This window comes from Fontibacillus panacisegetis (assembly GCF_900102215.1).
GTDB lineage: Bacteria > Bacillota > Bacilli > Paenibacillales > Paenibacillaceae > Fontibacillus > Fontibacillus panacisegetis.
Genome location: NZ_FNBG01000022.1, coordinates 17,650 through 75,320 on the forward strand (window position 1 = coordinate 17,650; position 57,671 = coordinate 75,320).

Here is a 57,671-nt window from a genome sequence, read left to right on the forward strand (position 1 = left end):
GTCGGCGTTGAAGTAGGCGGACACCAATGAAGGGTCTCTAATTCCGATTCAATAGAATTATCCTGTGGTTCTCCGGCAGCTAGGACCGTATTCGCTGTGCCTAATGTCAATCCGGCAGCTAGCGTAGCGGCAATAATCGATCTCGCCCTACTTCTCATAAGTTTCACTCCAATACGATTAATTCGCACTTGTTCTTGCTTCATATTCAATCTATTGGGTTTTTTCGTTACTTATGCTAGCCTCCAGCAACTTTTTCATAATATTTCTTATTTAATATTCATTCACATCTCCCGTAGGTGATCGTTCTCCCTGAATACCCATTTCCGACTGACATAAAAGCCAATCGTTACTGTCATACCAGTTACGATGATTTTCGCTATGATCGGATGCAGGCCCAACTTAGTTATTAGCAAATATAAGCACAACAACGAAATAGCAAGTACCGTCAAATTTAGCACCCCAAATCGTATAAATTGCCTCCATTCAATTTTTTTTGTTTCCTTCTTATGCAAAATACTAGCAAAGGTAATATTACGATTCATCACATAGCTATTGATTGATCCCGCTATATAAGAAATAATCTGTGCTCCCACACTGCCAATCCCTAAAAGCAGCAGCAAGGAGAACACGATAAAATCAATTATCGTGTTCATTAGACCTACAATATTAAATTTTATAAATTGAGCCAGCCCTTTTCTAGACAGAAATCCTTTAAGTTTCAAAGCCTTTAGTTTAAAAAAATTATCCGACATATCCTTCAATCTGATCCCTCATTTCTTCAGAAGCATATGAAGATTCGATTGAACGATTATCTCTTCTATGATAACCCAGTGCCTCTCGAACTATATATAATGGACGATCTTTAGATTCATCATATATTCTACCGATGTACTCTCCCATAACTCCCAGCAACATGAGAACAATTCCATTAAAGAATAAATTAATAGCAACGATTGATGCCCATCCCGGAACGGTACCTAACTCCATCCATTTTTGAAGCAAAACTACAAACAAATAAACAAAACTTGATAACGACAGCGTCACACCGATATAAGAGGCGATTTTTAACGGTTTATGTGAAAAGGAAGTAATTCCGTCAGCAGCGAATGATATCATTTTCCGCAATGGATATTTTGTAACTCCAGCAAAACGCTCCTCACGAACATATTCCACACTCGTCTGCCGAAATCCAGCCCATCCAACCAAACCACGGATGAACCGGTTTTTTTCCTTCAGCCCCTTCATCACATCACATACCTGACGATCAATAAGCCGAAAGTCGCCAGTATCCAGTGGAATATCAACTTGAGTCAATTTACCGAGCACACGATAAAACAATTTGGCAGTTACTTTTTTGAATACACTCTCTCCCTTGCGCATCAAACGTCTACCATATACGACCTGATAACCCTCCTGCCACTTATCAATCATTTCAAGAATAATTTCTGGAGGGTCCTGTAGATCTGCATCAATAATGACAACTGATTGTCCTGAAGCATAATCCATTCCTGCACTAATCGCTACCTGATGTCCAAAATTCCGGGAAAATTGAATCAATCTTACATGAGGATCGCTTCTGCAAATGGACTTCACAATTTCCTCTGTGCGGTCACGACTTCCATCATTCACAAAAATAATCTCGTAATTCTCTCCAGTACAATCCATCACTTGCTTTAATCTAGTATACGTGTGCTCAATTACTTCTTCCTCATTGTACATAGGAACGATAACACTGCAGAATACATCCATGAACACGCCTCCCCTAGTCATAATCAAGTCACTAAAATACCCATGAAGGGAACCATCTCAGAACATGCTCCACATATTCCGAGCTGACCTCCATTCCTGAAAGCACCGGATAGAACACAATAAATAACATGACCGCCATGCCTACATAGATATATCTGACCCACCGTATTTTCGGCCAACGATCTTCGGCTATTTTCGCTACATATACAATGGCAAGGATAAGGAATGGGATCATAGCAAAGTAGTGATACAAAAATGTCTCTCGTGAGACGAGCATCCAAGGTACATATTGAGAAAGATATGCTATCCAAACAACATACATTCGGCTGTCCCTTCGTTTTATCGAAATCCACATAGCCGCTGCGAGAGCCAAAATGCCACTCCACCAAATGAGAGGATTCCCCATAGTAACAATATTGGATACATTATGAATACCTAGACCTGCAGCTTCTCCCGATTCACCGTAGAACCACACTGGTCTTTTCATAAAAGGCCATTCCCACCATGTCGATGCAAATGGATGACTTCCTACCAGATGACTGTGATAATCAAACATATCCTTTTGCGCCTGCACCAAATTACTTATAGTAAATCCTTGATCCGTGGCCGATAAAGCCGGAATATAGGATGCCGCATAAATCATGATAGGTATAACAATAAAAAACAAGATACAGCTAGCTAGTGTGATCAGCGTTTTTCTCACAAAGGTGTTTGTGATTTCCAGGTACAGTTTCTCATCGTTCTGCAAATCTCGTCCTGAACCACTCAACTGCCGTTTAGCGGCAGCGTATTCCTTATATCGACTGTACAGTGACATGGCCAACATAATTGCAAGACCTGCTCCTCCATACAGAACAATCCATTTCGACGACACTCCGACTCCAAAGAACAAGCCCGAACCGAATAGCGGAAGCAATGTTTTCCAGAGCTTTTGTTTATAAAAATTCATACTCACATATCGTTTCATGAAATAGAACATTAACATAATAAAGAAAACTGCATATACATCAATCGTAGCAATCCGAGTCTGAGTGAAATGCATAAATTCTGCAGCCAGCAGTACCATCGCCATCATTGCATATTTGCGTGAATTGAATAGTAATCTTGCCAGCAAATAGATCAGAGGCAGCATCGCAGCCCCGAACAAGGTTCCCACAATTCGCCATCCCCAAGGACTTAGACCAAATAGTTGTATACCTATCCCGATGAACCATTTTCCAAGCGGAGGATGTGTTGTCTCATAAGGAGATTGATTATGCCAATACTCGTAAGCTGTTCTTGCATGATATATTTCATCAAAATAAGTGCTGTTTAGATAACCATAGTTTCGAATAGATGTGGCCTGTTCATCGAACAGCAGTGCCGCCGATTCGGCCCTATTATCCCCTTCTGGATCAGACGGCACAATTTGTGTAATCGCAATAGGCTGATCATTTTTTCCCGGCTCATAAAAACTCATTTCGTGCAGAGATATTCCTGGGTGTTCTACTGTTATTCGAGCATATCTCGCTTCAGTACCTACATTTTGACTCTTCCACGCAAATACCCCTCCGTAATCATCCGGTACGTCAATCGTTTTCTCCCAAATGTCCGCGTTATGACTAAAATCTATTTTCCATTCTCCGGTGCTAGTTCCACCAAAGAAATTCACACGCTCAATCTGTTTAGCCTCACCAAAATCAACATAAAAGCTAGTCGGTTGAGCAGGTTTCCAAACCGTGCCCGGGCCTTTAAATGAACCCAGTTGATACACAGCTACCAAGGTATACAGTAAAGTAACAATGCCGATCCATAGCCAATCCATCCCTCGTAATCGAAGAAAACCTGAGAATAACGAAGATCTCTCGGGTAGAACCTGTAAATTTTGCAAAATAGATTGATCCCGTTTTTGACGTTCATCCTTATGATCTGCATTGAAGGCAATGCGCCGTCTCCGTACATATATATCGAATCCTAAATAAAGCGTATAGAATAGAAGCAACACATTAGCCAGCGAGCATAACAGTACGATACCGTCATTTTCCGGGCTAAGCCCCATGTTTAAATAGGATAAAACATAAGCCACGTTCACATACTGCGTTATACTGAATCCCAGGAACAGATACAGCAACCTACGATCTCTCAGCTGAAGGAAGGAAAATAATGATAGAAGCATAACTGGGAACATGTAGCGCTCATGCATTTTAGTGCCGAGAACAAACATAATAACAATAAGCGCGAGTGCAATAAAATAAGATTTTCCTAAGCTTTTTCCCCGCTTACGTATCGAAATATAGATGGCATATGCGACAGCAAATAAGATGAAAACAATCCCCCACGTGCTAAAGCTAAACAGAAGCCATCGATCCTCAATCGACGCCCAATTATATCCGAATAATGCATACAAATTAAAAGCATTAACCGAAGCATACGGATAAGATGATAACGTCGTCTTGTACAATTTCAGAAGAGCGGACAAGCCTCCATTGTTCCAGAAAAAAGGCAACGCGAGCAGAGTAAAAGTTATCAACCCATACAGTATACTTACCGTTATAGATTTCCATTTACGATAGTGCCATGCAGCCAACAACCATACTGGTGTAAAAATAAGCGTTTGCGGCTTGATTAGGGTGGCTATCGCAAACCATACCGCGGATCTTTCCATGCGACGCCCAGTTAATGAGATAATTCCGCTGATCAGGAACACCACATAAAATGCATCCACTTGACCCCATCCAGCAGAATTGATAATTACAGCTGGATTAAATAGATACAACGCTGCAAGGGCCAATCCAAGCAAGCTTTTGCCCCCCGATTTTTTGCTAGCCATTACATAAATCAAATATCCTGCAACTAAATCTGCAAGCATTGCCGGCAACTTAAAAAGCAGAATCGTTCCGACATCCCCATAATTCAGATCAAACAGCATCCGTATCCAACCAAGCATATATAACACATAGACATATCCAGGTGGATAATCAGCAAAAATATGTTCCGAATAAAAGCTGCCGATCCCTTTCTCTACTGCATGCTGCGCCCAGCCCATAAATGTGTTCATATCCGTCTCAAATGGAGGTACGGTTACAGCAATAACCATCCTTAAAATGAAAGCCGCCGCTATTATGCCAATTAGCCATCCACGAACAGTACCAAATCTCATCATGCTATTACGTCCTAAAGCTAACGGATGGTCCCTCCGGATCATCGTGTAATACAACCAGCTAAACAACAAACTGAACAAAACAGATACGATTGCCAGATTTAGAGGAGAAACAAAAGTAGAAACTGATGCTTCATTCACTGACTCGTCGTTCACAGGAACTGTGTCTGCTTGTAAAGCTACAGGTTGAATCCCTTCTGGAATATGGTCTACTTTCTCCACTCCGATATCATCAAACAACGCTATTCCGGTATTCAGCCTGCCATATCCACCAATACCAGCAGCTAAAATGAACTCCGTCTGTTCTCGGCCTGTTGTTCCATAGAACTCAACCTTCTTCCAATCCTTGAGCGGATCTTTTACTTGGGGAAATGCTCCCCCTATACCGAGTGGAAACAGATTTGCTCCAATTTCACCATCACCAAGCTCCAGCACTTTAATCCAACCCGAAATGACATAGTTGCTATTTGGTTCCACCTCTACGGTCTGAACCCATTTAGCATGATCCGGCTTTACAATCTCAATCCGAGCAGATCTGGTTCCTGTATGAGCTTCATTCTCCACTACCTCAAAATGACTGGCTCCTTCCTCCAGCGACCAACGGTCACCTTGCCAAAATGAAGGGTCACTCATCGAACCCTTCTCAAACCCGGGGTTTTCAATTAAATTGATATTTTGTCCGCTAACATTTCCAGGTATAACTAATAACAACAGACAAACGCCAAGCCATACAACTGCTCGTTTGACGAAAGTAAGCATGTCCTCTTTCACCCCAGATACGAGAAGATAGATTAACTCTTAAAAATCAACTTTGTTCTATAAATATACGCATCCTATTAAAAGTTATGACTTCTCTACTGAAATCTATCTCAAGTTATAGAATCCGGGTTAGCACAAAAAAGGCCAGCCGCTATTGCGACCAGCCTCAAAACTTCAAATCACATATATGTCTTATATATTAGCCTGCACTTCCAAGGAATACGTAACGTGCTACGATCAGCACAGCGAGAACCCACATCATCCAGTGCACGTTGTATTTTTTCTTACCAAGTAAATTAGCAATTGTAGCAAGAATTACGTAGAACACGATGCCGAAGGAGATACCGTTAGCAATGTTGTAAGTGAATGGCATCATAGTTACGATCATGAACGCCGGGATTGCAACAACCATGTCTTGGAAGTCGATCTCTTTAATGGACTGAGCCATAAGTACACCAACGATGATCAAAGCAGCGGCAGTTGCAGCACCTGGAATAAGAGCAGCAATTGGAGCCAGGAACAATGCAAGTAAGAAACACACGCCTGTAGAAACTGCAGTCAAGCCAGTACGTCCACCTTCAGCAACCCCTGCAGTACTTTCTACATAAGCAGTTGTAGTTGAAGTACCGAGCATTGCGCCACCTGTAACAGCAATAGCATCAACAAACATTGCTTTACCAACACGTTTCTTGCCTTCCTCAGGATCCTTCATAATTCCGGCACGAGTAGCTGTACCTACGAGAGTACCAAACGTGTCAAACAATTCAACGAAAGTAAAGGTTGCAATTGCTGAAATGATACCTGTGTGAATAATTCCATCCCAGTCAAATTCCATAAAGTTGAGTTCTGTAAAATCAGGAACCCAAGGAGTTTGAGGATTTGACAGCGTACTGAAATCAACTGTACCCATCAACATGGCAACAACTGTAGTACCCAAAATCCCGAATAAAATAGCACCACGAACTTTTAATACCATCAAAATACCGATCAACAACAAACCGATAATAGCTAGTTGCACGTTTGTGTCATGCAGACTACCCAAGTGAATAACTGTTTCATATGACTTGACATCTGTAAATGTATGTGCAGGAATGTTATCTCCCGCTTCAACACCGATTGTCATCAAGCCACTGTTTTTAAGACCGATGATGGTAATGAACAAACCAATACCAACCGTAATTGCATGTTTCAGTGAATCAGGAATTGCTTCAAGCAGCATTTGACGCACACGAGTAATTGTAAGCAAAATGAAGATCAAACCGGAAACAAATACTGCAGTCAAGCCCATTTGCCAAGTAAAAGGATGATCTGTCGTAGCTGACGAAAGTACTACGGAAGCAAAGTAAGCGTTCAGACCCATACCAGGTGCAAGTGCTACTGGGAAGTTAATAAAGAGACCCATTGCGATCGTGAAAATACCTGCAGAAAGTGCAGTTGCCAAGAAAACAGAGTACCAACCCATATCAATCTGACCGAATGCTGTCAGTGTATTAGGATTGACCGTAAGGATGTAAGCCATAGCCATAAATGTAGTAATACCGGCCATGATTTCCGTACGAACTGTTGTACCGTTCTGTTTTAGCTTAAAAAACCGATCCATGATAAAAATACTCCTCCTTATAATGAGTCAAAAACGACAAAAAGCCCGAGGTTCAAAACTATTCCCCGGGTACCGTTGCACTCAGAAGAAGCGCTCAGGAAAAGTGCTGACAGAATACGAAAACCTGTAATTTTCGAAATTCTATTGTATTTCCCTGATATGCCATACGCCTCTTCTTTTCGTAGCCAGATCATTACGGTGACCTCGTAGAAACTTCCGGGCCAATCCCCGGAATTATACGAAAAGCATTAAGTTGTAATTTGTCGAATTTTCCTGTCCAAGTCTTATTTAAGACTTATCACATGACTTATTCTAGGCTCGATCAAAGAAATTGTCAACAGAAAAAGCGAATGTTTTAAACCTGTCCGGCATTGAATGTTCGCGATTTGTTAAAATTAATGATTTTTTTTCTGTGATTTTCACTCATTAATTAGTATGCTCTCCATTTCCAGCAATATTCGACATTCCTTATCTTTTCAATCTCATATGTAAAATTGGAAAGTGATTTCCTTGTTCATCAAATTCTGAACGTTCATAAACTTCAAATCCCATATGTTCATAAAATCCTAAAGCTTGAGGATTCTGTTCATTCACATCAAGACTTTCAACGTGATATTCTTTGATGCCATAGGAAATTAATGTTTTTCCAACACCGTCACCACGATTTTCGGAAGATATAAAAAGCATTTCCAATTTCCCGTCCTGAATCCCCATAAAAGCAATTGGTTTATACGAATCATCCTTTGCCACAATTAATGTATCAATCACAGCCAGAGCAGCTTTGACCTGCGTACGTAATTTTGGAATATCTTCCTCTGTCAAAAAGAAATGTGTTGCTCTGACTGATGTCTCCCAAATTACGAGTAGTTCCTGAAACAACCCATTTTCTCTTACTACGACTTTTTCTATAGTGATATTCTTCATAAAACCTCCTAAGTAATTCCAATGAATACATTGTACTACTTATAAAAAAAGCCTCGCAATCCCTTAACGGGTTTGCAAGGCGAATGATTGATATTCTATTCCCACTCAATCGTTGCTGGTGGTTTCGAAGTCACATCATAAACGATACGGTTGACGTTCTCCACTTCATTAACGATACGAACAGAGATCTTCTCGAGCACATCCCAAGGGATACGCGCCCAGTCTGCTGTCATACCATCGATGGATGTTACCGCACGAATGCCTACAGTGTAAGAGTACGTTCTGGCATCACCCATTACACCTACGCTCTTCATGTTAGGCAACGCTGTGAAGTACTGCCAAATTTCACGATCAAGTCCTGCCTTCGCAATCTCATCACGAAGAATATAATCGGAATCACGAACAATTTTCAATTTCTCTTCTGTCACTTCGCCAAGTACACGAATTGCAAGACCCGGTCCAGGGAACGGTTGTCTCCAGACGATTTCATCTGGCAGACCACATTCTGTCCCGACTTTACGTACTTCATCCTTGAACAATGCCTTAAGCGGCTCTACAAGCTCAAACTTTATATCTTCAGGCAAACCGCCTACGTTATGGTGAGATTTAATCGTCTGAGCAGTAGCTGTACCGCTCTCTACGATATCCGTGTATAACGTACCTTGCGCCAGAAACATAAAGTCATCGAATTTAGATGATTCTTCATCAAATACGTAAATGAATTCGTTACCGATAATTTTACGTTTTTTCTCAGGGTCGTCTACACCTGCTAATTTGGACATGAAGCGTTCTTTGGCATCGATCTTAACAACCTTCATATCGAATTTGCCGACAAAGGTTTCCATTACACTCTCAGCTTCACCCTTACGGAGCAAGCCGTGGTCAATAAACATACATGTAAGTTGATCACCGATCGCCTTGTGGATCAGCATGGCAACTACAGAGGAATCTACCCCGCCGCTCAAAGCGCACAATACCTTGTTATCGCCAACTTGCGCACGAATATCACGAATAGCATCCTCAATAAATGTCTCCATACTCCAGTTGCCTTCACAACCGCAAATTTCATAGAGGAAGTTCTTGATCATTTCATTCCCGTGAACAGAGTGACGAACTTCCGGGTGAAATTGAACCCCGTACATGTTAAGAGCTTTATTTGCAAAACCAGCGATAGGAGCATGATCAGTCGAAGCATCCACTACAAAACCCTCAGGAAGCTCAACAACATGATCCCCATGGCTCATCCATACAGTTTGTTTGGAATCAAGACCTTTAGTCAAACGCGACTCCTGAGCAAAGTCGACATCAGCTTTTCCGTATTCGCGTTTTGCAGCGCGTTCTACTTTACCGCCAAGCTGTTGTGCCATTAATTGCATACCGTAACAAATACCGAAGATAGGAACCCCGATATCATATACAGCTGGATCAATATGCGGAGCATCCTCTGCATAAACACTGGATGGACCGCCGGAGAAAACAATCCCCTTAGGAGCAAGTTTGCGAATCCGTTCAACCGGTGTGTTAAAAGGCAACAATTCACTGTAAACACCTAAATCACGAATCCGTCTAGCTATCAGCTGATTGTATTGTCCTCCAAAATCCAGAACAACGATCATTTCATTTGGCTTATTCATTACCGAGCCTCCCTCAATTCATGACAATAATTATACGAAACGACGAAAGAGCTCGTCAAGAAAGATCAGACACCAGATTGTTGGTGTTAATTACTTGGAGGAAAATGCCAAATCGAGACACTGCTTCAGAAAATTTTTACTCTGAGTCCGATTGAGTCGTATTCCACCATAATAAATTGTCTCCCAAACATCTACAAATTGTTCTATCCCTGCAAAAACGCTCGATTTTTCCCTACCATGCCCAATGTAATCTACATATTCTCTTGCTGTCATAGCAGGTGGTTTAGTCCCGTAGAGCAAGTACAGCTCCCGCCACACTACATCCGCAGCCGCTAGTAATTCTTTCTGGTCAGGAAATCTTCGACTCAGCTTTAAGGCAGTCATTCGGAGACGAAACCATTGCTTGCGTACCAGGTTTTTTTGATTCATTAATGCAACCAACAGAACGAAGCCAGCGCTAAAAATAATCAGAAGCACATCCACCGTAACGTTTTTCGCACTATTCCACCATGATTGCAGTACTGTTAACATACTTGATTTTACTGAGTTAACAGTAAATACAACCTTCGTCCAAATGGAACCTCCTGTGCTCATCATACCGGAATCAGCATCGACAGAACCAGGGATAGACAAAGATTCATAACCAGGAGTCGGATCAAATGGAACCCAGCCAATTCCGGGAAAATAAACCTCCACCCATGCATGCGCATCGGCATATGAAATTACGTATCTGTTCCCACTCTCTGAGACAGGATCACCCGGAGCAAAACCTTTTACCCATCTTGAGGGAATTCCTGCACTTCTAAGCAGCACTGTCATGGAAGTGGAAAAATGATCACAGTATCCGCTTTTTTGCTCAAACAGAAACGAATCAACAAAATCCTTCCTCTGTGAGGGGCGGACGGAATCTAAGCTATATGTGTAATTCCCCTTTAAATAGCTCATAACCTCAAGCACTGCTTCATATCGATTCTCGCCCTGTTCAGCCAGATCTATCCCTAGCTTTCGAACACGGTCAGGTAATTTCTCCGGCAGCTGTAGATACAAACGTCTTATCTCTTCAGGGTCCGGGCCAACACTGCTATGCAGTTCCTCCTCAGAGTAGGACTGTAATTTGGAAGTCAATTCATATCCCCAAAGAGATTGAGCCCCGGTTCCTTGTTGCTTAAGCTGCTCGATATAGACAGCATCAGCGGATTCATCATATTTGGCAGTAGCTTGAACCGATTGTTCTGCCGCTTCACCTGAAAATACCATACCAACCGTAAGCGGTAATCCGCCTCCAAACAACGGAGAACCACTACCGACAGGCTGAGGCTCTTCAAAAATAACTGTCTGCTTAACTTCATCCCCATGAATCTCATGAGAGTTGTTTAAATTAGATGAAGTAATTTCTATGAGATGATTCTGAAGCTCGCTATCCAGAACAGGCTGAGTCCAGCCCCTTCCTGTATAGAGCATTTTGCTTTCACCACGCCAATAGGTACGCTGTGGTGATACCGCCGTGAAATAGGGATCATGCCTTAGCTTAAGAGGCGCTCCAAGCTCAGAATCATCCCTTGAATAACCTGATGTGCTGTATGCATTCCAATTCTCTTCCCCGTGAGAGCCATTCCATTTCTCCAAAGCTTGCATTGCATGATCCCATGGAATCTTTCTAGTAGGCTGTATCGGTAGCAAAGAGGTTAGCATTGCAGCACCCAGAACACAGACACTCAGCAATGCTGAAGCGACAATTACGTAATTAACTCGATGCTGTGCTTTTCTTACTCCCTTCCGATGAGACCAAAGCATACTTGATATATGATTTCTAAATATCAGCATTTGAAGCCCCAAGCCCCACGCAGCCGTACGAATAAAGCCTGAGGTAATGTTGATCTCAACAGCTATCTCAAGGACCCATAAATACAGCAATGTGACCGAGAAAAACAACAGGATGCTCCCTCTTCCAAGCGCCAGCATTTGAACAGATACAATCAGCAAGGACCAGCCAATCAAAAGCAGCAGCATTCTCGATTCTAGACTGATTCCGTTCAATCTCCCGGATTGAACAAGCTTCATAACATCTTGAATAAGTATTTCTGAATATTCTGTATACCACTGTAGACCTTCTATTCCTCCATAAAAGAAATACATTGAGCCGGCTATGAAGAGCACAGGCAGTGGTGCATACAACAATTTTGGCATGTGAAAACAACCAATCAACAGCAAGCCCGCTGTCAATACTACAAACAGATGAACGATTTTGTTCTGTCCTTCATCGATCAGTGAAAACAACGGATAGAGCCACTCACTAAATAATCCGAACAAAAGGAGACTGACTGCAAATCGCTTCAGTCCTACTCTCCAATAGGATAATTCTGTACTTCTCGTCTCTTTGTAAGGCTGACTACCTTGCAGATCTATGTCTCCAACACTCTCCAGCTTAAGCGATGACATGCTTAACATCATCTCCCTTCCTGGAGATTTGTATTTTCTCCGAATCATGTTTGAATACGACTACAGGAATTCCATATTTACGAAGACGCGCCACTTCCTTAGCAATTTCGGGTCTACCTAAGCCATCACATACGCTCCAAATCTCTAATTTTCTACCGATCTCATTGAGATGCAGTGCAGTGTCTACCAATTGAGATGATAGTGTTCCCGTTATCAAAGTTATCGCATGAAGAGACGTGAAGTTAATCGCATGAAATAACAGCTTGGATGTTGAAATCAGTGCTTGCTTCGAGATATCCGTTTCCAGCCTGATATCGGCTAAAAGATCAAGCCCCCTATGCAGCCCTCTGCTGCCCGAGAGTGTAATAGCAGATTGCAGTCCATTATGATACAGAAGCATTTCTTCGCCTTGGCTCTTCTCCCGAAGCAACCATGCTGCTGCAGCCGATACAGCTGCTTCAAAGCCTCTCTCAGCATAAGAATCCGGGCATGTATCAAGAAGCAGATAACGGGATAGCCCTGTCGTCTCATTTGATAAACGAGTAAGCAGGGTTCCTTTTTTGGCCGAGCCCTTCCAATGAATTTGACGCAGCGGATCTCCCGCCTCATAATCTCTGAGTCTCCCGAACAGCGTACTCGTACTCTCCGGCATTATAGAATCTCGCACGTAATTCTCGACATCCGAATTGCCATGAAATGCTGTTTGCGCTGATGAAGAGAGCAGCAATGGCCTTGGATGTACAATCATGACGTCATCGCTTTGTAATCGCAGTGTGCGCATGAACCAGCCAAAGAGGTCCCCCCACGTTAAATACACGCTAGAGCCGCGGTACACTCCTCGCTTCGCATCATGTATATAATAAGTGCCTGTATATTTTCTTTTCCAGCCCATAAACAGAAGCTTTCCAGCCCCTTCACTTCCAGAGGATAGAGCCAAATGATCCTCAACCAGTATCCAGAGCGGTGGAATACTACCGTTTAAGGTGATGGTTAGGGTGACCGCCATCTCAGTACCAGCTTCAGGAATTAAAGGATTACATACTCGTTCCACCTTTGCGCTTGTTGGTCCGCACAGCTGGGCAACCGTTCCTTGAATGATAATAAGTCCAAGGAGGATCACTAAAAACAATAAGGATTGTCCACCTCTCCAGCTGTAGAGCAAGGCGAGCAGTATTAAGGCCACAGTGCCCCATACGTAGGCCCATTGTCCAATTCTCATGCCGTCCCCCCCGAGGCACGGTTAAACAGAGGAATGTCAGAGCGCTTTAACAAATCGCTTACGATGTCCTCTCCGCTCATTCCTGATATTTTTGCCTCTGTCTTCAACATCATTCTGTGCCCTAATACCGCTCCTGCCACTGCCTTCACGTCATCAGGGATCACATAAGAACGACCTTTATAATAGGCCATTGCTTGCGCCGCCCCCATCCAGGCCAATGTACCACGAGGACTGATTCCGAGCGACAAATGAGTATGATGACGAGATGCGTTAGCTACTCCAACTAGAAATGATTTAATTCGATCGTCAACCAGCACCAATCTCACTTGACGCTGCATGACCACCATTTCTTCCGGCAAGAGTACAGGCTTAATGTCGGACACATGTTCCTGATTACGTCCAAGCAGTTCGATCTCTTGTTCAGGAACAGGATATCCGAGAGATAGACGCATTAAAAAACGATCCAGCTGAGCTTCCGGCAATCTATACGTTCCCTCATATTCAAGAGGATTCTGTGTAGCGAGCAGCAAAAACGGCTGAGGAAGCGAATACGTGACACCGTCAACAGTTACCTTACGTTCTTCCATAGCCTCAAGAAGGGCAGATTGTGTCCTTGGAGCGGCTCTATTAATCTCATCAGCTAATAATATATGGGAATGTATGGGGCCTGGACGATACTCAAAGTTACCATACTGGGGATGATACACTGTCACTCCGGTCACATCAGAAGGCAATAAATCCGAAGTAAACTGGATTCGACCAAACGTTCCTCCTACACAAGCCGCTAACGTACGAACCAGCATTGTTTTCCCGACGCCAGGCACATCTTCTAGTAAAATATGTCCACCTTGCAGCATAGATACGACAGCAAGTTCAATTTCATTTCTTTTGCCAATAATCACTCGTTCGACCCGATTCACAAGCCGTTCAAGCACATCACACGCCTGATTATGAATCATTTCTTTCCCCTCCACTCATTACAAAAATCTATCAACTAGTCTCTCCAGAACTAGCTGAAATAGACCTCCGCAGGAGGAAAAAATCTATTATTGCGCTTTTACTCTGCGTTCCTTTTGGCTAGCAGCAACAGAAACAATAGTTTGTCCTGAGGATTCCAGAAGAGTCCGCAATGGAATCCAAAGTGATGATTTATCATGATTAATGGCGACTGGACCTTTCCGTGCAGAGGATTCACCCTGCTCTCCTGTAATTGTTTCTCTTTTTGTATCGATAATAATTCGAACATCCCCCCATACAATGACAGCAGTCCTATTAGACTGATCCCATTTAACCTGAGCTCCCAAGCGTTCCATTACCGTGCGGATCGGAACTTGATATTGTCCATTTCGCAGCGAATACTCACCTGGATCAAGCCTTGTCTCTACACCTGCCGCTTCGAGAACCAACGATTGACCTGGACCGAACAGGTCTGCATTAGGGACTACATTTTTTTGTACCCAAGCCAGAGATGGCGAGTTCCTTCCTTTATTCTTAACAGATGGGGATATATGAAACTGAACAGGACTTTGCTCTGTAGATAAAGCTCGAAAGGTGTATCCATGCTTTTTATAAAATTTAATAATTTCAGGCAATGCCTTTACCGTCTCCGCGTGTCCTGTCCCATCGTGCATCAATACAATCATTTCGTTCTTCAATTTAGTTGAAGTCACATTTTTAACGATTTCGGATGCTGGAACTCCCCTACGTTTGGAATCTCCGCTATCTACATCCCAATCGAACACTTTGTAGCCACCCTGTTCAAGCAGATTAAAATATGTCTCATCAAAATGACCATAGGTTCCTCCCGGTGCTCGCACCAGCTCGGGTCGTACTCCGATAATCTCTTTAAGAACTTCCTCTGTCGCCTTGATCTGCCCCCAAAAATGAGTGAAGCTGCTGTACAAATCATCGTATTTATGATCAAAACTATGATTGCCTATTGCATGGCCCGCATCAACAATCCGATAGATCACTTCAGGCGAATGTTTTGCATGCTCTCCCAGAACAAAGAAGGTGGCTGCTGCATTTTCCTTTTTTAGAATATCCAGCACTTGATCGGTTAATTTGCTTGGACCGTCATCGAAGGTTAAGTACACAATCTTTTCATTTGAACTCTTTTTTGCAACAGATGTTTTCGCTATAGACCTTTCAAAAGTCGGAACACCGGTTCCAACTGCATCTAAAGAAACAGGAGCTGCTGCCCGATTTACAGAATGGGATGACGCACTGGCAGATAAACTACCAGATGAACTGGCAGTTGAAATGTCAGAAGCGTTCGCCTCGGGCAGAGCTCCTTTTTGACCCGTAATCATAACAATGACTACAGTAATAACTAGCATCATAATGAGTATGCTGCGTAATAATAACTGACTAATAGTGCAATTTCGCTTCATATATTTCTACCTCCAACCGTTTATATGAATCATTTGGCTTTCTGGTAGATTGTATGAAGAGATATATATAAATAGACTTCTTAGACTGTCTCAAATTTTTATGAATTTAGATCATTAAATCCATTCGATTTTCAATTCGCTTGAAATTTATGCTTCCAGATTCGTTTCTTTAACTGCTTCAAGCACCTGACCCACATGGCCTTTTACCCTTACAGAGCGCCATTCACGAACCAGAATCCCTTCCTCATCAATAAGAAAAGTTGAACGCACGATTCCTTCGTATTCGCGTCCATACAGCTTCTTAAGCTGCCATACTCCGAACAATCTGCACACCTCATGGTCAGTATCGGATAACAGGGGGAACGGCAATTCCTTTTTCGCTATAAAATTGTCATGTGACTTTGCTGTATCTCCACTGATGCCTAATACGATGACACCATATTTAGCAAAATCACCATGGTAATCCCGAAAATCGCACGCCTCTTGTGTACATGCTGGAGTCATATTTTTGGGATAAAAGTATATGACTACCTTGTGACCGCGAAACTGGCTTAACGAGAGTTGTTCGCCTCCGCTTGCGGGCAGTTTGAAGTCAGGTACTTGCTTTCCAAGTTCTACGGATTGTGTTGTTTTCTTCTGCATATGATCTCCTCCAAATATTAACTTAACATATTGGTTAAAATATGAAAATTGATTGTAATTATAAAAGAAATTATAATGTAATGATATGAAGAACCTCTATATCCAAAACGAAATCATTGTTTTATTTCTGAAAGGACGAACATTATGACAAGACGTACAAAACGAGCGATTATTTGGTCAGTGGTCGGAGTATTTATCGTGATCGCCGCGCTCGTAGCTTACTACTTCATTGCGATTTACAATCAAGTGGATAACTTCCAAAAGAGTGGCGAGGAGTCACCCTTCTACAATGTCCAGACTACCGAGACGAAAGTAGAAGAACCGCCTAAGTGGGAAGGAACTGAACGTGTAAACATTTTGCTTATGGGTGTAGATGCCCGGGGTCTTAAAAAAGGTGAAATCCCGCGCTCCGATACTATGCTGGTCGCATCCATCGACCCTGTATCTAAAAAAGGCTACCTGTTCTCCATTATGCGCGATACTTACACAAAAATACCGGATCATGGTTCGGATCGTATCAACACGGCCATTACGCACGGGCCAAACACAGCCATGAAGGCTGTATCCGATCTGCTCGGCATTCCGATCCAGTATTATGTATATACAGACTTTCAAGGGTTCATTGAGCTTGTTGATGCTGTAGACGGCGTTGATTTTTATGTAGAAAAGGATATGAAATACACCAGTAAAGCTGACAATCACGAATATGATATCGATCTCAAAAAGGGATTTCAGCATCTGGACGGTACAACTGCCCTGCAATATGTACGGTTTCGTCATGATGCCATGTCAGACTATTCGAGAACCGAGCGGCAGCGTAATTTCCTGACTGCAGTTGCAGAGAAGATGAAATCCACTACATCCATTATGAAGTTGCCATCGATTCTGGAGAAAATGAATCCATATATCGATACCAACCTTTCAGTCGAAGATATGTGGAAGCTCGCTACAATTGGGTACTCAAGCCAGATGAGCAGCAGCGAACAAATACCGCCAATGGAGCTTCTCGTTGAGAAAAATATCGGAGGCTCTGAAGTACTTGGAGTTCGAGACGAAGATGATCTAAAGACTTACGTGCAGGAAGTATTTAATAAAAAAGAAGAAGCTGCTAATGAAACTGACAGCGGTACATCCACTTCTTCTTCAAACGGCAGTAACAATAGTGCAACAGACAATTCCCCTAATGGAGCTACTTCCAGCGAGCCGTAATACGGCTCACTGGAAGTATTGTTTGTTTAAAGCTAATTTTGAAAGGACGTTATCTCTCGATGAATCGTAAACAATCTGAACACTTGTATGAAGAAGCACTAAAACATATTGTCGGCGGCGTCAACAGCCCCTCTCGCTCATTCAAAGCGGTTGGTGGCGGGGCACCCGTCTTTATGAAGAGAGCCCAAGGCGCTCATTTCTGGGATGTTGACGGGAACCGTTATGTTGATTATCTCGCAGCATACGGACCGATTATTACAGGACATGCTCACCCTCACGTGACAAAGGCTATTCAGGAAGCAGCCGCTAACGGCACACTTTACGGTACACCAACAGAGCTTGAGATTCAGCTTGCTGCCATGCTGAAGGATGCAATCCCTTCCATGGACAAGGTTCGTTTCGTGAACTCAGGTACGGAAGCTGTTATGACAACGATTCGTGTAGCTCGTGCTTATACGAAACGGAACAAAATCATCAAGTTTGCAGGATGCTACCATGGTCATTCAGATTTAGTATTGGTTGCGGCCGGATCGGGTCCTTCTACACTGGGTATCCCTGATAGCGCAGGTATTCCTGCAAGCATAGCTCAAGAAGTAATTACTGTACCTTTTAACAATGCAGAGGCTCTACACGAGGCTCTTAAGAAGTGGGGGGACGACGTTGCGGCTGTTATGATTGAGCCGATCGTCGGGAACTTCGGTATGGTTATGCCCAAAGCAGGATTCCTCGAGGATGTATGCCGACTTACAAGACAATATGGTGCACTTGTCATCTATGATGAGGTAATTACCGCGTTCCGCTTCCATTACGGATCTACACAAACCTATGCAGGGCTTGCCAACCATGATTTGATTAAGCCTGACCTGACTGCGCTCGGCAAAATCATCGGCGGCGGCCTGCCGATCGGTGCATATGGCGGCAGCAAGGAAATCATGGAGCAGGTTGCTCCGCTCGGCCCTGCTTATCAAGCGGGTACAATGGCTGGTAACCCGGCTTCCATTTCTGCGGGTATCGCTTGTCTTGAAGTCCTTCAAGGTAAAGGTATCTACGAAGAAATGGAGCGTCTCACGCTGAAGCTGACCAAAGGATTGGCTGAATCGGCCAGCCGTTATGAAGTTCAGCTTACGATCAATCAAATTCGCGGCTCCTTCTCCACTCATTTCTGCGACCATCCGGTAACTAACTACGATGAATCGCAAGATACTGACGGAGAAGCATTTGGAGCCTTCTTCCGCGCCATGCTGAACCGTGGCGTTAATCTGGCGCCTTCCAAATATGAAGCCTGGTTCCTGACAACTGCGCATACGGAAGAAGATATTGATTTTACACTGGAAGCTGCCGATGCTTCGTTTAAGGAAATTAGCACTAAGTAGCATAGCATTAAGACATCTCCATAGAGGACAAAGGACCGTTTATCTTTACTATGATCTAAGCGGCCTTTGTCCTCTATTTTGCATATATCCCATGTAATCACATTCACTAGAGATCGGTTTACCGCAACCATATTATAGGATATACCTATTAACGCAATTGTATTTATATATTATACCAATTGAACCTCCCATGAGATAATAATTCCATTCCAACTCTAGGAGGATGAGATGATGGGAACTAATCAGGTGTGGCAGCCAGAACACTACGATAACAAGTTAGGATTTGTATCGGAATATGGCAAAGGCGTGGTCAATCTACTGAAGCCGCAGCGTGACGAAGTCATATTAGATTTAGGATGTGGAACTGGCGATTTAAGCAATGAGATTGCTGGAACTGGAGCCAAGGTCGTTGGGATGGATTTTTCTGCCCAAATGATTGAACAAGCGCGATACAAATATCCTGGCCTCAATTTTAAAGTTGGAGATGGTGAGCGGTTTGAATTGGATACGCCTGTAGATGCCGTTTTCTCTAATGCTGCGCTGCACTGGATGAAGGATGCCCCGAGTGTAATTCGTTCGGTGTGGAATGCTCTGAGACCCGGAGGACGCTTTGTTGCAGAGTTTGGTGGAAAAGGCAATGTCGAGATCATTATCTCATCCATAGTTCAGATACTTCGTGAAGAATATGGGATTGATGCTGAATCGCTGGACCCATGGTATTTTCCAAGTGTGGGGGATTACAGTACTTTACTGGAGCAGCAAGGCTTCCGCGTGCAGTATATGACGCATCTTGATCGGTTCACCAAGCTGGAGGATCGAGAAAAAGGTCTATCCCATTGGATTAATGGATTCGCTGCCGATACCTATTTTGCAGGGCTTGGTGATCAGGAAAAACAAACCATCATCCATCAGGTAGAGCAGTTGACACGACCAAAATTGTTCATCAACGATGCCTGGCATGCGGACTATGTAAGATTACGGTTCATCGCAATTAAACCATTATCATAGGAAAATAAAGAAGGCACAGCAGCCGCTGATGAACTCAGCGCGCCGTGCCTTTTTGAATGATCATAAATTAATAAATACCGTTTTTGTTTTGCCGCTGTATTTCACATCAAGGCCCAAGCCCTGTGCAAGAATTGCTAAAGGAACATAGGTTTTTGATTCTTTGCCAATCTTGTGCAGGAATGCCGGGCTTGCTGTAGTGAGCGTTTCACCATTAGAGGTAATCTTATTAGAACCCATCGGAATTACAACGGATCGCCCTTCATAGGTAACTGTTGCAGATTGTGTCTTGCTATTCCAGCGGGATTCGCCACCGATTGCATCCGTGATATCTTTAATCGCAATAAAGGTCTGACCGTTTTTCAAGACGGGTTGATATTGGGATTTTAACTCCACACCTTTTACAACTATAGATATTTCTGCTTCTCCCTTTTTTGCTGCAGTTTCCGTGTAGCTATCCCATACGACCTTGGAGATAACTTTGGCTATTTCCTCATAGCCCTTTTGATTAGGATGGATATCGGTTTCCGGGTAAATATGAGTCAATGAAATTTCGCGTCCGACGAATGCCTCTGCAACATGCGCCGCTTTCACGTTTTTCCCTTGTGCTGTATATTGCTCAGCAATTTCATCTACAACTGCTGTAAAAGAAGTTGCAACATTCTGAAGTGTTACGTAAGTACCAGCTCCTGCGATTTTCGGAATTGGTTGATATTGATCTGCCACCACAATTTGTGCTTCAGGGTTCAGTTCGATTAAAGTATCCACAATACTGCGAACTTGAAGAGCATAGTTAGTTAAAATATCAGTGGACTGTACTTTGACTTGATCGGAAGACATATCCTTAATGTCAGGAAGAAGCTTCTGAATATCGTTGCCACCAATCGTTATTGTAATCAAATCCGCATTGCTGAGATCAGCTTTAGCAGTCGATGTTCCTGCTGCGAAAGCCGCAATTCGGGGATCAGGGAGCCCCTGCTGGATTTCATTCGGTGTCACTTGCTTACCGTCTTTAATTGCCGATACATAATTGCCAAGCCCTGTACTGGTCAGTCCCAGGATGCCATAGTTCACTGATTTCGTGCGTCCATGAAACAATCCCTGCTCACTTAACCGCTCTACAAAACCGTACGGAACACTCTTCTCATCCATTCCAGGCTCATATCCTGCACTAATAGAATCTCCTAGCGCAACTATCAGGTATTCATCAGCAGGCGTTGACGAAGTCAATGATGAAGCCGCAGCAGCACTGCCGTTAAGCATCAGCATAATTACAACAATTGCCGAGATTATGGGCATTTTATTTCTTTTTTTGTTCAAACCATCACAACTCCTTAAATATCTTAAATAATTAATATATGAAATATGATAGCATATTAAATAGTTTAATAGAAAAAATGGCGCCGTTTGTATGGGATTTTTTCCACTAATTAGCTGGCAGTAACGCAAAAACCCGTGACCATGTGGCCCCGGGTTCTTCATTCAGAATGAATCCATCTAATTCTTCTTGTCTGCCTTCTTCATATACTCGTCATAACGGTCGTCGACTTCCCTTGCGATGCTGCGATAGGCGCGAGTCTCCTCCACGATAGGGTCCAACTGAGTCTGCACTCGAATTTCATATCTGGTAGACAGCAATTTACGTTCTTTCTGCCTACGTTCTTCTTCACTGATACTGAGCTCCCCATCGCTTAAAAGCTCACTAAGCTCCTTCTCCAGTTCCTTCTCATCGCTCATCAAGTGACACTCCTTCTGAATGTTTTACACTAAGCAATTCCCGTTGCATTCGCGGCTTTTATAGTCTCCAACAGCTCGGCGTGGATTTTCCCATTGCTAGCAACTACATGGTGGACACCGATATCATAAGGTTTACCTACCGTATCCGTCACTATTCCACCGGATTCCGCCACCATTAGCGCACCCGCAGCAATATCCCATGCATTCAGCCCTACTTCATAGTATCCACTGAGCCGACCAATCGCAACATAAGCCAGATGAAGAGCTGCCGAGCCCCCTGCACGCAAACTACGGGTGGTACTAGCAAGAGCGTTAATACCTTTCATATTCGTCGGCAGTCCAAATTCACGATCCGGATTAAATCCTACACCAATTACACTATCCGAAAGATTTGCTTCTTTAGAGACTTCGCCCCGATTACCGTGGATATATACACCTTTTCCTTTTTCCGCTACAAACATCTCGTCCTTAATCGGGTCATAAATGACTCCAACGATAACCTCACCACGATAAGCGAGTGCTATCGATACACAAAAGAATGGGAAGCCATGTACGAAATTCGTCGTACCGTCGATTGGATCGACGATCCATAAGTATTCGGATTGACTAGCCTTGGATAACGCTGCGGCCGAAGCAGTCGCTCCAGGTGCAACCCCTTCCTCACCCAAAATATCATGATTCGGAAAATGCGTCAGAATAAGTTTGCGGATCATCATTTCAGCGCCTTTATCAACATCCGTAACCAAATCTTGAGGAGATACCTTCGTATTCAATTCCTGATGCATGCCAAGTTTGCTTTTTATCCATTCACCGGCTTTGGATGCGCTGTTAATAGCTACGGCTGTCGGGCTCTTACTGCCCACGACATAAGGAATCTTCGTTTTATCTTCCAATGATTTCACTCTACTTTCTACCTGTATTCTCATCGTTCTACATCTCACTTTATTATTCTCTTAATCTTATAGATCCATCAAAAAAGACTATTTTACAACTATACGTTACGTTGGGATTAAAGTTGCGTCCATTTAACCTGCTCTATGCTTTTTCAGGCTTTGTTGCAGCGCTGATCTCTTTTCACTCTTATTATACAAAAAGTTCGTATCCTGCGGGGAATGTCTCTCTCGCCGGAAACGAACTTCTCGTTACAAATCTATTAACTTACGCACCGACGATATTATATCCCCCGTCCACGTAGATCACTTCTCCAGTGATTCCACGGGACAGATGGCTCAGCAAGAACATTGCAGTATCGCCGACTTCAGCAGTTTCTGTTGTTTTACGGAGTGGAGCTTTTTCTTCTACCTGCTTCAGGATCGAATTGAAGTCACTGATACCCTTTGCTGCAAGTGTACGAATCGGCCCGGCAGAAATTGCATTGACTCGAATGGCCTTCGGACCAAGGTCGTTCGCTAAATAACGGACGGACGATTCCAACGCCGCCTTAGCTACACCCATCACATTATAATTGCGCATTACACGCTCAGCACCCATATATGTCATCGTCATAATGCTTCCGCCTTCAGTCATAAGCGGAGCTAACCGCTGCGAAACTGCTACTAACGAAAACACGCTGATATCATTCGCCAGCGCAAAACCTTCACGAGAAGTAGCCACAAATTCTCCAGCCAAATCCTCTGCCTTGGCAAAAGCAATACTATGAACAATGCCATGCAATACGCCAAATTCACTCTTCAGGTTATCGGCAAGTTTGTCTATTTCCTCATCCACCGTTACGTTGCATGGAAGAATAATGGAGTTCGGAATAGTTTCTGCCAGCTTACGTACTCTTCCTTCTACACGCTCACTTTCATATGTAAATGCAAGCCGAGCGCCCTGTTCCGCAAGACTCTGGGCAATCGCCCACGCAATACTGCGGTCATTTGCAACACCCATAACGATAATATTTTTGCCTGCTAATAGTTCTCCCATCCAATGAATCCTCCCTAATAGTTACTATCCTCGTCCAACTTACCCCAAATCACCAAATATTTCAATAGTAAGATAATCATGGAACAATCCGGACGGTCGCACCGTCGATAATTTCAACGCCATCTCCCGAGTATTGTCGCAAGTCTTCCATTAATGCAAATACGGCACCATCCTTGAGCTTCGCTTCCAGCATGACATCAACCTGCTTGGTCATCGGAGCAATTTCCCGAAGAAAATGCAGCAATGGAGCAGCGATGACATGATCAGCATGACCACGCAGGTCGCTCGTACTCTTAGGACTGGAAGCATGTATTTTGGGAGCAAGAAATTGTCCCTCGGGAACATCCGCTTGGGCGAAAGGGCTTGTCCACGTCCGTAAAATACGGGGCCACAGCTCTGCCGGGGTCTCACCCACGTTATTCACCCATTGATGATGAATATCAAGTACCATCGGAAGACCTAATGATTCTGCAATTTTAAGCGTCTCCGGGGCATTAAAGGTCTTATCATCGTTTTCAAGAGTCAATCTTTTCTTTATCTTATCCGGCAGTGCAATGACATTTTCTATAAAACGTTGCCCGGCAGAAGGCTTGTCCCCATAGGCTCCGCCAACATGAATGTTGTTCTTCGCCCGGGAATCCAGTCCCATCGCCTCTAATATTGCAACATGATACTGTAAATCACGAATGGAGTTACGAAGCACTTCAGGACGAGGAGTACTTAATACTGTAAAATGATCCGGATGAAAGGATACTCTCATTCCGTGATTTTTCACAAATTCTCCTACTTCTGCAAAAGGCTTAGCCAAAGCCTCATAAGGATTCCATCCCAAATTAATCAGCGCTTCATGTGTAGCAAGCGGAATCAGCTTAGACGTAAAACGATACACATGTATATCATGAGCAATACTATGCCTTAAAAGTCGCATCGTATTATGCAAATTTTCTGCAGCAATTGATTCTAATCGACGTACAGCAGCTTCCTGATCGGTAAGTCCGCTAAACGTCTTATAGGTCATCGTCTTTGACGGAGATGCATTCTCAAGGGTTGTCGACATTGCTACATAACCGAAGCGAACGATCATTATCCCTCTTGTGCCTCACCAAAGAACATTTCATAGGCCAGCGCCGTCTGAACTGCAGACTCTTCCTCGGTTAATTTCCGCACCAGATCGAGCTCTACCGAGGTAACTTCCTCACCGTTAAAATTGATTTCAGATACACAAGCGGTAATTTTTACGATGGCTACTGCTGTATTGTCGGGGGAATACGCGATTACCTTTTGCCCCGTAGGATATACGCGAAACTGCTGCTTACGCATTTTTCCTTTTCCATACTCAAGCAGCTCATAGAGCTCCTGTTCATTCTTGAATTTACATACTGAGTTGAATTCCGTTTGAAATCCCATATGCAACATCCTTCCATTTAAAATGATGAAGCAGATTAATTAACTCCGTTTTCGAAATCAAGATTTTGTCGTGCTTCATAACGCTCCAGCGCAAGTTCAATTAACCGATCAAGCAGTGCTTCATAGGATAATCCGGTCTCGCGCCAAAGCAACGGATACATACTGAATGGAGTGAATCCAGGCATCGTATTCACTTCGTTGATCCAAATAGTTTGATCGCCTTTTTTTACGAAAAAGTCAGCCCGGCACAATCCGCTGCAAGCTACCGCTTTAAACGCCTTCACCGCTAGATCCCGAATGCGTTCTGCGAGCTCAGTATCGATAGGGGCTGGAATTAACATTTGCGATTTTCCATCCAGATATTTAGCAGTGTAATCATAATATTCGCTGGACGATACGATTTCTCCTGGTACTGAAGCCAACGGCTCATCGTTGCCCAGCACGCCGACTTCCACCTCACGAGCATCCACGAATTCCTCTACAATGACTTTCACATCATAACGGAATGCAAAGGCAACCGATTTAATAAGTTCATCTCTAGTACTTGCTTTGGATATACCTACGCTTGATCCAAGATTCGCTGGCTTCACAAAGCAAGGGTATCCAAGCTCTTTCTCGATGTTTTGTATCAGATTGTGGTTTCCGCGTTCCCATTCTGTTGCTGTGAAGTAGCTGTATTTACATTGTTCAAGACCTGCATCCGTAAACAGTTTCTTCATAATTACTTTGTCCATCCCTGCTGCAGATGCCAATACACCAGCACCAACATACGGCAAGTTAGCCATCTCGAATAAACCTTGGATTGTACCGTCTTCGCCGTTAGTACCATGCAATAGAGGAAATGCAACATCAATCGCTGATTCTCCAGTAGAAAGCTTGCTAAACAGCAAGTTAATTGCAGCTCCTGTACTCCCATTGCCAGACTCTGGGTCAAACTTCAACTGCTCTAATGCTGTAAAAGGACCTTCCAGCTTGCTGCCAACCTTCCATTCACCTTGCTTGGTTATATAAAAAGGAAGCAATTCATATTTATCGTAATCAAACGCTTGTGAAACAGCATAAGCCGTTTGAAGTGAAATTTCATGCTCCCCCGATTTGCCACCATAAATTAGCCCTACAGTTAATTTGTTCTGTCCCATGAGGCATTCCTCTCTTCTATTTCCTTATTATAATTTTATAATCGGTCCGCAATATGGAAAAAGCGATACACTGTACTCTCGTTCCAGGCATACGAATCCCGATAATCCCAGTATCTGTGCTTGCTTGGAACAGTATGCGCATTAACGAGAGGCATTCCTCCAGCGTCAAACGCTGTAACGATCGTACTATGCTGATACGACCCGTTTCCATCCCAATCGTAAATGATAACGTCACCAAGTTCCAGCTGCTCTGGCCGATCTACGAGCTCAGCCCGCAGGCCGCTATTGCTGTGGGTCAGATGCCGTTCCAAAGCATTGGCCACGGACCAACTGTAACTCCAAGCTTCTCGCCCACCAACGTATCCTTTGTACCACCAGCCCGATTCTCTTTTTCCAGTATAATTTATTGGGGCTCCGCCTGCAAAGAGGCACTGGGAGATATAATTCGTGCAATCCACCTCAAATGCGGAGAATTCCGGGTTAAAGCTGTCCCACCATCGATCTGCATACAAAACAGCATCTTCTCTGCGATATACGATACTTCTTGATGCTCCACCACCGAGAAGCTCATGATTTAAAAAAGGTTTTGGCGATCCGTTCCGTCGTTCATACCCTGTTTCTTTCTCCTGTAAAAAAGGCAACATCATTGCCGGACTACGTTCAGGCACAGGCTGGAATACACGAGAAACATTCCAACCGTCTCCTTCACGCTGCAAAGTTAACCGTTGTTTCTCCATTCGTTCTTCCTGATGACGGGCTCCGCCCTTTTCATAATATATTTTCTGTCCAAGGATTAGCTCCACTTCAATTTCTCCGCTGCGATTCTCAATTTCACGCACCAGTCTTGCACGTGTCTCGCAGCGGAGCGGAGATGCTCCTCTATCTCTGTACCAACCTTCAAGCTTTCGCTTCCGCTCACCGCTCTTCATTAAATAATCGAGGTCAGTGACAATTTGGCTATCTGTCCGTACTCTGTAGTCCACCTCATCCTGATTATATTGATTCACATAGATCGATAATATTTTTCTCCATTCCTCCGCCACGTCTTCGCCTCCTTATATTCGACACTTCCGTTTTAGCTACTGAAAATATATGAATTAAACGAATCCAGTATGTTCCACTGGGCCATCTTCTTTTAGAATAGATTGGGCCAAATAGAAGCAAAAAGTTCTTTACTCACCACTGGGGGGACGGTATACTTGAGATAGTGAGTTTTTTTGAAATAGAGTTTCATCTAATGAAACAAGGAGGATCATTCATGTCAACGAACGATTTTTTCTCCAGCGCCCGTACCCTCGAGGTCGGCGGCAAGAATTATCGCTACTATGACCTGCAAGCGTTGGAACAGCAAGGACTGGGTAAAATTTCCAAACTGCCATTTTCTATTAAGGTACTTCTCGAAGCAGCTGTCCGCCAATATGACGGAAGAGCAATCACGGAGGAGCATGTAAAACAAATCGCCGGCTGGAGTGAAGGCCATGACGACAACAAAGAAATTCCATTTATTCCTGCCCGTATCGTATTGCAGGATTTCACTGGTGTACCTGTTGTAGTCGATTTGGCTGCTATGCGTGACACTGTAAAAAAAGCAGGCGGCGACCCTAAACAAATCAACCCACTCGTGCCTGTTGATCTCGTAATTGACCACTCTGTCATGGTTGACGCTTTCGGAACACCTGAAGCGCTCGAATATAATATGAAGGTAGAGTTTGAGCGTAATGAAGAACGTTATCGTTTCCTTCGCTGGGCACAAACAGCTTTCAACAATTTCCGTGCTGTACCGCCAGCTACCGGTATCGTTCACCAAGTTAACCTGGAGTATCTGGCTTCAGTTGCCGCTACAAAAACAATAGACGGCGAAACCGTTGTTTTCCCTGACTCACTCGTTGGAACGGACTCCCACACGACTATGATTAACGGCCTTGGTGTCGTTGGTTGGGGCGTAGGTGGTATCGAGGCTGAAGCAGGTATGCTCGGACAACCGCTTTATTTTGTTGCACCGGAGGTTATTGGTTTTAAATTGACAGGAAGCCTGGCTGAAGGAGCTACAGCTACAGACCTCGCGCTCACTGTAACTCAAATGCTCCGTAAAAAGGGCGTTGTCGGCAAGTTCGTAGAATTTTATGGACCGGGCCTTGCCAACATCAGTCTCGCGGACCGTGCTACTGTAGCTAATATGGCTCCAGAGTACGGAGCTACTGTCGGATATTTCCCAGTAGACCAAGAAACTCTTGCTTATATGCGCAGCACCGGACGTTCCGAAGAGCAGATCGCTCTCGTTGAAGCTTACTACAAAGCACAAGACATGTTCCGTACAAGTGCAACAGAAGATCCTGAATTCACCGATCTGATTGAGCTTGATCTTGCTTCCGTTGTACCAAGCCTTGCCGGACCTAAACGTCCGCAAGACCGTATTGAGCTGACTCAAATGAAAGAAAGCTTCAACAGCATTATTCGTACTCCTGTCGACAAAGGCGGATACGGACTCAGCGATGAGAAAATCAACCTAAAGGTGCCTGTACAGCATCCTGACGGAACTACAAGCGAGCTTCCTACTGGCGCTGTAGTAATCGCAGCGATCACAAGCTGTACCAACACCTCAAACCCTAGCGTTATGCTCGGTGCTGGTCTGCTTGCGAAAAAAGCAGTAGAACGCGGCTTAACGAAACCTGGATATGTAAAAAGCAGCTTGACTCCAGGCTCTCTCGTCGTAACCGAATATTTACAAAAGGCTGGTCTGATCGAGTCGTTTGAAGCACTTGGTTTCCATGTCGCTGGTTATGGCTGTGCAACTTGTATCGGTAACTCAGGTCCGCTTCCTGATGAAGTGGCTGCTGCAATTGCTGATAATGACATGACCGTTGCAGCAGTTCTATCCGGTAACCGTAACTTCGAAGGTCGTGTTCATGCACAGGTCAAAGCTAACTATCTAGCTTCTCCTCCGCTCGTCGTTGCATACGCACTTGCAGGAACAGTGAACATCGATCTGCAGAACGATCCGTTGGGTTATGACCAGCATAATAATCCGGTATATCTGAAGGATATTTGGCCATCTTCCGCAGAAATCAAGGAAGCGATCGGCTTGTCTGTAAGCCCGGAAATGTTCCGCAGCAAATACGAAAATGTGTTTACGCAGAACGAGCGTTGGAACTCCATTCCGGTTCCACAAGGAGAGCTGTATGAATGGGATCAAAAATCCACTTACATTCAGAATCCACCGTTCTTCGAAAAAATTAGCGATGGTCTGCAGGATATCTCAGACATTCGCAACGCTCGCGTTCTTGCTCTGCTTGGCGATTCCGTTACAACTGACCATATTTCTCCGGCTGGTAACATTTCGCCAACAAGTCCGGCTGGTACGTACCTTAACGATCGCGGCGTAGCTCGCAAAGATTTCAACTCTTACGGTTCCCGCCGTGGTAACCATGAAGTGATGATGCGTGGTACCTTCGCTAACATCCGTATTCGTAACCAGGTTGCTCCTGGTACAGAGGGTGGCGTTACGAAGTACTTGCCTAATGATTCGGTAATGTCCATTTATGATGCTTCGATGCAATATCAAGAGAATGGTCAGAGCCTTGTCGTTATCGCAGGTAAAGAATACGGAACCGGCAGCTCCCGTGACTGGGCAGCAAAAGGAACTTATCTGCTTGGCGTAAAAGCTGTTATCGCAGAGAGCTTCGAACGGATTCACCGCAGCAATCTGGTTGGTATGGGTGTGCTTCCATTGCAATTCAAAGAGGGATATAGCTGGAAAACACTCGCGATCGACGGAACTGAAACCTTCGACATCGTAGGTCTGAGCAACGACGTGAAGCCGGGTCAAGAATTGAGCGTCTTTGCGACTCGCCAGGACGGAACACAATTCGAATTCACCGTTGTTGCCCGTCTGGACAGCATGGTTGACGTTGATTACTACCATAACGGCGGTATTCTGCAGACCGTATTGCGTCAAATGATTAATGCCTGAATAAACACCAAAGTACAACCCTAATCGAGTAGGAGGGGGCGACTAACCTCCGTCCTCTCACACACCGTACATGCAAGTCCGCATACGGCGGTTCCAAAAGGTTAACAAATTTCCAGATAGTGAGAAAGTAAACTTTTCAGCCCTTTCGCTTCCCAGTAGGAAGTCGGAAGGGCGTTATTTGTGTTTCGAGACATCTCCCAAGCCCCACGCTGGGAGTTTGCCATGACATAGCAGTCCCACTCCGGGACTCCGAGTGACCGAAGTTCACGGATACGGGTGATGACGCCCATGCTGGGCGTACTTATATAGACGGGGCAGCTGATATAGCTGCTCCGTCTTTTTTGTATAAGCCACCTAGTTCGACTGGGGGCTACACTCGCAATCAACTAGTAGAACGGTATCTGTCAGGGCCTTACTTTTTGCAGCATAGCAGAGTGCTCTATCCTAGGATCGATAAGTATTATATAACCTAGCAAAACCCATTTTTTTGGAATTAATAGGATTAGTTTACTTTTTTAATCTTTTTACGATATAATTTGTTTAATCTATATAAGGAGGGGAGTGTAATGGAAAAACGAACGCTGTCACTGTTGAGTATTTTTCTACCGCTTTCTTCGATTTTTTGGGACCCATTTTATCAATCTGGGAATAATGAAATAAAATTAGGAGTTCCTTTTAATTTTTTTACGTACTATACTTATCACAATTTAGAAGCTCCAGTTAACCATATCCTTTTTCTAAAACACTTTTTCACTTCATTTTCATTTAGGGCAGACATCTATATAGTCAATATATTTGTTACGTATTTTTTACTCACCTTATTAGTTAAATTTTATAACCGCCTTAAATCCCGTTCTGCATGAACTGTAAATGGATATTTGTAATTATTAAGGAATTTAGAAGAAAAAACGATCACTTCTTGAATGAACAAGAGTGATCGTTTTTTAAAATTTAGTAAAGTCTTAAACTACAATTCCACTCATCACTCATGGTTGCACCGATTGGGACGCCATTCCATTCAATACCTAATAAATAATAGCCCAATACTTTAATTTTTGCTGTGTCATTATTGTAATTGGTTTTTGTGAAATTATATGAGGCATTATTTTGGACCCAAGTATATAGGTGTATACCATCTAATTGGGATTTGATATTACTAAGACTCGTAAAATAAGGATCATCATTGCTATTAAAGGTATAACTATAATCGTATGAAACATTACAAGTAATAGTTACAGCAGTTCCCCCCCAGCCTGCATTCCCTGAACACCACCAGGTGTTCTGATGAGAATCATTATATGTCGCTTTCATCTTACTTTCTGAACTTGCCGGGATAAGGATTTCTTTCGAAGTTTGTTTTTCAATTTCTATGTTTTCTTTAAATTCTTTAAGTACGTCTTCTAGCTCTTCAATATCAGTAACACTTGTTGTTATTGGTATCTTCGTGTTGCCTTGAATTACTTCGACCCGCGATGTTAATATACCATATTATTCAATATTTGCTAAATAATATTTTATAAGTTTGATATAATCCATATACTCTTAAATTTATCGATCACTGACCTTCAGAAGACAAGAACTACAAACAAATCACGATGAAAGAACTGTTTGACCCGTTTACGGCGGAGTCAGTAAAAAAGAGCAAATAAAAGTTCCACTTTAAGAGTGGCCTGAGATACCTCGGGGTTGGCAGACATTCAGTGGCCCTTGAGGCGATTGCTTACACCATTCCCTTATAGGGCTGATTGAAGCCATCAGCAAACCCGATGGTTATGACTTTCACATTTATATTGCATTCAAATTGTGTCATCTGTTATAGTATAAATATAACAGATGGCACAACGAGGTGAAATTAATGATCATAGAGCTCGATATGCAATCAGACGTTCCAATATATACACAACTGGTTAATGGAATTATTGAAGGCATCGCCAGCGGAAAGCTTCAGTTGGGCGAACCGTTGCCATCAGTACGTGGTCTTGCATCCGATATCGGAGTGAACCTCCATACGGTTAATAAAGCATATACACTATTAAAACAGGACGGCTACATTCAAGTTCATCGTCAAAAAGGTGTTGTAGTTCATCCTGACGGTATGCCGCAAGTAAATGAGGAGTTTTTGGATAAGCAGCGTGCGGAGCTTAAACCGATCATTGCAGAATCCATTTGCAGAGGAATGAGCAAGGAACAGCTTCTCGAAATCGTGGAGAATATTTACGGAGAGATTACTCTTGGAAGAAAGGAGAATCATTAATGCAGCTATTATCTATTTTGTTATTAGCTTTAATTTATGTACCGATTCTAGTTTCCATGTCGTTCATGCCTTATTTAACAAGAAAAACGATCAGCTTCGGCATCACGGTCAGCGAAGAAAACTACAACAGCAATCAGCTGCGCCAAATGCGCAAGCAATATGCTTCCATTAGTTTGGTGATTTACTCTGCTCTGTTAATTATATGTATTTCCCTCATATACAGTATGAAGGGCATGAATGATGAATCTCAAAGCACGATCATAGGAATATCTCTGTGCGGAATGATCATCGCATCTATCATCATGAACCTTATCTTTCACTTTAAAATGAAAAAACTAAGTATATCTCTTCCTTCAAATTCCGCAAAAAAATCAGTACTTGCGATTGACACAAGCTTTCGTCAAAAGAACCTCATTCTCTCTAACAAATGGTTCATTATCCATGGTGTAGTTATTGTTATCGGGGCGATTCTTGTGCTCATGAACTACGATAAAATTCCAAATACCATCCCTATGAAATTTGATTTTCAAGGAAATGTAACCAACTCAGCAGATAAATCATATCGTACCGTACTTTTTCCAACGATTACGCAAATCGTGATGATGCTTTTGTTTATCTTTGTAAACTGGAGCATTCAAAAAAGTAAACAGCAAATCGATGCAGCTCATCCAGAGCGCTCCATTTCACAAAACACTTTGTTCCGTCGCAGATGGTCGATGTTCACTGTACTGTCTGGCCTGGCTGTCATTGTACTCTTTTCTTTTATCCAATTAAACATGATTTACTCGCTTGACGCTGACGTAATGATATTTGTGAGTATGTCCATTCCGGCTTTCATCGTTTTGTTCGCGGTCATCTTGTCCTTTACAACAGGTCAGGGAGGCAGTCGAATCGGTGAATCATCTTCCTCAAATGCGCAGCCATTCAAAGATGATATGTACTGGAAGCTTGGGAGCATATATTATAATCCGCAAGACCCTTCTATTTTTGTTGAAAAAAGAGTTGGTATCGGCTGGACCGTAAATTTTGGACATCCGGCAGGGAGTCTCTTCTTATTGGGGATTATCGCTCTTATTGTCGCAGTATCTTTTATTACTGGTGTGAATTAATTTTTTCAGGGAGGCTTATACCATGACTAAAAAAAGAAAAATGACCTTACTATCAGCTTCAGCTGCCGTTCTTTCCCTTAATCTGCTGCTATCCTCTACTCCTGCAATGGCGTTATCTCAGAGTCAGAGCGGAACCTCATTAGCACCGATTAGAGAAACCGCCAAATCCATAGGTGCAGAGATCAAATGGAATCCATCGACTCGTACCATCACGATCACAAAAGATAACCATGTCCTTATTTTGAAGATTGGTGACAAGAACGCTACTCTGGACGGCAAAAGTGTAACATTAGATCAGCCCGTTCGTCTCGTGTCCGGCAATGCACTTGTAAGTGCGGAATTCATCAAAAAAACCTTCGGCGAAGCTCAAGCCTCAAGCGATCCTGCTGACCTGTTCCTAGCAGAGCTGCAATCCGGCAACGGAGACAAAGCGGCCAGGTACATCAGTGAGTCTTTAGCTCAATCCATACCAGCGCCAGTGCTTGGTCAGGTCTGGAACAATTATTCAACTCTTTTTGGCAAAAATCAGAAGCAGACAGGAAAAACAGAATACACGACTGCGGTCCACAGAAATGTAAAATATACTTTTACGGCTGATACTCTGCCTTTTGAAGTAACGCTGCGCCTTAACCTTGACGGAAAAATCGATGATCTTTTCATCACAACAGCCTCTGTCTCGACATACCAAAAACCTGATTATGATCATGCAGCTGCATATACCGAAAAAGAAGTCACTGTAGGAGAAGGTAAATATGCGCTTCCCGGAACGCTGACTTTACCTAAGGGAGATGGCCCATTTCCTGCTGTAGTGCTTATCCATGGGTCTGGTACCCATGATCGCGACTCTTCAATTGGCGGAGGCAAGCTATTCCGCGATTTAGCTGTAGGTCTCGCTTCTCAAGGCATAGCAGTATTGCGTTATGACAAGATCACTTATGAACATACATTTAAAGTATCGGCAGAACCTAAATTTACACTCAAAAGAGAAAGCGTAGATGATGCCCTTCTTGCAGTTCAGCTGTTGCAGGGCAATGATGCTATTGATCCAGCACGTATCTTCGTTGCCGGTCATAGCCAAGGCGGTTTCGTAATGCCACTAATTGTAGATAACGATAAGGACCACTCTATCGCGGGTACTATATTGCTGTCTGCTCCAAGCTCCAAGTTCACTACAGTTCTGATTGAACAGCAAGAAGAATTAGTTAATCGGGTTAAGAAGTTAGGCTTGGATTCAACTCCGTACGAGCAGCAGGCTGCTCAATGGACTACGCTCGCTAGTATTGTAGATGATCCAAAATATACGGTAGACAACCTCCCTAGCCAATTCCCGCTTCAACCAGCATACTGGTGGTTCGAGCAGAAAAATTATGTTCCAGCCGATCTGGCCAAAAAGCAGACCTTGCCAGTTCTTATCCTGCAAGGTGAAAACGACTGGCAAGTTACTATGGAACAATATAAAGGCTGGCAAAAAGCGCTGGCTGACCACAAGAACGTCGAATTCAAATCATACCCTAAGGTAAATCATACCTTGGCAGCTTACGATGGAGTTTCCATCGGATCGGAATACTACCAGCCTTATAATGTCTCAAAAGAAGTCATTGATGATATCGCCAATTGGATCAAAAAGGCAAACTAACAATAAAGGCGTTCTCCAGTATTGTCATGCTGGAGAACGCCTTTTCATATGATGAAATAATTATTGCATCTCACATTTCAAATTATGAATTAATCATCATCCCCATATCCTTAGCAGCATCAATCAGGATCGGGCCAAATTCCTGCAAAGTAAGCGGTGATAAACGACTGACAGGACCTGATACGGACAGAGCAGCCGCGATTTTGCCGGATCTGCCGAAGATTGGTGCAGATACTGCTGCCGCTCCCGGTTCTCTCTCTTCATAGCTGGTAGCATATCCAATCCTGCGAATCTCCTGCAATTGAGCCACATAAGCAGTTTTGTCTATAGCAGTTGGCCAGTCAGGACCTTCCAGCAGGCTCTGGATCACAGAGTCATCAGCATAAGCAACAAGCACCTTGCTGGATGCCCCGACATATAGCGGAAGTCTGGCACCGATAGGCGCGACACGGCGAATCGCCTGATTGCTCTGTACCGCCTGAATCCTCAATCGATCCGTCCCATTTCTTAAATATAGGCTAACCGTCTCGCCAAGACGATCACGCAGACGCTCCATCTGAGGCAGGAGCAATGTTGCCGGATCATCATTTTGTGATAAATGTGCTGACAACTCCCATATTTTTAAGCCCAGTCGATATTTCTCCGTAGCCTGATCCCGGGTTACAAACCCCTTCTCTTCCAACGTGGTCAGAAGACGATGCACGGTACTCTTATGCAGCCCAATCTCCCCTGCGATTTCTGTCAGTGCAAGATCACTGCCTCTAGTAAAACACATCAATATATCTAGCGCCCTCTCTACAGCGCGTACCGTTAACTTCCGGTCCTCCATCGCGGATTCACCTCTCTTAGAGTTTCACTACATGAAACACTGTTACATAAATTATATGAAAAAGGTGTATTCCCGTCAATCCAACCAAGCCAATGGAGCCTATCTCCATTGACATTATGATGGGGTAGCCGTACGATATTTTTATACATTCGCTTTTTTTCGACATAATTTGGTATTTTTTTCATCTACAGTCAATTCGTTAAAAAGTCGGTTGTTTTGTGTACGTGAGTACCGGAAGGCCCGGCTGAATTCAAGATTCGATGTCGAGTTTACTTCTACGCTTTACTTCGTGATCAAAAGCTGACTTTTTAACAACATCTAATAGTTAGGAGGAAAGAACATGAGCCATGGCAGTCAAACCGACCTCCCCCTGACACCCAGCTTGAGCGAACCCGAGACCAGCGGATTCGGAGTCAGACGCATCAGCTTTAAGCACGTGATCGTGGCTCTCCTGCTATCGATCCTGTTCTTTCTATTATTTTGTTTCGTCTCGCTGCATGGCTATATCGCATGGGTGTTGTCAAATCCAAAGGTAGCTCCTCTTTATTCCAATCCGAAGCTATCCAAAAATTTATCATATGAGGATGTTTCCTTTCCAGCAGCCGATGGAAGTCGAATGATGCAAGGATGGTATATTCCCGTGGAAGGCTCTAGTAAAACCATCGTCTTCAGCCATGGATATGGAGCAAATCGCGAGGAAACATGGATTCCGATGTACGATCTAGCCCATTTTGCTCATAAATTGGACTTTAATGTGCTTATGTTTGACTACGGATTCGCCGTCCAGGATAGTAATAAGGAAGTTGCTACTGGCGGTAAAAAGGAAGCCCAACAATTGCTGGGTGCTATCTCATTAGCCAAACAGCGAGGTGGTCAACAGATTATCGTATGGGGCTTTTCCATGGGCGCAGGCACCGCACTACAAGCGGCTCTAACTAGTGAAGATATCGACGGAATGATTCTGGACAGCACCTTCCTGCTTGAGCCTGACACGATGTATCATAACATTCATCAGCATATAGATTTACCACGGCATCCTTCGCTCGAAATTATTAGTCTGCTGCTTCCGGCACTTAACGGCACCAGTCTGCGACAAATTCCGTATCCTCAGGTCAAATCCAAGGACTATCCATTCCCGACACTCTTTATACACGGGACGGAGGATGAGAAAGCACCTTACCCTATCGCAGAAAAGCTGGCGGCTAACCAGAGTAATCCTGCTTCTGATGTATGGATTGTCGAAGGCTCACATCATGAATTAATTTTCCGCGAGCACCCGAAAGAATATTTGCGTAAAATATCTACTTTCCTTAGCCGCGTAGGACAGTCCAATCCAGGCAGTACTTCAGGGTCCGATTCGAAATAGCATAGGACAACCATTCCTCAGAATAAATTCTTTATATAGACAATAATTAGAGGAGGCTATCCCCGATGCTATTTGTTTACGGGCCTTATTTGCCTGTGCGCATTTTAGAAGAGATTCGTTTTTGGAAAGGACAAGAGAAAGAGCATACTGATGTTATTCAAGCTATTGTCCCGGGACTGGAGCCAAATTACGTAAAGCTTCTAAATGAATGGAAAAAAGTATTTGCCGAAACAGAAGAGGCGGCTAATCGTCTTCTTCAATATGGTCTTTCCTCAAAACAAGCCGTAACCAATCCAAAATTCATTGCAGAAACTGAACGAGTTTTACAGGCTTCAGCTAAACAGTCCAGAGAATTCGTCAAGCAGCTCTACTATATCCTTGATCAGAGCGCCGCTGTCAAATCCCTGCCGATTGCAAAAACCGTCCTGCTTCACATTATCCGCGAATCAGAATATTTCCTCGGAGTGCTCGAGACGCTTGAACGTCCAGGAGCCATCGCGGATTGTGCTGCTGGAAAACATCACATGATAGATCCATATCAGCCCGATGAATTCGTTCCCATCCCTATCGGTAGACAACCCTCTGATTACGATACCCCGTTCGACAAAGCTTCGCCTGAGGAAATCTCCGAGATCCAGGCAGAACTAGATCAAGACCATCGCAAAGAAAAACAGCCCGCTTTAGCCGCACCAAAGGACATGGCACCAAACGATGCTGCCCCATCTGCTACCGATCCAAGAGTACCTAACCAGCCTGTACCGATCGGGGGACACACTCTGCCTCCACTTCCCTATCCGTATAACGCCCTCGAACCCTATATTGATGAAAAAACGATGCGCATCCACCACGACAAGCATCATAAATCTTATGTAGACGGTCTTAATACAGCTGAGAAAAAGCTTCAGGAAGCCCGAAAGTCTGGCAATTTTGATCTTGTGAAGCATTGGGAGCGAGAGCTGGCATTTAATGGTGCAGGCCACTATCTGCATACGATCTTCTGGGATATTATGAGTCCAAATGGTGGTGGAAAGCCTGATGGTGAGCTGCTGGAGCAAATTAAACGTGACTTTGGCAGCTACGATGCCTTCCACAAGCAATTTTCTAATGCAGCAGAAAAAGTGGAAGGCGGCGGCTGGGCGATTCTTGTATGGAGCCCTCGAAGCCAGCGGCTTGAAATTCTCACTGCAGAGAAGCATCAGAACCTGTCCCAATGGGATATCGTCCCTCTTTTACCGCTGGATGTGTGGGAACACGCCTACTATTTGAAGCATCAGAACAACCGCAAGGACTACATCTCGGATTGGTGGAATGTCGTTTATTGGCCTGCTGTCGCAGAGCGTTACAACCAAGCCAAAAAATTAAAATGGCATCCGTATTAAAACTGGCTGTGTGTTACAAAAAAAAGCTCGTCTTGCGCTCATTGATCATCTTCACAATGCGTGCAGGGCGAGTCTTTCTTATTTAGTCGTACCTAAAAATCCGATAATCAGATCACGATAAAAATCAATGGATCGGACATATTCATCAATGTCTACCCATTCATCGGGCTGATGAGCCAGCTTAGGATCTCCTGGTCCATATATAAGGATTGGTAGATCACCGTTTTTATTCAGGACTGAACCATCAGTGTAGTAAGATACACCTTGAACAAGGCGATTCTCCGATTCTACCAAATCTAATGCCGCAGCGATCAGATTGTGCGAATCATCGGTACGAATAGCTTGCCGATCCAGAATCGGTGTTACGGTATAGTTAAGCTTGGGAACCTGCTCCCTCAAGACTTCAAGCTCATACTCAATCTTTTGCAAAAGCTCACTATGGCGTATAGGTGGAACGGTTCGAATATCAACTTCGATCTCACAATGATCAGGTGTAATATTCGTTTGAACTCCCCCATGAATTCGAGTAATTGCCATACTGCTGCTGCCCAGAATAGGATCATTAGCCTTCCATTTATCCTCCATCGCCTTGAGACATGCGACAACCTCCATCATGTGCTCTATCGCATTAACCCCGAGCTCGGGCATAGAGCCGTGTGAGCTTTGACCCTTCACGACGATGCGAAGCCATAATGCTCCTTTGTGACCAACAACTACTTTGCCAGCTGTCGGTTCAGCGATAATAACTCCGTCTACATTTTGAAGACCTACGCGACAGGCGTAGTCAGCCGCTCCGCAGCTATCTACCTCTTCTCCCGCCGTTGCTAAAAAGATCAGGTCTCCATCCAGCTGAGTCCCCTCACGTTGAATGGATTCGAATGCAAGCAGCATTGCTGCCAGCCCGCTCTTCATATCCGATGCCCCGCGTCCATAGAGCCGATTGTTTTCAATAGTGCCTCCGTGAGGTGAATACTTCCCTGCTGACTCTGACCAAGGGGCAACTGTATCGAGGTGTCCGCAAAGGATCAGCTTTCGTGTGCTGTCACCGCTTTTCCCTTTAATAACAGCCTCCAAATTACTACGGAAACCCTCTTCGTCCAAAACATCAATCCGATTATCTATACCGAGCCGATCTAATCTCGACTTAATCAGCAAGGACAGCTGATGCTCATGACCGGGAGGATTGCATGTATTGGTGCGTATCATCTCTTGAAGCAGTTGAACAGCATCATCACGATTGTTCATAGCATTCATCTCCCTATGGTTTAACAACCTGAAGCTTCAGAGGGGTCACTTTAAATCCATTGACAGGAGCCATGTCCTGCGAGCAGGCTGATACAGCTACGACTACATCAAATAGCGCCTCAAGCTTCACATAATCACCCGGCTTGGATAACGGTTCATGAATTTCGTAATCTCCGTTAGCGTCCAGCGCATTGTTCATGAACCAGTTAATTGGATCTGGCAGAACATCATATTGGACGTTAAAAGGCTTAAGCGCCATAACTAAATTATCATGACAGTTCGGATGATCCTCCATCCCAAAGTCGACCTTGTAGCGATAGTAGTCACAAGCCGGGAAGAAGAAATCATGCTTACCAACCGTATCCTCCACCACCCGCATAAGCGGCCGCCGTTGATTGCTGTAAAGACCGTCTCCGATTTTCAGGCGGATGCTGCTAAGTGACGATCTCATATGAACGGGTGAGACATGCTCCCCGGGATTTTCGCGATTAAAGCATACAAAGTCGCCTACCTGTTTGCCTTCAACATCAATAATGTATAAAAAATGTCCCTTAGGTACGAGCACGGCTCTGCCTTCATAACCCGGAATGAAAATCTCTTCTATCATGCTGCCTTTTGTCACTGCTGATCCTTCCTTTCCTGCGATAACTTGATCTTGATCCTTCGTCTAACCAATCATTACCGCCACAGCTCTCACTGGAGATCCGGTCCCCTTACGAATTTTGAGCGGCAATCCGAAATAAAGAAAACGTTGACCTGCAACCTGATCAAGATTGCACAAGTTTTCGGTATTTGTTAATGCATAGTTCCGGCATATCAAATGTCCCGAAAAATTCATGTCATCCGGTTTATCGATAGACGGTGTATCAATGCCTATATTCACTACACCCTGCTTCGCCAACCATTCAGCCGCTCCGTAATCAAGTCCTGTATGACGAGTAAGCCATTCTTCCGTCCCATAGGAACGATTGTAATGCCCTGTATACAACAGCACGATATCACCGCGCTCAATATGAAGAGAAGCTTTCGTTATCTGTGACTGCAAAATATCAGCTGTAATATAACTATCCGGCGCCACATGGGACACATCGATACAAATCGCGGGTCCATAAAAATATTCAAGCGGCATCTCGTCGATGGTCGCCCCATTTTTGTCATACTCATAAATAGCATCACTATGCGTCGGTCCATGCTCGTTGATCAGTAAATTGTTCGTTGCAAACTCAAAACCCAGCTTAGCCTTTGCCTCTTCGTGGGACATGTTCGGAAAAATCATCGTTTTCTGATGGGGCGGAAATACGGGCATACCTTGGTATATCTCTTGAGATAAATCTATTAAAGTAATTCCCATCGTTGTCCCCTCCCTCTATAGAATCGTCGGAAGCACCTTGAAGTTCTCTGCATCAATCAAGCCATAGTCTGTTATTTTCCACTTAGGGCTCGTAACGAGGGACAGGAACGACAAATGCATAAACGGAACATGTAAAGTACAACCAAGCTCCTCCTCGGCAAGACGGTGCAGCTTGGCAATGTGATCGCTCATTTCTTTGCCTGTCAGTTCGTCCGTCATCAGGCCACCGATACGCAGTGGCAAATCTCCAACGACCTTGCCTTCCTTGATCATGCAAATCCCGCCATTCATCGCGATTACGCGATTTACAGCAGTCACCATATCCTCATAGTTAGTACCTGTAACGATAATATTGTGAGTATCATGAGCAACACTTTCAGCAATAGCGCCTTCCTTCAGCTTCATACCACGAATAAAGGTTTTGCCGATTTTTCCGCTTCGACCATGTCTCTCAACAACCAGCAGCGGTAAAATATCTGACACAGGATCAGGTTCTATCACACCATTCGTTACAGTTACAGTAACTTCAGAGCCCCCTGTCAGATTCTGATCAGGAACAACTTCCATGACACAAACCTTAGCCTGAGCACCAGTTGTCTTAATTCGAAGATCATCTATAGAAACAGGAGTACGTTTTACAGAATGTTTTACACTGTCCGGATACGTATAGGATGGAATATCGAGCACAAGCTCTCCTTTTTCAGCGGCTTTGATACCCCCAAGATACACCTGATCTATTGTCATCGCCTCGAGATTGGAGATTACCGCGATGTCAGCCCGTTTACCCGGAGCCAGCATACCGACATCCGTAAACCCGAAGTGGGTTGCAGGATTGATCGTAACCATTTGAATTGCTTCAACCGGATCGATTCCAGCAGCAATCGTACGACGAACAATATCATTCATATGCCCAAGCTTAAGCAAGTCTTCCGGCACCATATCATCAGAAACTAGAATAGCTCTGCGGGAATCAACACCTTCCTCAGTAATGGCACGTATGCATTCAGACATATTGCGCTGAGAGGAGCCTTCGCGTATAAAGACACTAACTCCATAACGCAGCTTCTCCAGTGTTTCTTCTTTGGTTGTCGTCTCATGGCAGGACACATGAGTTCCTCCGCCGATAATATGAGCTGCCAAGTCCTTGCCAAACAATCCAGGTGCATTCCCCTCAACCGTCTTGCCTATGCTTTTGGCATATACAACAGATGCGATCAAGTCATCGATCAATGGAGAGGCATGACGATATACGGGCATGACATTACTGAAGCCTTGAATTTCTCCAATACCTTGTACGTATGGATCATTCAACAGCTTTTCCATATCCTTTGAATTGATTTCCGCTCCTGCCGTCTCAAGTCCCGGAACATCTGGAGTTAAGCATGGCACAGTGTAGAGTACTCGGTTCGGAAGTGTCTTCGCTTCATCAATCATTGCCTGCATGCCTGGTACGCCAAGCACGTTGCCGATCTCATGCGGATCAGCGACAAGTGTCGTCGTACCTGTCGGGATAGACAGCTTCGAGAATTCGGTCACGGTCAGCATCGCGCTCTCAAAGTGCATATGGGAGTCGATAAATCCGGGAGACACGAACTTTCCTTGTACATTTACAGTGGTCGTATGGGGTCCGATCAGGTCAGCCGCATCACCTACCATCAGAATACGTTCCCCTTTGATTGCTATGTCACCAACATATATTTCTCGCGTAATGACATTAATAATGTATCCGCCTTGCAGGACAGTGTCAGCATATTGCCGTTCATCCAGCAAAGTATCGATCAGACGACGATATTCCATCGCTTCTTTTATTCGTTTGGTGTCCATCTCTCGTCCGTCTCCTTTACGTCCTAGATAGAGCTGTCCATTCCGTCAATAATGCCGACTATCGCTGCATCGACGGGCGCTCTTTCTTCCATAACTGCTCGGGCAGCCATGCTGCCCATTACATAAATAACTTGCTCTCCAACTCCGGCTCCAACGGTATCGACAGCAATGATGGGTTCTCCTGTCAACGTTCCGTCAAGGCGGATCGGCTGTGTAATCAGCAGCTTTGTTCCGACTAACCGTTCATCCTTCCTTGTTGCAGTCACTCGACCGATTACTTTACCCATTTGCATCGATATCGTCTCCCTATCCGGGCATATGACCGGATTCATGAATAATCATTCCATACTGTGAAGCTAGATCTTTGGCCAAAGGGGTAATAACGAGTTTCCCTTGTGCATTAAGGGTTCGTTCCCCTTGCTTATAAGCGAGAGTTACATCCTCAGCCGTGATCAGTGTTTTACGACGCGTTGTTTCAGCACTTAAGCTTGAAATCTGATCCATTCTAAGCATGTTTACACCAAGGCTTTTTATATCCCTTAACATTTCTTGAAGCCGTTGCTGCATCGCCTGAGGCTGAGTCAATTCTCGAGCTCTCCACTCCGGTAGTTGACTATCGATCCCAGCAGTTAGGGCAGCGACCTTTTTCCCGGAGCATAGACCTTGAATAACAGCCCTAGAAAATGGTTCTGCATCATCAAGCTTCGACAGTTTGGACAATATTGAAAAATTCAATACCGGGAGAAAGATGACCTCACAGCCCTTTTCGATTTGAAAAGAATCTGTAAAATCACCCACCGGAATAATAGAATCCACTCCTGTTTTTTCTGCAATCCCCTTCGGTCCTAGACGTCTCATGATCGACTCACTAGCCCATATCGTCATCCTAAAATGGCTGCTTCGCAGCTTGTTTACGGCTGCGAAGCCTTCCTCCATACCAATCCAATGATCATCAAGCAGAACCAACAGGCGCGGATATAATGCAGTTAATTCCTGCTCTCTGCCACGGAAGAGCATCTCCCTTACAGCTCGTTCCGCCGTTGTACTAGCTGGCGTCAGCATGCTGCTGTCCTATTATGCTTGATTGAAGCTTTTGGACAGAATCGCTTTTTCTACTTCGCTGTGAGGTCTAGGGATGACATGAACAGACACAAGCTCACCGACACGGCTTGCAGCGCTAGCACCTGCATCCGTAGCTGCTTTAACCGCGCCTACATCGCCGCGTACCATGACAGTAACAAGACCAAAGCCTACCTTTTCGTAACCGCAAATTTCCACATTCGCTGCTTTAACCATGGCATCTGCCGCTTCAACTGCTCCTACAAGACCTTTCGTTTCAACCAATCCGAGCGCTTCTCCCATTGCTGATTCCTCCAATTAATAGTTTTTATTTTGTGTCCTTTGCGACCTGATCGGCTTCTCCAGTAGATTTTGCTGTATCTGCTACACTGGAGGATTGCCGCTTTGCAGCCCGTTCTGGTGTTGTCTGAACTTGTGATGATTCCGCTGATACATTCTGCGCTTCGCCTGCCGCCGGTTTCATAACTGAACTCCAGCTTGTTACCAGCTTGCCAAGCACCTCCTGATGGGCTCGCGGAATGACATGCGAGGACACCAGCTTCCCTACTCTTTCAGCTTCATTGCTGCCTGCTTCAACCGCTGATTTTACTGCAGCGACGTCTCCACCTAAATGAATCGTCACACCGAGCATGCCGGCAACTCCGATCACCTTCTCTACTGCTTCAAGGCTTACATTTGCTGCCTTCAGCGCAGCATCAGCGGCAGATACAGCAGTTGTATAGCCTATCGTTTCAATCAGCCCTATCGCTTGCTGCTCCATGTTCTTCTCATCCTCTCCTCATCATTTCATGTAAGGCTCAGATATGCTGAGCATAACCGATGACGCTTCTCTTATTTCGTCCGGTTCACCTGTAACGATCAGATAGCGATTCTCGATGCGATAACGCAGCCTGGAGCTTAATCCATGTTTAAAGCAGCGATCCAGCAAAGCAATACTACGCAGTCGGCTTAATCCTTCAACTACAGCCAACGCCTCGCTGGGAGCTATACCTAGCAACTTGGTTACACGTGGGGATGGCTGAAGGGATTCGTGAAAGGTAATCGCTCTTTCGGCTAGCTGCTTGCAGCGATTCTGCCACTGCTTCAACACCGACATCATGATGGGCGCATCCTGCTCACTTCCACTCAAACGAACGAAAAATTCACTCCCGCTATCCTTGGACCACTTTACTTCGTTCTCCAGCGAAGTAGTGGATACCAGCTTGTCATAAATCAGCAGCTGACTTGGCAAGCATTGTTCTGCAGTCACGATCCCCATTACTGGATGTACTGTACCGTAAATGCCAAATTCTGAAGCCAGCTTCGGATGAAGATTTGGATAGAACCAGAAGCTCATGCCATCCTCACATTGACCGATCATGCCTGAGCAGTTCATGAGTTCTCTATCACACTTCGCCTGCTCCTGATTCTGACTTTGATCCTGTTTCGATATATTTACCTTCGCGATATCCGTCTTTCCTTGATGAAGGGATAGCCGCAATAAAGGCGAAAGCGCCTGTTCGATAAAATTTTCCGACATGCTAATCGCCGAAGCCATTCCTGAAGCAGGTTGTGATGAGGAATTTACCGAGGAAATCACCGCTTCCTTTACAGGCACATGCCCCTCGGCAGCAAGTCGTTTATTCCGTTTCTCCTTCTGATAATTAGGCCGAGAGAGGCCTGCGATACCAGCAGGAGAAGAGCTCGATTGCAAAGGGAGATTACCTCCCGCCAAGTCGGCTGTAACAGCGGTTGAACGAACTGGTGTACGTCTTCCCAGCGCTTCCTCTACGATGGATTTCATAAAATCCGACATGGTCACTCATCTTCCCTTCATAAAATCTTGGCAAGCTCCGGATGCGGTCTTGGAATGACATTCGCACTAATTAATTGTCCTCCGGTCCGCTCTGGAGATGTCTTGCCCGCTTCGATCGCCGAAGAAACAGCAGCGACATCACCTTCAATAATTACTGTAACGAGACCTGACCCCACTCTTTTCATATCAACCATTTTCACCGCTGCCGCTTTGCACATCGTATCGAGTGCATCCAGTGCAGCGACAAGGCCACGTGTCTCAATCATTCCTATCGCTTGCATGACGCTCTACCTCCCTCATGTTATATTCCATTTACTTTGCCATTCGTCAGACATTGGAATACTCGTCCTTCTATAGGCTTCAGCCGCATGGAGAGGATATGTTGCGTCGATGCCCATTTTGGCTGATACACCACGCAATTGATGGGAAGGCTCCAGCGGTGAACCCTTGGCACCCGGAACGATAAAGACATCCAAATCCGCCTGCACCCTGGTAGCAATCGCCCATTCCACGTCCTTCGGATTAAAAATATCGATATCGTCATTTACGACGACGACATGCTTCAAATCCTTATCACTTGCGAATGCAGCGAGACATGCCTGTTTGGCATCCCCTTCTGTTCGTTTATTAATAGAGATCACCGCGTGATATCGACCGATTCCGCCCACGGTAAGATGGACTCCCGTAATTTCGGGAACGACCTGACGAACTGTGCTTAACAGAGTAGCTTCACGAGCAAGCGCCATCGGTGTATGCTCCTCAAAGCTTGAAGGGTAAATCGTCTGCCAGATTGGTTGATCCCGATAGGTGACCGCTGAAAACTCAACGACAGGCTGCAGCGTTTGATCACCATAATAGCCGCCCAGTTCTCCAAACGGTCCTTCCGGCTCTCGTATATGCGGCAGGATTTTCCCCTCAAGTACAACCTCTGCATCCGCAAGAACATCCAGATCTACCGTTTTGCATGAAACAACCTCCAGCGGTGTACCTAACAATGCTCCAGCAACATCCAGCTTGTCACAGTGATACAGATGGGTGCTGATTTGCGAGGCAAGTACAACCGCTGGGACCACTCCAAACATCACAGCGATTTCCATCGGCAGGTTACGCTGCTCATTGCTTAGAAACTGTTTGTATAATTCGGGAGATGAAATCAATATATTAGTCCGATTGCCTCCTAAAAATTGCATTCGTCGAATGGAGGTGTATCTTTTATCACCGTTACTATCCTTAACAACCATAATGCCGGATACAAGATAAAAACCGGAGTCATCCTTGTGGTATTTGCAGATTGGAAACAATTCTCCAAGATTAAAAGAGCCCGTAACCACGTTTTGCTGGACCGCCCCGCTCGACACTCGACTCGTCTTTAATGGATTAACGATGGAGTTGATCAGCTTTGATACTAGCTCAGAGCTCTTAATCCCCATACTGTCTGCAAGCAGCTCTCGATCACCGCCAAGGCCTGCAACCATCGGCATATCGTAGCCCTTTATTTTCTCAAAATAAAACGGCTGCTTCCCCTCTCCTGTCTTCACGATTGCGGCAAGCTCGTATTCCGGATCTACCTCATGATGTACATGCCGAACTAACTGGCGTTGCTCCCAATTTTCAAGCAATTCTCTTAGATTTGCATGCGCTCGTGTACTCATTCCAACGTCTTCTCCCCCCATCTCGCCATCAGTTCATGCTCAATACCCAGGGCGTCCAGCACACGAGCATTCATAAAATTGACGAGCTCCCATATTTCTGTCGGGTGATGATAAAACCCAGGTGATGCCGGCATAATATCCGCGCCAGCGCGAGCTAAACGGGTCATATTTTCTAAGTGAATCAAATGTAGCGGTGTTTCTCGCGGCACGACGATCAGCTTGCGTTTTTCCTTCATCATGACGCTCGCGGTTCGGCTTAGTAAGGTGTCGCCTACTCCGTTGGCCATTGCACCAAGGCTATTCATAGAGCATGGCACAATGACCATACCGTCCGTTTTGAAAGATCCACTCGCCACAGGAGCGAACAAATTCTGATTGCTGAGCACTGTTGCATATTTCTTCAACTCGTCTATAGATACTCCACATTCGAACTTGAGCACCTTCTCTGCCATGTTGGTGGCGATCACATACGTATCCATGTTTAGTTCATGAAGTGTGCGGATCAACGAATAACCGTATATGGCTCCACTCGCTCCAGTCATTCCGACTACGATTTTCATGGCCATTCTCCTTACCAAACTTTTGTTCAATGGGAACCAAGCTTTGTATAATTCGTTTCAATAACTTCCAGCAGCATTTGATTTAATTTCTGAACTGCAAAATCAACAAACTGGCGGCCTTTTTCGGCACTCGCAAGAGTCGGAGCTCCGATTACTCCATGTGAGGATACGTCCTGTGTCTTCCATCCTGGTGCAATTGGTCCTTTGATCGAGACATGCTCATGATCTGTAAGCTGATGATCCGGGAATTCATCTACCGCTTTGCTCATATCAACCAGCTCAGGGCAGAAGTGCAGCATAAGTGAGGTCTCCAGTTCGCAAGCATGGAATACACCGTAATCTCCCGATTGCTGAACCTGACTCAAAATATCGTTCCAGAACGAGGTGAACCACCAATCGAAGACGAACACTTCCACATTGTGTTTGATCCGAAGATCCCGGCTTAGCACGTTAAGCAGATCGGTATTCCCCCCGTGGCTGTTCATGAGCAGTATTTTTCCGAATCCATGTCTACTAATCCCTTGTACGAGATCATCAATCATGTGATACAGAGTCATCGTAGAGAAAGAAAGCGTGCCTGAAAAATCCATGTGCTCGTTACTCTTCCCGACAGGAAGCAAGGGTGCTAACAGAACCTCGTACTCTGGAAAATCAACCCGCTTAGTCAGCTCATCCAGCAAATTTCCCAAAATAATAGAATCCGTCCCGACCGGAAGGTGAGCGCCATGTTGTTCTGTCGCCCCGATGGGTACAATAACGAGTGATTGCTCCTTATTGATCGCTTCGATCTCTTTTGTAGTTAAACGGGCCCACTCTGTAATCATGCTCCCATCTCCTTCTCATGTGCAGGAAATTGAATGCTATCTACGCTCACAACCTGTCCAAGCACGTAGTCAATATGCTCAAGCGCAGCCTCATGCTGCTTAAGCGTTGTGCCAGCGACACATTCACGTGGAACGATCACGAAATAATCATGCTGCTGAGCGTCCGTTGCCGTCGCACGTACACATACATCTGTGGCCGCACCAGTCAGAATGATAGTGTTCACACCAAGCCCTTTTAGCAGCACCTCCAGATCAGTCTGGAAAAACGCGCTATATCTCCGCTTTTGAATCACATAATCAACCGGCTGTGGCTTTAATTCTTCAATAATTTCTACGCCCGCAGAGCCTTCCAGGCAATGAATGGGTTCACTACGGTCAAGCTCTCTCCCGAAATCGATATGATTCTTACGGTGAATTTCTTGAGTGTAAATGACCGGAATTCCGCTCTCACGTGCATACTCCAGAAAACGGCGAGTTGAATCTATGAATGCTCCATCAGATTTACAAGGAATTACAGCCTCTTCTCCGACAAAATCATATTGCATATCAATGACGATAATTGCTGCTTTTTCAATAGTGTTCATCATGTAGTTGGTCACTCTCCTTATATGAATAAAGCCCCCAAACGGATGGCCCATAGTTTTTACTTAGGCTTGTTCATTAGCTTGTTGGCTTTGCGAGATACACTGATGGAATAAAAGACCAGACCCAGAACTGTCGCTACATAGGGTACGGTTGAGATCAATTCGGCCGGAATTTTCAGCAATTGAAGCGCATTGGATAACGCCTGTGCAAAACCGAACAGAAATGAAGTTACCGTCGTACCAACAGCGGTACTTCGGCCCATGGACTCTGCCGCTAAAGCGATCCAACCTCTACCAGCGGTCATATTCCGTGTAAACAAGGACAAGTAGCCCATCGACATATATGCTCCGCCCAGGCTCGCAAACAATCCACTAAGCAGCAGCGCAATATATTGAACTTTTTTGACTTTAATCCCTACGGATTCTGCAGCGTGGATATTTTCACCAACTGCTCTGATTTGAAGGCCAAGCGGCGTCCTCTTAAGCATGTAATAGACTACAATGGCAGCGATTATAGACATATAAGTTAGCACATGATGCCCGGAAATAATCGGACCCAGAACTGGAATATCCTTAATCAGCGGGATATCAATAGAAGGAAGTACTTTGCTGGATAGGGAGGATGAGGTTCCTTTATCTCCTGTCAGCATATATAGCACAAATATCGTTCCACCGGCGGCGAACGCATTGATCGCAATCCCGCCTAGTATGAGATGCGTTTTAAATTGTAGTGTGAAGAACGCCAGCATACCTGCCATAAGAACTCCGCCCAATGCGGCTCCTAATAACCCGACCCATGCGCTTCCTGTATAAGCACTGATAAGTACACCCATCAGCGCAGAGGTAAGCATAATACCCTCGAGACCAATATTGACGATCCCCGCTCTGTTCGAAATGAGTGCACCTAGTGCGGCAAACAAAATTGGAGTGGTCACTCTAAGCACCGAGTATGCAAAGTCCGTTGTCAGGATGACTGCAAAAAAATCATGCATGCTTTTGCGCCTCCTTTAACAACATCCGATTCTTCCAAAATTTAAGGAACTGATCTGCCGAAACCAGCAGAAGAATAATTGCTTGAATGATCGAGATCATTTCGGAAGGAACATCTGAGTAACGGGACATCATATCTGCTCCAACTCGTATATAGGCCAGAAACAAGGCTGCACCAACTACGCCAATCGGGCTGTTTTTAGCAATCATGGCTACCAAAGCCCCATCCATCCCGTAACCAGGCAGCGCATTCCATTGGAAACGGCTGTACATCCCAAGCACCTCAACCGAGCCTCCAATACCTGCAATTAATCCTGCCAGCAAATGCACGTATATGATGACGCGTCCTGTCTTGATCCCGGAGTACTCAGCAAATTCCCGATTCGCTCCAGTCATTCTGAGTTCATAACCCCAGCGTGTTTTGTACATAAACAGATGAGCGAGAATAACACAAACAATGACTATGATTAACCCCGTATGAATACGAGTACCTGGAATCAGTTTACTGAGAACAGCTGTTGACTCAAACTTAAAGGATGCCGTCTGATATGCTGCTGAATCTCTTAATTTGTAATTGAGAAGATATTGTCCGACCCCATATAAAATACTGTTAAACATCAGCGATGTTACAAGCTCATTCACATCCCATTTTGCCTTCAGCCATCCTGGGATCGCTGATATAGCGGCTCCGACTATACCTCCGAACATAATACACACGAGAGGATGCAACGCCCCGTTCATACTGATACGAATTGCAATAAACGAAGCCATTAATCCTGCAAAATAAAACGTCCCTTCTGCCCCCAAATTAAACATGTTCATCTTGAAAAGCAGCGCAAGTGCCAATCCGGTAAAGGTGAGCGGTATCGCCATCTCCACAACATTTCCAAAATGTGATAAAGAGGAAATCGGCTCGTACAGGAAAATATAAATCGTATGCAGCGGTTGACCACTTACGAACGAAATTATGATAAAAGTGAGGAGTAATGCAATTAGCAACACGGAAGCTGTACGATAATACTCGAAATGTTTGGATTTAAACATGCATACCCCTCCTGATGTCTCCCTGTTCCTGCCTATTAATTCCGAGCATATAGAGCCCAAGCTCTTGTTCAGAAATTTCCGACGGATGATCGAAGCAGGCTACGAATTCACCCTCGTACATCACCAGCAATTTATCGCTAAGTTCAAGAATTTCATTTAAATCCGCGGATATTAGTAAAATCGCACATCCTTTACTGCGGAGCTCTAATAGATTATGATGAATAAGCTGTGCAGCCCCGACGTCAACACCCCGAGTTGGCTGCTCCGCTATTAGAAATTTAGGTTCTGTCGAGCCTTCTCTGGCAACAACTACCTTCTGCATGTTACCGCCGGACAACATCCCGATCTCCTGATTTGGTCCGGACGTTTTGATCTGAAACTTCTTAATATATTCTTCCGTCAGCTCCAACATCTTACTTCTCTTAAAGAAGCCAAGCTTGCTCCATTCTTTCCCCTTAAAGCGTGTAGAAATAATGTTATCGAGTATGCTCGCTTCTTTAGCTGTACCCTGTCTCATTCGATCCTCAGGAATATAAGAGACCCCCAAGCCTCGAACGCTCTCAATATCCATTCCGCCGATTGGAACATTTCCTACCTCAACCGAACCTGACTCACCTTTGAGCTTGCCTACAACTGCATCAACCAGCTGTGACTGTCCATTTCCCTCGACTCCTGCAACACCAACAATTTCACCTTCTGAAATCGAGAGCTGAATATGATTCAGCACCCGTTTACCTTCTTTAGAGCACACCGTAAAGTCCTTAACGCGCAGAACAGGCTTCCCAATTGAATTAGCTTCCTTTTCGTACTTCAGGACAACATCTCTTCCAACCATCAATCTAGTAATCTCTTGCTCAGATACCTGCTGCATATCAAAAACGCCCTCTGTTCTACCACTCCGCATGATCGTAATACGATCACAAATCGCCTTTACTTCCTTCAGCTTGTGGGAAATGAATACGATGGTATGTCCTTTCTCCTTCAGCAGCTTCAATTGATCAAACAGTTCATCCGTTTCCTGCGGTGTTAGAACAGCGGTTGGCTCATCCAATATCAGAATGTTTGCCCCTCGCACAAGCGCCTTTAAAATTTCTACCTTCTGCTTCATTCCGACGGAGAGGTTCTCAACCTTCTCCGTCGGATCTACATGCAGATTGTATTTTGTTGCATATTCCTTTGTAAGTCTTACAGCTTCACTATAATTAATCGCGATGCCCTTCCTTGGTTCCATCCCTAGAACCATATTCTCCGCAACAGTGAAGGAGGGAACGAGCATGAAATGCTGATGGACCATACCTATTCCCATCCGAATCGCATCCTGCGGGGAATTTAGCCTGATCTTGCTGCCGCGCAAATAGATGTCACCCCTACTCGGCTCTTCCATACCGAACATCATTTTCATTAACGTCGATTTACCTGCGCCATTCTCCCCTGCAACTGCATGAATTTCACCTTCTGCTAAAGAGAAATTCACATCCTGATTTGCGACAACTCCATTTGGATAGACCTTGGTAATGTTCCGCATATCCAGTAAAGCTTCAGCCATATTGACCCCTCCTTGCCTTCTGCCGCACCCAGATTACCGCCGATTTTCTTTTGCTGCTTCGCATTCCTTATTCATTAAGGTTTAACTGAATTACGAATCGCTTCTACTTCGGAGGTTTCCATGATGTTCGCGTCATCAACTTTAATTTCATTATTTGAAAGCTTGTTCTTAATCTCTTGAATTTTGTTCTTCATCTCATCTGTCAGCAGTTCGTTATAGATGTCATTCTCAGCGATGCCCGTTCCGCCTTCTACGAAACCAAGCGTCTCTCTTACACCAAATTTAAGAGTTCCTTCTTTATAACCTTTGACCGCTCTGAGAATAGATTGATCGATATTTTTCATGGCAGACGTTACAATCAGGCTGGCTTTGTCTGCATCTGTCTCTTTGAAAAGCAATGCTTGGTCGGAGTCAACGCCTACTGCGTATTTCTTCTGTTCCTTGGCTGCATCAAAGATCCCGAGTCCCGTACCGCCCGCTGCCCCAAAAATCACATCCGCACCAGCGTTATATTGTACAAGTGAGAGCTCTTTGCCTTTTGCAGGATCTGAGAAATCCCCCGCATAGGAAGTGATAACCTTTATTTCAGGATCAATGTATTTAGCACCTTCGATATACCCAACCAGGAATGCATTGATGCCTGGAACATCCAATCCACCGAGGAAGCCAATTTTTTTATCCGGGTTCATACCAGGTAAATCAGAAGATGTTACCAGAGCTGCTACTGCACCTGCCAGGAAAGAGGAGTCATTTACTTTGTAGTTCATTGCATAAACATTTTCAGGTACTTGCTCCTGCTCTGTTTCAAAGTCAATGTACTTCTTGTCCGGATGTTCAGCAGCTACAGCATGGAAAATTTCCGTAGTCGTCGAGTTACCCGATATGATCAAGTCCCAATCCTGATTCGATACGTCTTCAAAAATCGGCTGCCATTTCGTTTGATCTGTGCCCATTTCAATAACTTTCGTTTCAGCATTTAAGTAACTTTTAACTAATTGAAGGCCACGATTGGCGGAATCCAGAAATGATTTGTCCCCAAGGTTACCCGGGATTAGCAATACTACCTTGAGAGTATCTTCGCTTACCGCTGTATTCGCTGAATTTCCTGGTTCATCTCCATTCGAAGAAGCCGTTGTGTTTGCTGTCTTGGAAGAACATGCGGTCGTAAGAATCAGTGCCAGAGCTGCAATAAGTACCCAAACTTTTCTCATCTCTTTTCTCATTTCTTTCCCTCTCAATCGTCTAGTTATTTTATTGATCCTATCCACCTTGGAACAGTGAATTCTAAACCCCTATTTAGGCTCTGACTGACTTAACCTTGTCCATAAAAGCTTGTACTCTCTTCTGATCGACCAAATTGTCGAATTTCCCGTCAATCTTGAAGGTAGTCCCAACAACGGCTCCATCCGCTATCGACAGCTGGCGTTCGATCGTATCTACGGTGCAGCCGGTATTGCAGAACACTACCGTTTCCGGTACAGCCTTCTTAACTCTGGACAACACCGCACTGTCTGTCTCAGCACCCGCCGTTAATCCGGAAACACACAATGCATCAGGCCGATTGTTGAACACCGTGGATTTAGCGATATCAACGATGTCGCGATCCGCCAAATATTTCGAAGCCTCAGGAACGATATTAAACAGCATCTTAAGATCCTTTGCTCCAAGCTCTGTTTTATGTCGTATCGTCTCTCCCACATTGGTGTTCCAAAGACCAAAGTCACTCGCATATACACCCGTCATAATCTCGCGAATGAATTTTGCTCCCGTTGCTACTGCCAAATCAATGGAGGCGATCGGGTCCCACAGGACGTTAACTCCGTAAGGAATTTTGATATCGCTCTTCAGCTCACCAATGATTCTCGCCATTGATGCAACAGTTTCCGGCCGTACCTTCGTCAAATACGGAAGGCTGAATTCATTCGAAAACATTACCGCATCAACGCCGCCATCCTGGAGACCATTCAAATCCTGTCTTGCCAGCTCGACTACACGCTCCATTCCCCCTTCACTTTCGAAATAGGGATCGCCCGGCAATGCTCGAAAATGGCACATTGCAATAATGGGCTTGTGCGTTCCAAATGTGTCCTTAATCCATTCCATTGTTGTACCCTCCAACTCGTGATGTTTTGTTGTTGATCATGATACAATTTACATTTTTTTCAATTGTCATGTTAGGTTTTCTAACAAACAACTTATTATTTTAAGTGAATTATATTATCATGTTAGATTATATGTCAAGATCACATATGATAATTTATTTATCTTTTTGATAATTTATTTATCATTTATGTGGTTAATACTGGAAAATAAGGTTAATTGACGGATATACCACATGAAAAAAACACAAAAAAAGCACCTAATCATCATCAATTCTTGATTTCAAAAAATGATGATGATCAGATGCTCCATTCTAAAATTTTCTCTTACTCTACTACAATCACTTCTACGCCTTTCTTCTCAAGCTCCTTCTTGTACTCTACATCAATTTCGTTAATAACCAGCTTATCTATATCCGAAATATCACATAGATGACAGAACACTTTCTTGTTCAGTTTCGTACTATCCGTTACCATAATAACCTCTTCAGCCGCACCAATCATCGCCTTTTTTGTCTCAACCTCCTGCATCGTCCGATTGGATATTCCGAATTGCAGATCAATCGCATCGCAGCCCAGAAAGGTTTTATTTACATGTACTTTCTTGAAAAAATCGACTGTCTGGTCTCCTACAAGCGTGTACACAGATTCATTCAGAACACCACCCGAAACCATAAGTGTGACATCACGTTTATGTGCCATCTCCATTGATATTTTGATGTCATTAGTGAGCACTGTCACTTGTTGATTACGAATGTTTCTAGCTACTTCAAGCGTAGTTGAACCAGCATCGAAAATTACGATATCATCTTCCTCAATCATCCCCGCTGCTACCAATCCGATTTTTTGCTTAGCCTCTGTATTGGACTCAAGCTTGCTCGAAGAAGGGATCTCATAAGAAAATTTGTTCGTAATAGACATGACGCCCCCGTGTGTCTTGATGACCAGACCTTTCTCCGCCAAATCATCGAGATCTCGCCGAATCGTCACTTTCGACACACCGAATAAAGCGCTTAATTCATTTACGTTTGCTTTCTTTTTCTTATCAATATATTGCAGGATCTTCTCCTGTCTCTCAATTTGAAACACTATATTATCCCCACCCATTATGGAATCTATGAAGATTATACTTTCTTATATCTTAAAAGCAATAGGAATAAGAGTTAGATTCACCCTTATTCCTATCCTTCTCATTCAATATCGATCATAAACGGATCTATACTAAAGCCAAAGCAATCTCCATCATCCCCGTAAAGGTCTTTTCTCGCTCTTCAGCTGTAGTTGGCGTATCTCCCGGTTTATCCGAAATCGTAATCATACACAGGGCATTTTTACCTGCTCTCGCGGCATTCATATACAAAGCCGCTGCCTCCATTTCAGAAGCAAGCACACCCATTTTAATCCATCCGTTATCATGCTTATCCGCATTATCGCAGTAGAATACATCCCCTGAAATGATGTTGCCCACCCGCACAGGTATACCCCTGCTTTCCGCAGCATCTACGGCCTTCTCGATCAAATCATAGCTGGCTACAGGACAAAAGGTTCCTGGCAGCTCAAAACTTTTGGCATAACCCGAATCTGTACAAGCTCCCATTCCGATAATAATATCGCGCATCTTTACATCCGGCTGAATAGCACCCGAGGAACCAATTCTGATGATGTTATCAACATCATAGAAATTAAACAGTTCATATGTGTATATACCCACTGACGGCATACCCATTCCATGCCCCATTACCGATACAGGTTTACCATTATACGTTCCTGTATAGCCTAGCATATTCCGCACAGTATTAAAGCACACTGGATTATCTAGAAATTTCTCTGCAATGAACTTTGCACGAAGCGGGTCCCCTGGCATCAGAACAGTTTTGGCAATATCTCCAAGCTTAGCCGTATTATGAAGTGTTGGTGTTGATGTATGACTCATACTAACCGCTCTCCCCTCTCATCCTAATTCCAATGCAATGTTGATCGCTTTGTGGTATGTCTTCTCAGCCTCGGCATTTCCATAATCACCAGCAACCAACAGACTCAGCGCCTGTGCGCCAGCCCTTGCAGCTGTCAAGTATAGCGCAGCCGTCTCCATATCACGCAAGAGTATCCCCATTTTGATCCATCTGTCCCAAACCTTCTGGTCATCCGGATAGAAAACATCTGTAGTCAGCACCGTCCCAACACGGTAGCTTATCCCTTCATCCTTGGCCAAATTCACTGCACTTCGTACTAGCTGA

Annotated in this window: 52 protein-coding genes, 1 pseudogene and 1 riboswitch (1 of these 54 running past the window's edge); of the genes and pseudogenes, 9 read left to right on the forward strand and 44 right to left on the reverse strand. The window is 44.3% G+C overall.

What is annotated here, in order from left to right; all coding sequences use genetic code 11:
* Nucleotides 1-281 precede the first annotated feature (281 nt).
* From BLS49_RS17035 to bcp, 11 genes are all read right to left on the reverse strand, one after another.
* Nucleotides 282-752 (reverse strand): GtrA family protein, encoded by a 471-nt coding sequence (locus tag BLS49_RS17035; RefSeq protein ID WP_091233524.1) that lies wholly within the window; start codon nucleotides 750-752, stop codon nucleotides 282-284.
* Nucleotides 742-1,749 carry a glycosyltransferase family 2 protein gene (locus BLS49_RS17040; RefSeq protein WP_091233301.1) on the reverse strand — a complete coding sequence of 336 codons (1,008 nt, stop codon included), beginning with the start codon at nucleotides 1,747-1,749 and terminating at the stop codon, nucleotides 742-744. Before BLS49_RS17040 ends, BLS49_RS17035 begins: the two co-directional genes overlap by 11 nt.
* A gap of 31 nt (nucleotides 1,750-1,780) precedes the next feature.
* On the reverse strand, nucleotides 1,781-5,647 hold the full coding sequence (locus tag BLS49_RS17045) for a phospholipid carrier-dependent glycosyltransferase (RefSeq protein ID WP_091233304.1): 3,867 nt from the start codon (nucleotides 5,645-5,647) through the stop codon (nucleotides 1,781-1,783).
* Nucleotides 5,648-5,846: 199 nt separating this feature from the next.
* Nucleotides 5,847-7,247 carry an NCS2 family permease gene (locus BLS49_RS17050; protein WP_091233307.1) on the reverse strand — a complete coding sequence of 467 codons (1,401 nt, stop codon included), beginning with the start codon at nucleotides 7,245-7,247 and terminating at the stop codon, nucleotides 5,847-5,849.
* 162 nt (nucleotides 7,248-7,409) lie between these two features.
* Nucleotides 7,410-7,509: riboswitch (purine riboswitch) on the reverse strand.
* Between the two features lie 206 nt (nucleotides 7,510-7,715).
* Complete coding sequence (locus BLS49_RS17055) at nucleotides 7,716-8,171, reverse strand: GNAT family N-acetyltransferase (protein WP_091233310.1); 456 nt, start codon at nucleotides 8,169-8,171, stop codon at nucleotides 7,716-7,718.
* A 95-nt stretch (nucleotides 8,172-8,266) separates the two neighbouring features.
* Nucleotides 8,267-9,805 carry a glutamine-hydrolyzing GMP synthase gene (guaA, locus tag BLS49_RS17060; protein ID WP_091233313.1) on the reverse strand — a complete coding sequence of 513 codons (1,539 nt, stop codon included), beginning with the start codon at nucleotides 9,803-9,805 and terminating at the stop codon, nucleotides 8,267-8,269.
* Nucleotides 9,806-9,895: 90 nt separating this feature from the next.
* Complete coding sequence (locus tag BLS49_RS17065) at nucleotides 9,896-12,244, reverse strand: transglutaminase-like domain-containing protein (RefSeq protein WP_175471455.1); 2,349 nt, start codon at nucleotides 12,242-12,244, stop codon at nucleotides 9,896-9,898.
* Nucleotides 12,231-13,463 carry a DUF58 domain-containing protein gene (locus BLS49_RS17070; RefSeq protein WP_091233319.1) on the reverse strand — a complete coding sequence of 411 codons (1,233 nt, stop codon included), beginning with the start codon at nucleotides 13,461-13,463 and terminating at the stop codon, nucleotides 12,231-12,233. Before BLS49_RS17070 ends, BLS49_RS17065 begins: the two co-directional genes overlap by 14 nt.
* A complete protein-coding gene (locus BLS49_RS17075) occupies nucleotides 13,460-14,422 on the reverse strand; it encodes an AAA family ATPase (protein ID WP_091233322.1) in 963 nt (320 codons plus the stop codon). The genes BLS49_RS17070 and BLS49_RS17075 overlap by 4 nt, the downstream gene beginning before the upstream one ends.
* A gap of 87 nt (nucleotides 14,423-14,509) precedes the next feature.
* Nucleotides 14,510-15,856, reverse strand: coding sequence for a polysaccharide deacetylase family protein (locus BLS49_RS17080; RefSeq protein WP_091233324.1), 1,347 nt, complete (start codon nucleotides 15,854-15,856; stop codon nucleotides 14,510-14,512).
* 147 nt (nucleotides 15,857-16,003) lie between these two features.
* Nucleotides 16,004-16,498: a thioredoxin-dependent thiol peroxidase gene (gene bcp / locus BLS49_RS17085; RefSeq protein ID WP_091233327.1), complete on the reverse strand. Its 495-nt coding sequence runs from the start codon at nucleotides 16,496-16,498 to the stop codon at nucleotides 16,004-16,006.
* 144 nt (nucleotides 16,499-16,642) lie between these two features.
* Here bcp and BLS49_RS17090 point away from each other — a divergent pair, with 144 nt between their 5' ends.
* The 3 genes from BLS49_RS17090 to BLS49_RS17100 all read left to right on the forward strand — a co-directional run bounded on the left by BLS49_RS17090 (nucleotide 16,643) and on the right by BLS49_RS17100 (nucleotide 20,088).
* Complete coding sequence (locus BLS49_RS17090) at nucleotides 16,643-17,707, forward strand: LCP family protein (protein WP_091233330.1); 1,065 nt, start codon at nucleotides 16,643-16,645, stop codon at nucleotides 17,705-17,707.
* Between the two features lie 59 nt (nucleotides 17,708-17,766).
* Nucleotides 17,767-19,080 (forward strand): glutamate-1-semialdehyde 2,1-aminomutase, encoded by a 1,314-nt coding sequence (locus BLS49_RS17095; RefSeq protein WP_091233333.1) that lies wholly within the window; start codon nucleotides 17,767-17,769, stop codon nucleotides 19,078-19,080.
* 228 nt (nucleotides 19,081-19,308) lie between these two features.
* Nucleotides 19,309-20,088, forward strand: coding sequence for a class I SAM-dependent methyltransferase (locus tag BLS49_RS17100; RefSeq protein WP_342707213.1), 780 nt, complete (start codon nucleotides 19,309-19,311; stop codon nucleotides 20,086-20,088).
* A 60-nt stretch (nucleotides 20,089-20,148) separates the two neighbouring features.
* On the opposite strand, the gene BLS49_RS17105 is transcribed toward BLS49_RS17100, so the two are convergent.
* The 8 genes from BLS49_RS17105 to BLS49_RS17140 form a co-directional block, all read right to left on the reverse strand.
* Nucleotides 20,149-21,405, reverse strand: coding sequence for a stalk domain-containing protein (locus BLS49_RS17105; protein WP_245742518.1), 1,257 nt, complete (start codon nucleotides 21,403-21,405; stop codon nucleotides 20,149-20,151).
* Nucleotides 21,406-21,582: 177 nt separating this feature from the next.
* Entirely contained in the window at nucleotides 21,583-21,822 is a 240-nt protein-coding gene (locus BLS49_RS17110; protein WP_091233339.1) for a hypothetical protein, read from the reverse strand.
* A 29-nt stretch (nucleotides 21,823-21,851) separates the two neighbouring features.
* Nucleotides 21,852-22,748 (reverse strand): inositol monophosphatase family protein, encoded by an 897-nt coding sequence (locus tag BLS49_RS17115; RefSeq protein WP_091233342.1) that lies wholly within the window; start codon nucleotides 22,746-22,748, stop codon nucleotides 21,852-21,854.
* Between the two features lie 232 nt (nucleotides 22,749-22,980).
* Entirely contained in the window at nucleotides 22,981-23,751 is a 771-nt protein-coding gene (gene fabI, locus BLS49_RS17120; RefSeq protein WP_091233344.1) for an enoyl-ACP reductase FabI, read from the reverse strand.
* Nucleotides 23,752-23,827: 76 nt separating this feature from the next.
* Nucleotides 23,828-24,835, reverse strand: coding sequence for a UV DNA damage repair endonuclease UvsE (gene uvsE, locus BLS49_RS17125; protein WP_091233347.1), 1,008 nt, complete (start codon nucleotides 24,833-24,835; stop codon nucleotides 23,828-23,830).
* Nucleotides 24,835-25,158, reverse strand: coding sequence for a hypothetical protein (locus BLS49_RS17130; RefSeq protein WP_091233350.1), 324 nt, complete (start codon nucleotides 25,156-25,158; stop codon nucleotides 24,835-24,837). The genes uvsE and BLS49_RS17130 overlap by 1 nt, the downstream gene beginning before the upstream one ends.
* 35 nt (nucleotides 25,159-25,193) lie before the next feature.
* The gene (locus BLS49_RS17135) at nucleotides 25,194-26,297 is read right to left on the reverse strand and encodes a D-alanine--D-alanine ligase (RefSeq protein ID WP_091233354.1); all 1,104 of its coding nucleotides are present in this window, start codon (nucleotides 26,295-26,297) and stop codon (nucleotides 25,194-25,196) included.
* A gap of 35 nt (nucleotides 26,298-26,332) precedes the next feature.
* Nucleotides 26,333-27,340 (reverse strand): amidase domain-containing protein, encoded by a 1,008-nt coding sequence (locus tag BLS49_RS17140; protein WP_091233357.1) that lies wholly within the window; start codon nucleotides 27,338-27,340, stop codon nucleotides 26,333-26,335.
* Between the two features lie 215 nt (nucleotides 27,341-27,555).
* On the opposite strand from BLS49_RS17140, the gene acnA reads away from it, so the two are divergent.
* Nucleotides 27,556-30,267 (forward strand): aconitate hydratase AcnA, encoded by a 2,712-nt coding sequence (acnA, locus tag BLS49_RS17145; RefSeq protein WP_091233361.1) that lies wholly within the window; start codon nucleotides 27,556-27,558, stop codon nucleotides 30,265-30,267.
* Nucleotides 30,268-30,368: 101 nt separating this feature from the next.
* On the opposite strand, the pseudogene BLS49_RS25640 reads toward acnA, so the two are convergent.
* A pseudogene (locus tag BLS49_RS25640) lies at nucleotides 30,369-30,551 on the reverse strand (group II intron reverse transcriptase/maturase); the annotation flags it as partial.
* A 667-nt stretch (nucleotides 30,552-31,218) separates the two neighbouring features.
* Nucleotides 31,219-31,578 carry a hypothetical protein gene (locus BLS49_RS24595; RefSeq protein ID WP_139173152.1) on the reverse strand — a complete coding sequence of 120 codons (360 nt, stop codon included), beginning with the start codon at nucleotides 31,576-31,578 and terminating at the stop codon, nucleotides 31,219-31,221.
* A 544-nt stretch (nucleotides 31,579-32,122) separates the two neighbouring features.
* Here BLS49_RS24595 and BLS49_RS17160 point away from each other — a divergent pair.
* The 3 genes from BLS49_RS17160 to BLS49_RS17170 are packed head-to-tail and all read left to right on the forward strand — an operon-like array spanning nucleotide 32,123 to nucleotide 35,266.
* A complete protein-coding gene (locus tag BLS49_RS17160; RefSeq protein ID WP_091233366.1) occupies nucleotides 32,123-32,521 on the forward strand; it encodes a GntR family transcriptional regulator in 399 nt (132 codons plus the stop codon).
* Nucleotides 32,521-33,630 carry a DUF1648 domain-containing protein gene (locus BLS49_RS17165; RefSeq protein WP_091233370.1) on the forward strand — a complete coding sequence of 370 codons (1,110 nt, stop codon included), beginning with the start codon at nucleotides 32,521-32,523 and terminating at the stop codon, nucleotides 33,628-33,630. Before BLS49_RS17160 ends, BLS49_RS17165 begins: the two co-directional genes overlap by 1 nt.
* Nucleotides 33,631-33,652: 22 nt before the next feature.
* Nucleotides 33,653-35,266 (forward strand): alpha/beta hydrolase family protein, encoded by a 1,614-nt coding sequence (locus tag BLS49_RS17170; RefSeq protein ID WP_091233373.1) that lies wholly within the window; start codon nucleotides 33,653-33,655, stop codon nucleotides 35,264-35,266.
* Between the two features lie 82 nt (nucleotides 35,267-35,348).
* Here BLS49_RS17170 and BLS49_RS17175 read toward each other — a convergent pair whose 3' ends face one another.
* Nucleotides 35,349-36,095, reverse strand: a complete 747-nt coding sequence (locus BLS49_RS17175; RefSeq protein ID WP_091233376.1) for an IclR family transcriptional regulator — start codon at nucleotides 36,093-36,095, stop codon at nucleotides 35,349-35,351.
* Nucleotides 36,096-36,435: 340 nt separating this feature from the next.
* Here BLS49_RS17175 and BLS49_RS17180 point away from each other — a divergent pair, with 340 nt between their 5' ends.
* Together BLS49_RS17180 and BLS49_RS17185 are read left to right on the forward strand one after the other, a co-directional pair.
* Nucleotides 36,436-37,461: an alpha/beta hydrolase gene (locus BLS49_RS17180; protein ID WP_091233379.1), complete on the forward strand. Its 1,026-nt coding sequence runs from the start codon at nucleotides 36,436-36,438 to the stop codon at nucleotides 37,459-37,461.
* Between the two features lie 65 nt (nucleotides 37,462-37,526).
* Nucleotides 37,527-38,840 carry a Fe-Mn family superoxide dismutase gene (locus BLS49_RS17185; RefSeq protein ID WP_091233382.1) on the forward strand — a complete coding sequence of 438 codons (1,314 nt, stop codon included), beginning with the start codon at nucleotides 37,527-37,529 and terminating at the stop codon, nucleotides 38,838-38,840.
* 78 nt (nucleotides 38,841-38,918) lie between these two features.
* Here the strand turns inward: BLS49_RS17185 and BLS49_RS17190 are convergent, their stop codons facing one another.
* The 22 genes from BLS49_RS17190 to BLS49_RS17295 all read right to left on the reverse strand — a co-directional run.
* On the reverse strand, nucleotides 38,919-40,085 hold the full coding sequence (locus tag BLS49_RS17190) for a M20 family metallopeptidase (RefSeq protein ID WP_091233384.1): 1,167 nt from the start codon (nucleotides 40,083-40,085) through the stop codon (nucleotides 38,919-38,921).
* A 13-nt stretch (nucleotides 40,086-40,098) separates the two neighbouring features.
* A complete protein-coding gene (locus BLS49_RS17195) occupies nucleotides 40,099-40,707 on the reverse strand; it encodes a DUF1989 domain-containing protein (RefSeq protein ID WP_245742520.1) in 609 nt (202 codons plus the stop codon).
* A gap of 45 nt (nucleotides 40,708-40,752) precedes the next feature.
* Nucleotides 40,753-41,436: a cyclase family protein gene (locus BLS49_RS17200; RefSeq protein ID WP_091233387.1), complete on the reverse strand. Its 684-nt coding sequence runs from the start codon at nucleotides 41,434-41,436 to the stop codon at nucleotides 40,753-40,755.
* A gap of 15 nt (nucleotides 41,437-41,451) precedes the next feature.
* On the reverse strand, nucleotides 41,452-43,260 hold the full coding sequence (locus BLS49_RS17205) for an adenine deaminase (RefSeq protein WP_091233390.1): 1,809 nt from the start codon (nucleotides 43,258-43,260) through the stop codon (nucleotides 41,452-41,454).
* 23 nt (nucleotides 43,261-43,283) lie between these two features.
* Nucleotides 43,284-43,553, reverse strand: coding sequence for a EutN/CcmL family microcompartment protein (locus BLS49_RS17210; protein WP_091233393.1), 270 nt, complete (start codon nucleotides 43,551-43,553; stop codon nucleotides 43,284-43,286).
* A gap of 13 nt (nucleotides 43,554-43,566) precedes the next feature.
* A complete protein-coding gene (locus BLS49_RS17215) occupies nucleotides 43,567-44,322 on the reverse strand; it encodes a hypothetical protein (RefSeq protein ID WP_091233396.1) in 756 nt (251 codons plus the stop codon).
* Between the two features lie 12 nt (nucleotides 44,323-44,334).
* Nucleotides 44,335-44,622: a BMC domain-containing protein gene (locus BLS49_RS17220; RefSeq protein ID WP_091233399.1), complete on the reverse strand. Its 288-nt coding sequence runs from the start codon at nucleotides 44,620-44,622 to the stop codon at nucleotides 44,335-44,337.
* A 25-nt stretch (nucleotides 44,623-44,647) separates the two neighbouring features.
* Nucleotides 44,648-45,100, reverse strand: a complete 453-nt coding sequence (locus BLS49_RS25540; RefSeq protein ID WP_091233405.1) for a BMC domain-containing protein — start codon at nucleotides 45,098-45,100, stop codon at nucleotides 44,648-44,650.
* 21 nt (nucleotides 45,101-45,121) lie between these two features.
* Nucleotides 45,122-46,135, reverse strand: a complete 1,014-nt coding sequence (locus BLS49_RS17230) for a hypothetical protein (protein ID WP_091233407.1) — start codon at nucleotides 46,133-46,135, stop codon at nucleotides 45,122-45,124.
* 17 nt (nucleotides 46,136-46,152) lie between these two features.
* Nucleotides 46,153-46,416, reverse strand: coding sequence for a BMC domain-containing protein (locus BLS49_RS17235; protein WP_091233411.1), 264 nt, complete (start codon nucleotides 46,414-46,416; stop codon nucleotides 46,153-46,155).
* Nucleotides 46,417-46,431: 15 nt separating this feature from the next.
* Nucleotides 46,432-47,787 (reverse strand): UbiD family decarboxylase, encoded by a 1,356-nt coding sequence (locus BLS49_RS17240; RefSeq protein ID WP_245742522.1) that lies wholly within the window; start codon nucleotides 47,785-47,787, stop codon nucleotides 46,432-46,434.
* Nucleotides 47,784-48,347, reverse strand: a complete 564-nt coding sequence (locus BLS49_RS17245) for a UbiX family flavin prenyltransferase (protein ID WP_091233417.1) — start codon at nucleotides 48,345-48,347, stop codon at nucleotides 47,784-47,786. Before BLS49_RS17245 ends, BLS49_RS17240 begins: the two co-directional genes overlap by 4 nt.
* Before the next feature lie 26 nt (nucleotides 48,348-48,373).
* The gene (locus BLS49_RS17250) at nucleotides 48,374-49,171 is read right to left on the reverse strand and encodes a creatininase family protein (protein ID WP_091233420.1); all 798 of its coding nucleotides are present in this window, start codon (nucleotides 49,169-49,171) and stop codon (nucleotides 48,374-48,376) included.
* Nucleotides 49,168-49,758, reverse strand: a complete 591-nt coding sequence (locus BLS49_RS17255) for a cysteine hydrolase family protein (protein WP_091233423.1) — start codon at nucleotides 49,756-49,758, stop codon at nucleotides 49,168-49,170. The genes BLS49_RS17250 and BLS49_RS17255 overlap by 4 nt, the downstream gene beginning before the upstream one ends.
* Nucleotides 49,759-49,814: 56 nt before the next feature.
* The gene (locus BLS49_RS17260) at nucleotides 49,815-50,747 is read right to left on the reverse strand and encodes an ABC transporter permease (RefSeq protein WP_091233426.1); all 933 of its coding nucleotides are present in this window, start codon (nucleotides 50,745-50,747) and stop codon (nucleotides 49,815-49,817) included.
* Nucleotides 50,740-51,789: an ABC transporter permease gene (locus BLS49_RS17265; RefSeq protein WP_091233430.1), complete on the reverse strand. Its 1,050-nt coding sequence runs from the start codon at nucleotides 51,787-51,789 to the stop codon at nucleotides 50,740-50,742. Before BLS49_RS17265 ends, BLS49_RS17260 begins: the two co-directional genes overlap by 8 nt.
* Nucleotides 51,782-53,335: an ABC transporter ATP-binding protein gene (locus BLS49_RS17270; RefSeq protein ID WP_091233433.1), complete on the reverse strand. Its 1,554-nt coding sequence runs from the start codon at nucleotides 53,333-53,335 to the stop codon at nucleotides 51,782-51,784. Before BLS49_RS17270 ends, BLS49_RS17265 begins: the two co-directional genes overlap by 8 nt.
* Before the next feature lie 74 nt (nucleotides 53,336-53,409).
* Entirely contained in the window at nucleotides 53,410-54,558 is a 1,149-nt protein-coding gene (locus BLS49_RS17275) for a BMP family ABC transporter substrate-binding protein (RefSeq protein WP_245742524.1), read from the reverse strand.
* 73 nt (nucleotides 54,559-54,631) lie between these two features.
* Nucleotides 54,632-55,438: a BtpA/SgcQ family protein gene (locus BLS49_RS17280; RefSeq protein ID WP_091233436.1), complete on the reverse strand. Its 807-nt coding sequence runs from the start codon at nucleotides 55,436-55,438 to the stop codon at nucleotides 54,632-54,634.
* A gap of 323 nt (nucleotides 55,439-55,761) precedes the next feature.
* Nucleotides 55,762-56,523: a DeoR/GlpR family DNA-binding transcription regulator gene (locus BLS49_RS17285; RefSeq protein WP_091233439.1), complete on the reverse strand. Its 762-nt coding sequence runs from the start codon at nucleotides 56,521-56,523 to the stop codon at nucleotides 55,762-55,764.
* Between the two features lie 127 nt (nucleotides 56,524-56,650).
* Complete coding sequence (gene deoD / locus BLS49_RS17290) at nucleotides 56,651-57,367, reverse strand: purine-nucleoside phosphorylase (RefSeq protein WP_091233442.1); 717 nt, start codon at nucleotides 57,365-57,367, stop codon at nucleotides 56,651-56,653.
* A gap of 18 nt (nucleotides 57,368-57,385) precedes the next feature.
* A protein-coding gene (locus BLS49_RS17295; protein ID WP_091233446.1) for a purine-nucleoside phosphorylase crosses the window boundary here: on the reverse strand, nucleotides 57,386-57,671 show its 3' end. The gene runs 404 nt beyond the window's last position; the window shows 286 of its 690 coding nt (coding positions 405-690); its start codon lies off the right edge, out of view; its stop codon occupies nucleotides 57,386-57,388.

What these genes read in the sequence shown, in the direction of transcription:
- BLS49_RS25540 (WP_091233405.1), bottom strand. Translation starts at nt 45,100, where the DNA reads ATGGAGCAGCAAGCGATAGGGCTGATTGAAACGATAGGCTATACAACT.
- BLS49_RS17110 (WP_091233339.1), bottom strand. Translation starts at nt 21,822, where the DNA reads ATGAGCGATGAGAAGGAACTGGAGAAGGAGCTTAGTGAGCTTTTAAGC.
- guaA (WP_091233313.1), bottom strand. Translation starts at nt 9,805, where the DNA reads ATGAATAAGCCAAATGAAATGATCGTTGTTCTGGATTTTGGAGGACAA.
- BLS49_RS17040 (WP_091233301.1), bottom strand. Translation starts at nt 1,749, where the DNA reads ATGGATGTATTCTGCAGTGTTATCGTTCCTATGTACAATGAGGAAGAA.
- BLS49_RS17215 (WP_091233396.1), bottom strand. Translation starts at nt 44,322, where the DNA reads ATGCTGACGCCAGCTAGTACAACGGCGGAACGAGCTGTAAGGGAGATG.
- BLS49_RS17185 (WP_091233382.1), top strand. Translation starts at nt 37,527, where the DNA reads ATGCTATTTGTTTACGGGCCTTATTTGCCTGTGCGCATTTTAGAAGAG.
- BLS49_RS17205 (WP_091233390.1), bottom strand. Translation starts at nt 43,260, where the DNA reads ATGGACACCAAACGAATAAAAGAAGCGATGGAATATCGTCGTCTGATC.
- BLS49_RS17115 (WP_091233342.1), bottom strand. Translation starts at nt 22,748, where the DNA reads ATGAGAATACAGGTAGAAAGTAGAGTGAAATCATTGGAAGATAAAACG.
- BLS49_RS17200 (WP_091233387.1), bottom strand. Translation starts at nt 41,436, where the DNA reads ATGGGAATTACTTTAATAGATTTATCTCAAGAGATATACCAAGGTATG.
- BLS49_RS17045 (WP_091233304.1), bottom strand. Translation starts at nt 5,647, where the DNA reads ATGCTTACTTTCGTCAAACGAGCAGTTGTATGGCTTGGCGTTTGTCTG.
- BLS49_RS17130 (WP_091233350.1), bottom strand. Translation starts at nt 25,158, where the DNA reads ATGGGATTTCAAACGGAATTCAACTCAGTATGTAAATTCAAGAATGAA.
- uvsE (WP_091233347.1), bottom strand. Translation starts at nt 24,835, where the DNA reads ATGATCGTTCGCTTCGGTTATGTAGCAATGTCGACAACCCTTGAGAAT.
- BLS49_RS17135 (WP_091233354.1), bottom strand. Translation starts at nt 26,297, where the DNA reads ATGGGACAGAACAAATTAACTGTAGGGCTAATTTATGGTGGCAAATCG.
- BLS49_RS17035 (WP_091233524.1), bottom strand. Translation starts at nt 752, where the DNA reads ATGTCGGATAATTTTTTTAAACTAAAGGCTTTGAAACTTAAAGGATTT.
- BLS49_RS17070 (WP_091233319.1), bottom strand. Translation starts at nt 13,463, where the DNA reads ATGAGAATTGGACAATGGGCCTACGTATGGGGCACTGTGGCCTTAATA.
- fabI (WP_091233344.1), bottom strand. Translation starts at nt 23,751, where the DNA reads ATGGGAGAACTATTAGCAGGCAAAAATATTATCGTTATGGGTGTTGCA.
- BLS49_RS17165 (WP_091233370.1), top strand. Translation starts at nt 32,521, where the DNA reads ATGCAGCTATTATCTATTTTGTTATTAGCTTTAATTTATGTACCGATT.
- BLS49_RS17065 (WP_175471455.1), bottom strand. Translation starts at nt 12,244, where the DNA reads ATGTCATCGCTTAAGCTGGAGAGTGTTGGAGACATAGATCTGCAAGGT.
- BLS49_RS17280 (WP_091233436.1), bottom strand. Translation starts at nt 55,438, where the DNA reads ATGGAATGGATTAAGGACACATTTGGAACGCACAAGCCCATTATTGCA.
- BLS49_RS17265 (WP_091233430.1), bottom strand. Translation starts at nt 51,789, where the DNA reads ATGTTTAAATCCAAACATTTCGAGTATTATCGTACAGCTTCCGTGTTG.
- BLS49_RS17090 (WP_091233330.1), top strand. Translation starts at nt 16,643, where the DNA reads ATGACAAGACGTACAAAACGAGCGATTATTTGGTCAGTGGTCGGAGTA.
- BLS49_RS17180 (WP_091233379.1), top strand. Translation starts at nt 36,436, where the DNA reads ATGAGCCATGGCAGTCAAACCGACCTCCCCCTGACACCCAGCTTGAGC.
- BLS49_RS17175 (WP_091233376.1), bottom strand. Translation starts at nt 36,095, where the DNA reads ATGGAGGACCGGAAGTTAACGGTACGCGCTGTAGAGAGGGCGCTAGAT.
- BLS49_RS17255 (WP_091233423.1), bottom strand. Translation starts at nt 49,758, where the DNA reads ATGATGAACACTATTGAAAAAGCAGCAATTATCGTCATTGATATGCAA.
- BLS49_RS24595 (WP_139173152.1), bottom strand. Translation starts at nt 31,578, where the DNA reads ATGAAAGCGACATATAATGATTCTCATCAGAACACCTGGTGGTGTTCA.
- BLS49_RS17240 (WP_245742522.1), bottom strand. Translation starts at nt 47,787, where the DNA reads ATGAGTACACGAGCGCATGCAAATCTAAGAGAATTGCTTGAAAATTGG.
- BLS49_RS17075 (WP_091233322.1), bottom strand. Translation starts at nt 14,422, where the DNA reads ATGATTCATAATCAGGCGTGTGATGTGCTTGAACGGCTTGTGAATCGG.
- BLS49_RS17190 (WP_091233384.1), bottom strand. Translation starts at nt 40,085, where the DNA reads ATGAACAATCGTGATGATGCTGTTCAACTGCTTCAAGAGATGATACGC.
- BLS49_RS17080 (WP_091233324.1), bottom strand. Translation starts at nt 15,856, where the DNA reads ATGAAGCGAAATTGCACTATTAGTCAGTTATTATTACGCAGCATACTC.
- BLS49_RS17230 (WP_091233407.1), bottom strand. Translation starts at nt 46,135, where the DNA reads ATGTCGGATTTTATGAAATCCATCGTAGAGGAAGCGCTGGGAAGACGT.
- BLS49_RS17245 (WP_091233417.1), bottom strand. Translation starts at nt 48,347, where the DNA reads ATGAAAATCGTAGTCGGAATGACTGGAGCGAGTGGAGCCATATACGGT.
- deoD (WP_091233442.1), bottom strand. Translation starts at nt 57,367, where the DNA reads ATGAGTCATACATCAACACCAACACTTCATAATACGGCTAAGCTTGGA.
- BLS49_RS17250 (WP_091233420.1), bottom strand. Translation starts at nt 49,171, where the DNA reads ATGATTACAGAGTGGGCCCGTTTAACTACAAAAGAGATCGAAGCGATC.
- BLS49_RS17275 (WP_245742524.1), bottom strand. Translation starts at nt 54,558, where the DNA reads ATGAGAAAAGAGATGAGAAAAGTTTGGGTACTTATTGCAGCTCTGGCA.
- BLS49_RS17095 (WP_091233333.1), top strand. Translation starts at nt 17,767, where the DNA reads ATGAATCGTAAACAATCTGAACACTTGTATGAAGAAGCACTAAAACAT.
- BLS49_RS17160 (WP_091233366.1), top strand. Translation starts at nt 32,123, where the DNA reads ATGATCATAGAGCTCGATATGCAATCAGACGTTCCAATATATACACAA.
- BLS49_RS17235 (WP_091233411.1), bottom strand. Translation starts at nt 46,416, where the DNA reads ATGCAAGCGATAGGAATGATTGAGACACGTGGCCTTGTCGCTGCACTG.
- BLS49_RS17170 (WP_091233373.1), top strand. Translation starts at nt 33,653, where the DNA reads ATGACTAAAAAAAGAAAAATGACCTTACTATCAGCTTCAGCTGCCGTT.
- BLS49_RS17260 (WP_091233426.1), bottom strand. Translation starts at nt 50,747, where the DNA reads ATGCATGATTTTTTTGCAGTCATCCTGACAACGGACTTTGCATACTCG.
- acnA (WP_091233361.1), top strand. Translation starts at nt 27,556, where the DNA reads ATGTCAACGAACGATTTTTTCTCCAGCGCCCGTACCCTCGAGGTCGGC.
- BLS49_RS17100 (WP_342707213.1), top strand. Translation starts at nt 19,309, where the DNA reads ATGATGGGAACTAATCAGGTGTGGCAGCCAGAACACTACGATAACAAG.
- bcp (WP_091233327.1), bottom strand. Translation starts at nt 16,498, where the DNA reads ATGCAGAAGAAAACAACACAATCCGTAGAACTTGGAAAGCAAGTACCT.
- BLS49_RS17220 (WP_091233399.1), bottom strand. Translation starts at nt 44,622, where the DNA reads ATGGGAGAAGCGCTCGGATTGGTTGAAACGAAAGGTCTTGTAGGAGCA.
- BLS49_RS17050 (WP_091233307.1), bottom strand. Translation starts at nt 7,247, where the DNA reads ATGGATCGGTTTTTTAAGCTAAAACAGAACGGTACAACAGTTCGTACG.
- BLS49_RS17055 (WP_091233310.1), bottom strand. Translation starts at nt 8,171, where the DNA reads ATGAAGAATATCACTATAGAAAAAGTCGTAGTAAGAGAAAATGGGTTG.
- BLS49_RS17210 (WP_091233393.1), bottom strand. Translation starts at nt 43,553, where the DNA reads ATGCAAATGGGTAAAGTAATCGGTCGAGTGACTGCAACAAGGAAGGAT.
- BLS49_RS17270 (WP_091233433.1), bottom strand. Translation starts at nt 53,335, where the DNA reads ATGGCTGAAGCTTTACTGGATATGCGGAACATTACCAAGGTCTATCCA.